The following is a 53,669-nucleotide window of genomic DNA, read 5'->3' as shown; positions in this document are numbered from 1 at the left end:
CAGCACGATCTCGTCGAGCCGGTTGAGGAATTCCGGGCGGAAATGCGCGCGGACGATCTCCATCACCTGCGGCTCGACCGTCGCGACATCCTCGCCGTCACCCAGGCTGGTGAGGAATTGCGAGCCGAGGTTCGAGGTCAGCACGATGATCGTGTTGGTGAAATCGACCGTGCGCCCCTGACCGTCGGTCAGCCGGCCGTCGTCGAGCACCTGCAGCAGCACGTTGAACACGTCGCCATGCGCTTTCTCGACCTCGTCGAACAGCACCACCTGATAGGGGCGGCGGCGAACCGATTCGGTTAGGACGCCGCCTTCTTCATAACCGACATAGCCCGGAGGCGCGCCGATCAGCCGCGCGACCGAATGCTTCTCCATGAACTCGCTCATGTCGATCCGGACCATCGCGGAGGCGTCGTCGAACAGGAATTCCGCAAGGGCCTTGGTCAGTTCGGTCTTGCCGACGCCGGTCGGGCCGAGGAAGAGGAACGAGCCGAGCGGCCGGTTGGGATCCTGCAACCCGGCACGCGCACGGCGCACCGCGGTCGAGACGGCGCGCACCGCTTCGGCCTGCCCGATGACGCGCTTGCCGAGTTGCTCTTCCATCTGGAGCAGCTTCTCGCGCTCGCCCTCCATCATCCGGTCGACCGGGATGCCGGTCCAGCGCGCGACGACCGCCGCGATGTCCTCGGCGGTGACTTCCTCGCGCAGCATCGCGCCCTTGGTCGAACCTTGCGCCTCGGCCAATTGCTTTTCGAGTTGCGGGATGGTGCCGTAGGACAGCTCGCCCGCCTTGGCCAAGTCGCCCGCGCGCTGCGCCTGATCGAGCGCGACCCGCGCGGCGTCGAGCTGCTCCTTTAGCTTCGCTTCGGCGCCGATCTTGTCCTTCTCCGCCTGCCAGCGCGCGGTCAGTTCGGCCGATTGCTGCTCGAAGTTCGCAAGGTCGCCTTCGAGCGTCGCCAGCCGATCCTTCGACGCCGCATCGCTCTCCTTCTTCAACGCCTCGCGCTCGATCTTGAGCTGGATGATGCGGCGATCGAGGGTCTCGATCTCCTCGGGCTTCGACTCCACCTCCATCCGGATGCGCGACGCCGCTTCGTCCATCAGGTCGATCGCCTTGTCGGGCAGGAAGCGGTCGGTGATGTAGCGGTTCGACAGGGTCGCCGCCGACACCAAAGCCGCGTCGGTGATCCGCACGCCGTGGTGCAGCTCGTATTTCTCCTTCAGCCCGCGCAGGATCGAGATCGTGTCCTCGACCGTCGGTTCGCCGACGAAAACCGGCTGGAAGCGCCGTTGGAGGGCCGGATCCTTCTCGACATATTTGCGATATTCGTCGAGCGTGGTCGCGCCGACGCAATGCAGTTCGCCGCGCGCGAGCGCCGGCTTCAACAGGTTGGACGCGTCCATCGCGCCGTCGGTCTTCCCGGCGCCGATCAGCTGATGCATTTCGTCGATGAAGAGGATGACGTCGCCGTCGGCGGCTTTAACTTCGTCTAGTACGCCCTTGAGTCTCTCTTCGAACTCGCCGCGATATTTGGCGCCTGCGATCAGCGAACCGAGGTCTAGCGACATCAATCGCCGGTCTTTCAGCGTATCCGGCACGTCGCCATTGGCGATGCGGATCGCGAGGCCTTCGGCGATCGCGGTCTTGCCGACGCCGGGTTCGCCGATCAGCGCAGGGTTGTTCTTGGTGCGGCGCGCGAGGATCTGGATCGTGCGGCGGATTTCCTCGTCGCGGCCGATGACGGGGTCGAGCTTGCCGTCGCGCGCCACTTGCGTGAGATCGCGGGCAAATTTCTTGAGCGCGTCGTACCGATCCTCGGCCCCCGCGGTGTCGGCGGTGCGTCCACCGCGCAAGGCGTTGATCGCGGCGTTGAGGCCTTCCGGCGTGACGCCCGCGGCTTTCAGCGCCTTGCCCGCCGCGGTGTTGAGGCTCAGCGCCAGTGCGACCAACAGCCGCTCGACAGTAACGAAGCTGTCGCCCGCTTTCTTCGCGATCTCCTCGGCCTGGTCGAGCACGCGGACGCTGTCGTTGTTGAGGCCGGGCTGGCTTTGCGCGCCCGAACCCGACACGGCGGGGATTTTGGCGATCGCGAGATCGGTTTCGGCCGATGCCTTCCTGGGATCGCCGCCCGCCTGCTGGATCAGGCCGGCCGCCAAGCCCTGCTCGTCTTCCAGCAGCGCCTTGAGAATATGTTCGGGTGCGATCTGCTGGTTGTTGTTGCGGATCGCGACGGTCAGCGCCGATTGAAGAAAGCCCTTCGCGCGGTCGGTGAATTTTTCGAGGTTCATATCTGTCCCTGTTAGCCTTAGCCGCCAAGATGGTGTGATATTTCAGCAACACAAGGGCCGTTGCATTCGAAGGATGCTAATGCCGCACCGCCGGTATAGGACAGCGCTAATTTAGCGGAAGGGCGAGGATGTTGCGCAAGATCGGACTGGGCCTCGTCATACTGATCGTGCTGACCGCGATCTTCCTCGCGACGTGGGAGCCGCTGACCGCCGCCACCGCCGACGCTCCGCCGCCGCACAAATACGACGTGACGATCGCGCGCGACACGTGGGGCGTGCCGCACATCTACGGGAAGACCGATCCCGACGTCGCGTACGGCATCGCCTACGCGCATGCGGAGGACGATTTCTCGACGCTGGAAAGCGTGCTGGCGATGACGCGCGGGCGGCTCGGCGCGCTGGAGGGGGCGAAGGGCGCGGAGGGCGATTTCGCGCTGAACTTCGTCGATGCGCGCGCGACGGTGGATCGCGATTACGACAAGCAGCCGGCCGATGTCCGCGCGCTGCTCGACGGCTATGCGTCGGGCCTCAACGCCTATGCCGCGCGTCATCCGGGCGAGGTGCGGCTGGCGCGATTGTTCCCGGTCAACGGACGCGACGTCGCGACGGGGTTCGTGATGCGATCGCCGTTCTTCTTCGGGCTGGACGGGACGCTCGGCGCGTTGGTCGGCGACAAGCCGCTCCCGCCCGAAAAGGCGCCGCCCGAAAACTATCCGCCGACCACCGCCCCGGCTGCCTCGACCGCCGACGAGCGGCCCAACGGCTCGAACGCGTTCGTCGTCGCGCCGAAGCGGACGCCCGACGGTGCGACGCGACTGGTGTCGAACTCGCACCAGCCCTGGGACGGGCCGGTCGCATGGTACGAACTCGTCGTTCATTCGCAGACCGGTTGGAATTTCGCCGGCGCGATGTTCCCCGGGGCGCCGTATCCGCTACTCGGGCATAACGAGACGCTGGGCTGGACCAACACGGTCAACCGGCCCGATCTGATCGACGTCTACAAGCTCAAGATGAACGCGGGTGGCGATCAGTACAGCTATGATGGCCAGTGGCGGCCGCTGGAAAAGCATCTGATCTGGCTGCGCGTGAAATTGTGGGGGCCGTTCGTCCTGCCCGTGCCGAAATACGTCTATCGCGCGGTCCAAGGCCCGGTGGTGGTCAACAAATCGGGCGCGTTCGCGGTGCGCTACGGCGGTGCCGACCAGCTCAGGATGGTCGAGGAATATTACCGCCTCACGCGTGCCCGCACGTTCGACGAGTGGCAGCAGGCGCTGGCGATGCAGGGCATTCCGGCGACCAACTTCCTCTATGCCGACGCCGCAGGGAACATTGCCTATTTCTACAATGCGAGCTTCCCCAACCGGAAGCCGGGCTACGACTATGCGACCGTGCTGCCCGGCGATACGTCGCGCGACTATGCGCCGGGGACGGTGCCGTGGAAGATGGTGCCGCGGAACGTGAATCCGGCGTCGGGTTTCCTCGTCAACGCCAATTCGACGCCGTATCTGTCGGCGGGGCCGGGGAGCGAACTCAACCCGGCGGACTGGTCGCCGCTGCTGGGGGTCGAGACCGACACGACCAACCGCGACAACCGCGCGCTCGAACTGATGACCGCGACGCCCAAGGTCAGCGCCGAGGCGATGCGCGCGATCAAGTTCGACACCGGGGTCAGCCGAAACGGCTGGGCGGGGAAATGGTTCGCCGACATGCTGGCGGTCGATCCCAGGGGCGACGCCACGCTGACCGAGGCGCTGAGCGTGCTGCGTCAATGGGACTGGAATGCCGACGGCAAGGGTCCGGCGGATTCGCTCGCGGTGATCCTGATGCGCGCGGGGCAGGCGTGGCATTATCGCCGCCAGCCCGAACCCGATCCGCGTGCAGCGTTGCTCAAGGCCGCGAGCTATTTGAAGCAGCATTTCGGCCGGATCGACGTCCCGCTCGGCACGGTACTGCGGCTGCGGCGCGGCAACGTCGATCTGCCCCTCGACGGCGGCCCCGAAATTCTGCGCGCCGCCTCGACCTGGGACGAAGCGCCCGACGGCCGGCTGGTGGTCAATCACGGCGACAGTTTCGTGATGTTCGTCACCTGGCTGAAGGGGCGCGTGCAGTCCGAATCGATCCAGCCCTACGGTGCCGCCTCGACCCGCCCGACCTCGCCGCATTACGCCGATCAGGCCAAATGGTTCGTCGCGCATCGGCTCAAACCGGTGCTGTTCTACTCGCGCGATCTCAACGGAAATATCGAACGGCTTTACCGGCCTTAACTGAGATCGCTTGTCAGCATGGCTGCCGTATCTTAGCCACGAGCCACGTCATCATTCAGGGGTATCCATGAACCGCAAGCTCATCGCGCTGTCCGGCGTCGCTCTCCTCGCGCTCGCCGCACCGACCGTCGCCGTGTCGCAGACCGCCGCCCCGGTCGGCACGCTCGCCAAGTCGGTCGATATCCCCTTCACCCAGTTCACGTTGAAGAACGGCCTGCGCGTCGTCGTCCATACCGACCGCAAGGCGCCGATCGTCGCGGTCAGCATCTGGTACAATGTCGGGTCGAAGATGGAGCCCGCCGGCAAGACTGGCTTCGCGCATCTGTTCGAGCATCTGATGTTCAACGGCAGCGAGAATGCGCCGGGCGACTTCTTCGTGCCGCTCAAGGAAGTCGGCGCGACCGATTTCAACGGCACGACTTATTTCGACCGCACCAACTATTTCGAGACGGTGCCGACACCGGCGCTGGAGCGGGCTTTGTTCCTCGAAAGCGACCGGATGGGGTACCTGACCGGCGCGATCACCCAGAGCGTGCTCGACGAGCAGCGCGGCGTGGTCCAGAACGAGAAGCGCCAGGGCGACAACGAACCTTACGGCCTGTTCGACTACAAACAGCTGTCGGGCCTGTTCCCCAAGGGGCATCCGTACGAGCATTCGACGATCGGATCGATGGCCGATCTCGATTCCGCCAGCCTCGCCGACGTGAAGGGCTGGTTCAAGGAGCATTACGGCCCGAACAACGCCGTGCTGGTGCTGGCGGGCGACATCGACGTCGCGACCGCGAAGACACTGGCGGAGAAGTATTTCGGCGGCATCCCGGCGGGCCCGGTGACCAAGCTGCCGGTGGTGACGGTGCCGACGCTCGCCTCGGCCAAATACGAGGTGATGAAGGATCGCGTCGCGACCACGCGGCTGACTCGGTCCTGGGCGGTTCCCGGCAGCGACAATCCCGAGAACATCGCGCTCGACGTGACCGCCGATGCGCTGGGCGGCGGCGCGAGCTCGCGGCTGTACGACGTGCTGGTTCGCAAGGAGCGGCTGGCGGTGCGTGTCCAGGCCAGCAACCAGACCTTTGCGCAGGTCGGCATTTTCGGGATCGAGGTCGACGTGCGCCCGGGGGTCGATCCGGCCGTGGTCGCCAAGCGGCTCGACGCGCTGGTCGCCGAATATGTCGCGAGCGGTCCGACCGCCGACGAATTGCTGCGCTACCAAGTCGGCAACATCAGCGACCGGATGAAGGGGCTGGAACAGGTCGGCGGGTTCGGCGGCAAGGCCGTGGCGCTGGCGCAGGGCGCGCTCTATCAGAACGATCCGGGCTTCTACAAAAAGGAGATGGCCGAACTCGCGGCGGAAACGCCGGCCAAGGTCAAGGCGGTCACCGCCAAATGGCTGAGCCGTCCGGTCTATGCGCTCGATATCGTACCCGGGCCGCGCGACGCCTATGAGGAAGCTGCGGCGCCGCCGAAGCCGGTCGCCGCCGCTGCCGACGTACCGGCCAAGGGAACGCGCGGCGGGGTGCCGGCATCGGGATCGATCGCCGACCTGGCGTTCCCCAAGGTCGAGCGCGCGACGCTCGCGAACGGCATGACGCTCGTCTACGCACAGCGCGCCACGACGCCGGTGACGCGCGTCGCGATCAGCTTCGACGCCGGCGTCGCCGCCGACGTGCCGACCGCGCTCGGCACGCAGCAGTTGACGCTCAATACGATGAGCGCCGGCACGACCAGCCTCAGCGCGCTCGAATATGCGCAGGCCCGCGATCGTCTGGGCGCCGATATCGGCAGCGGGTCGTCGTTCGACCGCACGACGTTCAGCCTCGACGTGCCGAGCGCGAACCTGGCACCCGGCGTGGCGCTGTTCGCCGATGTGTTGCGCAATCCGGCCTTCGCGCCGGGCGAGGTCGAGCGGATCAAGAACCAGCAGCTTACCGGGATCGCGTCCGAACTGACCAACCCCAACGCGCTCGCGTTCCGCGCGGTGCCGTTGTTGGCATATGGCCCGGCCTCCCCCTACGCGAAAGCGTTCGGCGGGGGCGACAGCAAGGCACTGGCAAAGCTGACCCGCGACGATCTGATCGCGTTCCGCCAGGCGTGGCTGCGCCCCGACAAGGCGACCGTGTTCGTCGTCAGCGACCGCCCGCTCGCCGAGGTCAAGGCAGCGCTCGACGCCAAGTTCGGCGACTGGAAGATGGACGGCGCCGGCGGGACCAAGGGCGACCTGAAGGCCACCGCGCCGGCGACGCCCAAGATCGTGCTGATCGACCGACCCGATTCGCCGCAGTCGGTGATCGTCGGGATCGTCCCGACCGGGCTGGTCGGGACCGACGAACTGTTGCCGGTAATCGCCGCCAATGATGGCTTGGGCGGCGGCTTCCTGGGCCGGATCAACATGGACCTGCGCGAGGACAAGCATTGGTCGTACGGCGCGGGCGGGTTCTTCCAGCGCGCGGCGGGGGCCACGCCCTATATCGTCTCGGCCGGGGTACAGGCCGATCGCACGGGCGATTCGCTGACCGCGGTGATGGGCGACATGGCGGGGTACCTCGGCGACAAGCCGATGACGCAGGTCGAATATGACCGCGCGATCGCGGGATCGATTCGCTCGCTGCCGGGCGGGTTCGAAACCTCGCGCGCGGTGCTCGGCGCGATGCAGAACAACATTTTGTACAAGCGTCCCGACGACTATTATGCGGGCATCGCGGCACGCTATCGTGCGCTCACTTTGCCCCAACTCCGTAGCGTCATGGCGTCCGCGCTCGACCCCAAGAAGCTGGTCTGGGTCGTCGTCGGCGACGCCAAGACGGTGCGGGCGCAGCTTGACAAGGTCGGGCTGCCTGTCGAGGTCGTTCCAGCCGCGTCGCTCGGCGCGCGCTGACGGATTTTGGGAGAGAGAGAATGGCAGTCGACGGCACGTATGAAACGGTCGTGAAGTCGCCGATGGGCGACCAGAAGGCGACGCTGACGGTCAACAGCAACGGCGACACCTGGACCGGCACCCAGGCCGGCGCGATGGGCACGACCGAGATTTCGGACGGCAAGGTCGACGGCAACAAGCTGACCTGGTCCGTGTCGATCACGGTGCCGATGCCGATGACGCTGACCAACCAAGCGACGGTCGATGGCGACACGATCACCGGCACGGTGACCGCGGGCGCGTTCGGCAGCTTCCCGTTGAGCGGTACGCGGGTCGGCTGACCGGCTGTGCCTGATCGCTAGGCCCGTCTCTGGGCCTGGCGATCGTTACCGAAAAGTTGCGCTTCCGCGCTCGGTTGCACGACGCGCGCGACGAACGGCGCGCCGTTCATCGCAATTGAATTGCCGGCCTCTTCAACGCACTGATATTCCTTTCCGAAATCCGGGAGGGGATAGTGCCATGAAGTTTAGTCCGTTGCTCTGCGGGGCAGTGATTGCCGCTGCCATACCGGCGGCTGCGCTGGCCGATGATCCGCGCGATCCGGCGATGCGCAACGCCGCGGCGCGCGCCCGCGATGCCGCGCAGACGCGCGAACTCAACCGCAAGGAGAATGACCGGGTCGTCGAGCGCGGCGTACGCTGGTGGTGGGTGCGGCCGGACGGCACCAAAGTGCTCGGCAACGGTGATTATGCCGACGCGAGACGCGACTCCGAGCGGCAGAGGGCGGACTATGATCGCGGTCGCGCCCGGTACGAGCAGGAAATGGCGGACCGGCGTGCGTGCCGAGCGGGGGACGACGACGCTTGCGACCGTGAAGGTCGTTGATCGGGTTCAGAGCGTCCGCTGCAACCGGGTGACGTGTCCCATCTTCCGGCCCGGACGGGCGTCTCCCTTGCCGTAGAGGTGCAGGTGGGCGCCCGGCTCGGCGAGGATTTCCTTCCAGCGCCCGGCGGCATCGCCGATCAGGTTTTCCATCTCGACCGCCGGCGCCGTCAGCGCGGTGTCGCCGAGCGGCAGGCCGCAGATTGCGCGGACGTGGTTCTCGAATTGCGATGCGACCGCGCCCTCGATCGTCCAATGCCCCGAATTGTGCACGCGCGGGGCCATTTCGTTGAGCACCGGGCCGTCGGCGGTCGCGAAGAACTCGCAGGTCAGCACGCCGACATAGCCCAGCGCGTCGGCGATCCGGCCAGTCAGCGCGGCGGCGATGCCCCATTGCGCGGCGATCTCCGGCGGCGCGGGCAGCGACGAGGTGGCGAGGATGCCGTCGACATGCCGGTTCCATGGCGGCGGATAGCTGACCATCGCCCCGTCCGCGCCGCGCGCGAGGATGATCGAGAATTCGTGGGAGAAGTCGACGAACCCTTCGAGGATCGCCGGACGCTGGCCGATCGCGTGCCACGCGGCCTCGGCTTCGTCGGCCGCGGTGATGCGTACCTGGCCCTTGCCGTCATAGCCGAGCCGCAACGTCTTGAGGATCGCCGGTGCGCCGATCTCCGCTAGCGCGGTTTCGAGTTCGGTGAGGCTATCTACGCGCCGCCATGGCGCGGTGCGGCCGCCAATCCCGTCGACGAACGCTTTCTCGCTCGCGCGATCCTGCGCAATGGCGAGCGCGGCCGGGGCGGGGTGGACCGGCACCTTGGTCGATAGATAATCGACCGGATCGATCGCGATATTCTCGAACTCGTAGGTCACGACGTCGCACTTCGCCGCCATCTCGTCGAGCACGATGCGGCTGTGATAATCGGCGCGGGTGAAGCTGGATGCCGCTTGCGCCGCGACGCTTTCCGCATCGGGAGCGAGGATGTGCGTGTGATAGCCGAGTTCCGCCGCGGCGCTCGCCAGCATCCGCCCGAGCTGTCCGCCGCCCAGGATGCCGATGGTCGATCCGGGCGGCAGCGTCTTCATTCGGGGTCGATCGCCACGCTGTCGGTCTGCGCGGCGCGCCAGGCCTTGAGCCGATCGGCCAGCGCGGCGTCCGACGTCGCCAGGATCGCCGCCGCCAGCAGCCCGGCGTTGATCGCCCCGGGCTTGCCGATCGCGAGCGTCCCCACCGGCACGCCGCCCGGCATCTGGACGATCGAATAGAGGCTGTCCGCGCCCTTCAGCGCCTTGCTCTCGACCGGCACGCCGAGCACCGGCAAATGCGTCATCGACGCTGCCATGCCGGGCAAGTGCGCGGCACCCCCGGCGCCCGCGATGATGACCTTCAGTCCGCGGTCGGCGGCGCTGGTCGCATAGTCGTACAACCGCTGCGGCGTGCGGTGCGCCGACACCACCTTTGTCTCGTGCGGGACACCCAGTTCGTCGAGCTTCTCGGCGGCGTGGCGCATCGTCTCCCAATCGGAGGTGCTGCCCATGATGATGCCGACCAAGGGTTCCATCGCGGCGCGTTAGCGGCGGGAACGCGTCAGGGCAACCGCGCTTATCTGCCGCGACAACCCCTCGTCTGGTACACCCCCCGCAGGAAGCCGCGTTGCGCGATCCCGGCATCGGTCGCCGCCGCCAGCGCCCGGTCGGCGGCCGCCGCCCCGCTGATCTCGCGGACCACGCCGCGGAACGGGATCAGCGAGTTGACCACCGCCTTGCCGCCGACTTTCGCCAGGCTGTCGCCCTTTTGCGGGCCGTCGTCGAAATCGGGACCGAGCGCCTGGTCGAGTTCGCCGAGCTTGGATGCCATGGCCCCGCACGTCCCCAGACCGCTCAGCGTGTAGGGATTCTCCGCCGCGCGTTCGAGCACTGGCGGGATCTTGGTCTTGGCCGCGCCGATATCGCGCGCAGGCTGCGACACGATCTTCCCCGCTTCGTCGATGTTGGACGGTTTGTCCTGCGCGGCCGCAAAGGCGGGCAGGGCGGCGAGCAGCGCGAAAAGCGCGATGGAGCGAGTGCGTGGCATATCGGGAGAACACGATAAATGGCCGGGGGTTCCGCGTCGAGCGACGGCGTCCTATCTTGCCGCCATGAGCGAAGAGAAATCGACCGAGACGCGCAATCGCGCGCTGCTGGGGCTGGCGGCCGCCGTGGCCATTGCGGGGTCGGGGGTGGCTATCGCCCGGACGGTACGCTCGAGGATCGATCGCGGGCGGCGCGACAAGGGCCTGTCGTTCGGCACCGCGCGCGTCCACGGCGCGGTACTGCATTTCGCCAAGGCGGGGCGCGGGCCGGCGCTGATCCTGCTCCACGGATTTCCGCAGGACTGGAACGAGTGGCGCCCGATCATCGCGCGGTTGGCCAAGCGTTACACCGTTGTCGCGCCCGACTTGCGCGGCATCGGCAAATCGACCGCGGGCTCGGCGAAGTTCGACGCGGCGACGATGGCGGCGGATGTCCACGAACTGGCGCGCGTGCTCAAGCTCGATCGGCCGTATGTCGTCGGCCACGATATCGGCGGGATGGTCGCACATGCCTATGCGCGGATGTACCCGAAGGATCTGCGCGGCGCGATGATCCTCGACGTGCCGGTGCCGGGGCTCGACGGCTGGGACGAGGCGCTGAGCGGGCCGAAGTCCTGGCATGTCGGCTTCCTGCAGACGCCGGACTTGCCGGAGACTTTGGTCGCGGGCGGGCGGCAGGATGCGTTCCTCAGCTATTTCCTGCGTATGGGGCAGCACGACGCTGCCGAAATGGGCGAAGCGCTGAAGGCTTACGCCACCGCCGCGCAATTCCACGCCGCGTGCGAGATGTACCGCGCGTTCGACGACAATGCCGAATTCGGGCTCGAGAAGCGTGGGCTGAACGACGTGCCGATCGTCTACGGCACCGGCGACGGCTCACCCTTTGTCGGACTCGCCGATCGCATCGTCGCGGCGCTTAAGGGCAGCGGCTTCACGAAGGTGGCGCGTGCCACCGTCCCGGACGCGGTCCACTATCTCGTCGCCGACAACCCCGACGGCGTCGCCGCGCTGATCGAGCAGCACGCCTGATGCGTCACTCCGCGGTGGTCGGGTCGATCACGTTGCGGACTTCGGAAACCGAATTGGCCGGAAAACCTGCGGTCTCCGCGTGCTGTCGGATCAGGTCGCTCGACGGCGCGCGATAGATGCAATAGATCTTGTCGTCGGTGACGTAACTATGGACCCACTGGATTTCCGGGCCGAGGTCACGCAGCACGCTGCACGAGGTTTGCGATGCGCCCTTAAGGTCGGCGGCGCTGGCCCCGCCGATCCCCGGCATGTCCCGTTCGATCACGAATTGCGGCATGGCGACTCTCCTTCGCTCGGGGAGAGGGTGCGCCGATCGAGCCAATCGGTCTAGGACGGAAGCGTCACCGTTCGCTGAGGTAGTAGCGGTCGGTCGCGTTCAATTGATCGTCGAGTGCGTAGACGATCGGCTGGCCGGTCGGGATTTCCAGGCTGGTGATCTCGTCGTCCGGTATGCCCGACAGATGCTTGACGAGCGCGCGGGAGCGAATTGCCGTGGGCGGAGATCAGCACGCGTTGACCATCCTTCAACGCGGGAGCGATGCGGCCCTCCCAATAGGGCAATACGCGTGCGATCGTGTCCTTCAGGCTTTCGGTCGCCGGGATCGCAATGCCGGCGTAGCGGCGGTCGTTGGTCAGGTCGAACTCGCCCCCCGTCTCCAGCGCGGGCGGCGGAATGTCGAAGCTGCGGCGCCAGATATGGACCTGATCGTCGCCGTGCTTGGCGGCGGTCTCCGCCTTGTTGAGGCCGGTCAGCCCGCCATAATGCCGTTCGTTCAGCCGCCAGTCCTTCTCGACCGGCAACCATAGCCGGCCCATCGCTTCCAGCGCGATGTTGAGCGTCTTGATCGCGCGCGTCTGGAGCGACGTGAAGCACTGGTCGAAATCGAGGCCCTTCGCCGCCATCAGCTCGCCCGCCGTCTTGGCCTCCGCCGCGCCCTGTTCGGTGACGTCGACGTCCCACCAGCCGGTGAAGCGGTTCTCCAGGTTCCAGGCCGACTGGCCGTGGCGGATCAGGACAAGGGTGGGCACGTCGATCTCCTTGCGGGGCTTTCGCGGCGTCTGTAGCGGTTGCGACCATAACGGCAAACCGGGAGAGCAGGCCATGGCGATCGTGCGGCAGACATTCGTGTATGACGGCCCCGGTGGCCCGTTCGAGGGCGTCTTCGCCTATGACGACGAGGTCGAAACCGCCCGCCCCGGCGTGATGGTGATCCCCAACGTGTTGGGCGCGAAGGAATCGGACAGCGTGGCGGCGGAGAATCTGGCCAAGCTCGGCTATGTCGGATTCGTCGCGGACGTCTACGGGCAGGGCAAGCGGACGAACTTCCAGTCGGAGAACCCGGCGCAGTACATGAACGAATTGAACGCTGACCGTGGTCTGCTCCGCGACCGGCTCAAGGCGTCGCTCGACGCGCTTAAGGGCTTCGCGTTCGTCGATCCGGCCAGGACCGCGGTCTATGGCTATTGCTTCGGCGGCAAATGCGCACTCGACATCGCGCGTGCCGGGTTCGACGTGCTCGGCGTGGTCAGCTTTCACGGTGTCTACGACAAGCCCGATTGGGCCAACGCCTCGCCGATCCAGGCCAAGGTGCTTGTCTGCCACGGCTGGGAAGACCCGATCGCGCCGCCCGACGTGATGGTCGCGTTGGGCAGGGAGTTGAGCGAGGGGCAAGCCGACTGGCAGATCCACGCTTACGGTACGGCAGGCCACGCCTTCACCGACAAGGACCGCAAGGGCCAGCCGGCGGTGCGCCCTGGCGTGGCGTACGAGGAGCGCGCTGATAACCGGAGCTGGGAAGCGGGTCGGGATTTCCTGGCGGAGCTCTTCGGCTAATCCTCCCCTGCAAGGGGAGGGGGACCATCGCGCAGCGATGGTGGAGGGGTAGCGCGCCACATGCTGCACGGTCCGAAATCGACGCAAAAACGCGCAGCTGTTCTCTGGCAGGACATGTCGCTGCCCGAGGTCCTGCTGTGGCGCGAACTCCGCAAGCGACCCGCCGGTCTCAAGTTTCGACGCCAGCATCCGGCAGGGCCGTTCGTGCTCGATTTCTTCTGCGCGGCAAAGAAGCTGGCGATCGAGGTAGATGGCGAGGCGCATGGACGCGGCGACCGGCCGCAACGGGATGTTGCGCGCGACGCGTGGGTATTAGCGAGCGGCGTTCGAACGTGCCGTATTCCGGCGCGGGATGTCCTTACCAACTTGGACGGCGTCATACGCCACATCGTCGCGGTCGCTTGTGGCGAGCTACCCCTCCACCAGCCTGCGGCTGGTCCCCCTCCCCCTCCGGGGGAGGATTAGATCCCGTCGATCACTTCTTCGACCGTCTCCAGCATCGCCACCGCCAGCGCCTTGCACCGCTCCGGCGACCAGCCGAATTCCGCGTCCGCATTCGGGTCGTGGTCCTTGAACGGCATTTCCAGCGTCATCGCGACCGCGCCGTAGCGTTCGGCGAGTTGGTTGGTCGACATCGTCAGGTTCGCCTTGCCCGGTGCCGATTTCTCGTAGCCCTGCTCGGTCTGGAACTCCGGCGTGCGCGCTTCCAGGCGGCGGCCGAAATCGTAGAATTTCTCGCCCAGTTCGTCGGTCCAGCTCGGGATGCCCTCGAACCCGGCCAGGAAATTGGCCGGGATCGCTTCGTCGCCATGAACGTCCATCGCCAGCTTCACGCCGGTCGCGTCCATCGCGTCGCGGACCAGCTTGACCTCTGGGCTCTTTTCCATCGACGGCTCGTGCCATTCGCGGTTGAGGTTGATGCCGACGGCGTTGGTGCGCAGATGTCCGCGGAACGTGCCGTCGGGATTCATGTTGGGGACGACGTAGAAAGTACATTTGGCCTTGAGCGCCTGCGCGGCCGGCCCGGTCAGCCATTCGAGCGCGCCCTCTATCCACCATTCGGCCATGCTCTCGCCGGGGTGCTGACGCGCGTAGAGCCAGACCGGCTTGTCGCCCGATCCGATCGTCAGCAGATCCATCGCGCGGCCGTCGAGCGTGTGGCCGAGTTCGCGGTGCTGGACGCCGGGCATCGCGGCGTATTTCGCGATCAGCGCCTCGTGCTGCTCCATCGTATACGGCGCGAAATAGGCGAAATAGGCGACGGGCGCGTCGCTCTGCCAGTCGAACTCGAGCACGCCATTCTCGTACCGCGTCTCGATCTGGCGCCACGCCACGCGATCGGTCGAGGCACGCGTCTTGTAGCCCGGCCAGCCGAACGGATAGGCCGAACCGCCGGCGTTGAGGATGCGGAACGTCAGTTTCCGCCCGGCGGCATTGGTCAGCCGGAACGAGAACCATTGGTAGAAATCCGAATCCTTGTCCTTCAGAATTTCTAGATCGATGCGGTCACCGTCGATCGCGACAAGCTTGATGTTGCCGCCGTCGAAGGCGCTGGTGATGGCTGGGGAGGTATCGGTCATTTGACCGTGATAGTGCGTCCCGATTCGCCGGGGAACCCCGTGAACAGCGCATGGGCCAGCTTTGCCGGCATCGCATTCGCTTCGCCCGCCCCGGCGCGGCGGATCAGGCGAGTCTGCGCTTTGCCTTCCCAAATGCCCAAGTCGCCCGCGCGGCGGTTGATGCGGACCGACAACGTGGCCGCGGTATCGTCGCGCAACTCGCGCTTGCCGATCGGAATGCCGCCGCCCACGCCGACATCGACGCCGCCGCCCCGGCTGTAGCTGCCGCCGCCGACGCCAAGGCCTAGCGTGAACGGGGCGGGACCGCGCACCGACCGTGTGTTGCTCTGGAACCCGATCCGGGCGACGTATGCGGAACTGGCACCCGGCGGCACGACGGTGTAACCCTGCGCGGTCAACGCATCGCCGACCGCCGCCGCATAGCTCTGGAACAATGGGCCGTCGGGCAGGCCGTCCTCCGGCGCCAGGCTGATCGTGCCGCGCGGCACCTCGTCGGCGCGGAATCGAGTCACTTCGGTCGGAAAGACGGGCGGCGCGGTCGTGCATGCCGTCATCGCCAGTGCCGCTATCAATACCGCCCTGCGCATGTTCGTTTCCTTCTCGTTGCCCTGGTGCAACGCACCGCCCGCGAGTCCGTTTCGCCGACCTTTCCACGAGCTGGGCGGGTTGACTTCGCGGACCCCCCGCTATAGGCGCGCCGCTTCCAGTTTTCACCAGCATTGCAAAGAAGCGAATCGATCATGAAGATCCGCAATTCACTGAAGTCGCTCAAGGACCGTCACCGGGATAACCGCGTGATCCGTCGTCGCGGCCGCACGTACGTCATCAACAAGACCAACCGCCGCTTCAAGGCCCGCCAGGGCTGAGCCGCGTATGGCCCCCAGCGCCGTCGTCTTCGATGTCGGCCGGGTGCTGTTCGATTGGAACCTCCGGTTTCTTTACGAGCGTCTCATCCCCGAGGGTGAGGCGCTCGATGCGTTCCCTGCGCGACGTCGTCACGCCGGCCTGGCATTTCCAGCACGACGCCGGGCGGCCGTTCGCGGAGACATCGGCCGAGCTGATCGCGGAGTATCCCGACCACGCCGATGCGATTCGTGCGCTCCATCCGCGCTTCAACGAGACGATCGGGCCGGCGCTGCCGGGGATGGCGGATTTGGTCGCCGATCTCGACGCGGCGGGCGTGCCGCTCTTTGCGATCACCAATTTCTCCGGCGAGTTCTGGCCACCGTTCCGCGAACGTGAAGCCGCATTCTTCGCGCCGTTTCGCGATGTCGTCGTGTCCGGCGACGAGAAGCTCGTGAAGCCCGACGCCGCGATCTACCGCCTCGCGCTCGACCGATTCGGGTTGCGCGCGGCGGAAGCCGTGTTCGTCGACGACAATGCGGCGAACGTCGAAGGGGCGAACGCGGTGGGTATCCACGGGCTGCCATTTACCGGCGAACCGCAATTGCGCGCCGACCTGCGCGGATTGGGCTTCGCGGTCTAACCGTACTCCGGCGAAGGCCGGAGCGTTGGCAGTCTGGCCTGACGCGGCCAAGGCTCCGGCCTTCGCCGGAGCACAATGACTCAGCTATATCCCTTCAACTCGTCCCCGACGATCCGCACGACGTGGATCACGTTGGTCGATCCCGGCGTCTTGAACGGCACGCCCGCCATCACGATCACGCGGTCGCCGGCCTTCGCCAGATGATGGCGCAGCACCATGCGCTTGGCCTTGGCGACCATGTCCTCGAACGAATCGACGTCGCGCGTGTGGACGGCATAGGCGCCCCATAACAGCCCGGATCGGCGCGCGGTTTCCATCTTCGGCGTCAGCACCAGAATCGGCACCGCGGGCCGCTCGCGCGCGATGCGGCGGGCGGTCGAGCCGGAGCTCGTGAAGCACACGATCGCCGCGGCATCGACCGTCTTGGCGATGTTCTTCGCGGCTTCGGACAACGCGTCGGCGGTGGTCGCATCCGACTGGATCACCGTGAAGTGGATACGGTCGCCGTGCATCGGGTCGCGCTCGACGGCCTCGCCGATCGCGTTCATCATCGCGACCGATTCGATCGGCCATTTGCCCGCCGCGCTTTCCGCCGACAGCATGATCGCGTCGGCGCCATCATAGATCGCGGTGGCGACGTCGGATACCTCGGCGCGCGTGGGCGAGGGGCTTTCGATCATCGATTCGAGCATCTGCGTCGCGACGACGACCGGCTTGCCCTGACGCCGCGCGGTTTCGACGATACGCTTCTGCAGCGGCGGCACGGTCTGCGGCGGCAGCTCGACGCCCAGATCGCCGCGCGCGACCATCACGCCGTCGCACGCCTCGATGATCTCCTCGAGCCGCTCGATCGCGGCGGGTTTTTCGATCTTCGCCAGCAACGCCGCCTTGCCGCCGATCAGCTTGCGCGCCTCGGCCAGATCCTCGGGGCGCTGGACGAACGACAAGGCGATCCAGTCGACCCCTTGGTCGACCGCGAACGCCAGGTCGCTGCGATCCTTCTCGGTCAGCGCGGCCATCGGCACGACGACGTCGGGAACGTTCAGCCCCTTATTGTTCGACAGCGGCCCGCCGACCTCGACATTGGTGACGATCTTTTTGTCGTCATGCTCCAGCACGCGCAGCACTAGCTTGCCGTCGTCGAGCAGCAACCGCGCGCCCGATTCCATCGCCTCGAAAATCTCGCGATGCGGCAGTTCGACACGCGTCGCGTCGCCCGGCTTCTTGTCGCGGTCGAGCGTGAAGGTGCTGTCAGTCTTCAACTCGACCTTACCGTCCGCAAACTTGCCGACGCGCAGCTTCGGACCCTGCAAGTCGGCCAGGATCGTCGTCGGCCGCCCATATTTCTTTTCGAGGCTGCGGATCGCTTCGATCACCGCGACCTTCGACGCCTGGTCACCGTGGCTCATGTTGACGCGAAACGCATCGGCGCCCGCCTCATAGAGCTTGGCGATCATCTCGACGGTATTGCTCGCCGGGCCGAGCGTCGCGAGCACGCGAACCTTGCGGGAGCGCGGGGCAATGGCCTTGGTCATACGATCCTCTCGCTTGTGCGCCTTTGCCTCTACCCCCTATCTCGGCGCGATCAACCTTGGAGCATACGAATGGATACGCTCGACACGATCGGCGATGCGGCCGCGGCGCAGGCGTTTCGCCGCCTGGTCCGGCACCTGCGCCATCGCAGCGACGCGCAGAATGTCGACCTGATGGGATTGGCCGGTTTCTGTCGCAATTGTCTCGGCGATTGGGTCGCGGAGGCCGCCGGGATCGACAAGGCCGCGGGCCGCGACGCGGTCTATGGCATGCCCTATGGCGACTGGAAGAGGGCGCACCAGACCGAGGCCAGCCCGGACCAATTGCGGCGAATGGAACAAAGCGTTGCGAAGAATGCGTGACGAATCGGACCGCATCGGGCATCGCGCGCGCTTCATCTGATTCAGGCGGCGCATCGGCGGCCGCGCTAGGGAGATTTATGGCTGAAGAACGTGGCGAAGGCATGGGTGGCGGACGCGTGGCGGCAGACGAACTGCGGCTGCTGATCGAACGTGCCGAGCGCCTGGAAGAGGAAAAGCGCGGCATCGCCGACGACATCAAGGACGTGATGGGCGAAGCCAAGAGCCGTGGCTACGACGTGAAGGCGATCCGCAAGATCCTGGCGATCCGCAAGAAGAAGCGCGAGGATTATCAGGAGGAAGAGGCGATCCTCGAAACCTACCTCAACGCGCTGGGTATGCTCTGAGGGCGGCCGGTTGATTGGCGCAGGCTGAACACACGTACGACGCGATCGTCCTCGGCGCCGGGGCGGCGGGGATGATGGCGGCGGCGGTCGCGGGGCGGAACGGCAACCGCGTGCTGCTCGCCGACCATGCCGACGAGCCGGGCAAGAAGATCCTGATCTCAGGCGGTGGACGGTGCAACTTCACCAACGTCCACACCGCGCCCGACCGCTTCCTGTCGGCCAACCCGCATTTCGCACGGTCGGCGCTGGCGCGCTACACGCCGGCCGATTTCATCGCGCTGGTCGATGGCTATCGCATCGCCTGGCACGAAAAGACGCTGGGGCAATTGTTCTGCGATGGCTCCGCGCGACAGATCGTGACGATGCTGCGCAACGAATGTGCCGGCGGCGGGGTCGATTGGTCGCTGGGGCGGCCGGTCGACGAGATCGATCATGCCGACGGGCGGTTCAGCGTGCGGATCGGCCGCGACACCGCGGTCGCCCCGAAACTGGTGATCGCAACGGGTGGCCCCTCGATTCCGCAGATGGGCGCGACCGGCTTTGCTTACGACGTCGCACGGCGCTTCGGGCTGAAAGTGGTCGAGCCGCGCCCGGCGCTGGTGCCGCTGACGCTCGGCGGCGACGAGGCGCTGTTCAAGACATTGTCGGGTGTGTCGTCGGAGGTGATCGCGACTGCGGGCAAGGGTCGTTTCCGCGAGGCGGCTCTGTTCACCCACCGTGGCCTGTCGGGTCCGGTGATCCTTCAGGCGTCGTCCTATTGGCGGCATGGCGAGAGCGTCGCGATCGACTTCACGCCCGACCGGCCGGACGGCTGGCTGATCGAGCAGAAACGGCTTCACCCGCGCATGGGCGTGCAATCAGCGCTGGGCCAGACGTTACCCGGGCGCCTCGCCGAAGCGCTCGCCGACAAGATCGCGCTCCTCGGCAATCTCGCCGACCAGAGCGACAAGTCGTTGGCCGAGGCCGAAGCGCGGCTCGCGGCATGGCCGTTCCACCCCAACGGCACCGAAGGCTTCATGAAGGCCGAAGTCACGATCGGCGGCGTCGCGACCGACGCGCTGTCGCAGCAGACGTTCGAGGCGAAGGCCGTCCCCGGCCTCCACTTCATCGGCGAATGTGTCGACGTAACCGGCTGGCTCGGCGGCTATAATTTCCAGTGGGCGTGGGCGTCGGCCGTAGCCTGTGGCAAATCCCTCTAACCCGTCACCCCAGCGAAAGCTGGGGTCTCAAGCGGCATGAGATTCCAGCTTTCGCTGGAATGACGATGGGATTTTGATTTACAGACCCGCGCAAACGCCAACGAGGACCCAATGGCCGGCCATTCAAAATTCAAGAACATCATGTACCGCAAGGGCGCGCAGGACAAGAAGCGCTCCAACATGTTCTCCAAGCTCAGCCGCGAAATCACCGTCGCGGCGAAGATGGGCTTGCCCGATCCCGACATGAACCCGCGCCTGCGCGCCGCGGTCAACGCCGCCAAGGCGCAGTCGATGCCCAAGGACAACATCCAGCGCTCGATCGACAAGGCGACGAAGGGCGATGCGGAGAATTACGAGGAGATCCGCTACGAGGCGTTCGGCCCCGGCGGCGTGTCGCTGATCGTCGAAACGCTGACCGACAACCGCAACCGCACCGTCACCAACGTGCGCACCGCCATCTCGAAGAACGGCGGCAATCTCGGTGCGCCGGGATCGGTCAGCCATGGCTTCGACCGGATGGGCCTGATCAACTATCCCGCCAAGGCCGGCGACGCCGACACCGTGTTCGAGGCCGCGCTGGAGGCCGGCGCCGAGGACGTATCGTCGAGCGACGAGGGCCACGAAATCTGGACCGATCAGGGAGCGTTGCACGAAGTCGCCAAGGCACTCGAGCCGATATTGGGTGAAGCCGAAAGCGCGAAGCTCGCCTGGCGCCCGCAGACGATGGTCGAGGTCGACGAAGGCGATGCGGGGACGCTGTTCAAGCTGATCGACGCGCTCGACGACGACGACGACGTCCAGACCGTGTGGGGGAACTACGAGGTCTCCGACGCGGTGATGGAGAAATTGGGGTGAGCCAAATCCTCCCCGTTTACGGGGAGGGGGACCATGCGCAGCATGGTGGAGGGGGATCGCCGCGAGCGGTTCACTTGCGGCCGGCCCCCTCCGTCGGCGCTACGCGCCGCCACCTCCCCGTCCCGGGGAGGATTTCATGATCATCCTTGGTCTCGACCCCGGCCTCGGCACGACCGGCTGGGGGCTGATCCGCGCCGAGGGCAACCGGCTGTCGCACCTCGCCAACGGCCAGCTGAAGACCGACGTGAAGGAAAGCCTCGCGCGGCGGCTGTCGCACCTCGACAGCCAGCTTGCGGCGCTGATCGCCGATCATGCGCCTGGCGCTGCGGCGGTCGAGGAAGTGTTCGTCAACACCAACCCGCAATCGACGCTCAAGCTCGGCCAGGCGCGCGGCGTCGTGCTGCTCGCGGTGGCGCGGGCGGGGATCGAGCCTGGCGAATATGCCGCCCGTCTGGTCAAGAAGGCGGTCGTCGGCGTCGGCAATGCGGAAAAACCGCAAGTCCACGCCATGGTTGCCCGCCTACTGCCCGGCGTGAAGATCGCCGGCGCCGATGCGGCCGACGCCCTCGCGGTCGCGATCTGCCACGCGCATCATCTCGCGTCGGCGCGTCGGCTGGGCTGAATTTCGCTTTCCTACTCGACCGCGTTCCGGTTACGTCCCGCGCATGCGGATCAGCATTTCCCTGACCTTGGCGAGCGACCGGCGAAAACAGGCGCGCCAGTGTCAACCTGGTGTCAACTTAGGCCCGGTCGCGCCGTGATCGCTCACCTGAAAGGCGTGCTCGCCGCGACCGGCATCGACCATGCGGTGATCGATGTCGGCGGGGTCGGTTACCTGGTCGGCGCGTCGGCCAAGACGCTGGCCGCGATCGGCCCGATCGGCGAGGCGGCGACCCTGTTCACCGAAATGCTGGTGTCGGAGGATTCGATCCGCCTCGTCGGCTTCGCCCGGCCCGACGAGCGCGATGCGTTCGTGATGCTGACCGGCGTGCAGGGCGTTGGCGCCCGCGTCGCGCTGGCGATCCTCTCGGTGCTCGATCCGGCCGATCTGGTCCGCGCGGTCGCGGCGCAGGACAAGGCGATGGTGGCGCGCGCCAACGGCGTCGGTCCCAAGCTCGCCGAGCGCATCGTCCGCGAATTGAAGGACAAGGTCGGCGGCGTGATCCCGGGCACGGTCACCCCAGTGGCGGCGGCGAGCGGCGCGGCGTCGGACGCGGTGTCGGCGCTGCTCAATCTCGGCTTTCGTCCGGCCGAAGCCAATGCCGCGGTCGGTGCGGCGGAAGAGGAGTTGGGCGCGGGCGCCAGTCTCGACGCGCTGGTCCGGCTGGCGCTGCGCAAGGCGGCGAAGTGAGGGAGCAATAGATGGACATCGACGTCAGCGCCGAAGCCAAGGACAAGCGCCTCAACAGCCTCGTCGCGATCACCGTCGTCATCCTGTCGGTCTTCATGGGGCTGTGCGGGATCAAGGACGGCAACGTCGTCCAGGCGATGGCGCAGGCGCAGGCGTCGTCGATCGACAAGTGGAACGAATATCAGGCGGCGCGGACGAAACTGCATATCGTCGAGGCAGCGCGGACGCAGATCGCCTTGCTAGCCGCCGATCCCGCCAAGGCCGAGCCGACATTGGCCGCCTATGACGCGGAGATCGCCAAATACATCGCCAAGACTCCTCAGCTCGCGGCCGACGCCAAGGCGCAGTCGGACCTCTACGACGCACTCAACATCCACGACGATCAATTCGACGCGAGCGACGCCGCGATTTCCACCGCCATCTCGATCGCGGCGGTTGCCGCGCTGGCCGAAGCCGGCTGGCTGCTCGTCGTCGCCTGGGGCTTTGGGGGATTCGGGATTTTCATGGGATTATGCGGGTTCTTCGGCTGGGGCTTCCATCCGGCGGTGTTGAGCGGGTTGCTCGGGTGACCCGCCGCGCGACCTGCCAGTGCGGTCAACTCGCGATCGAATGCGAAGGCGATCCGGTGCGCATCTCGGTGTGCCATTGCCTAGATTGTCAGCGTCGGTCAGGCAGCTCGTTCGCCGCGCAGGCGCGCTTTCTGATCGAGCGCGTTACGATCACCGGCGAGGCGCGGCATTGGACGCGCTTCGGCGATGAAGGCGGGCAGGGCGACATGTATTTTTGTCCAACCTGCGGCTCCAACGTGTTCTACAAGCTCCCGGCCCAGCCCGATCTCGTCGCGGTGGCGGTCGGCGCATTCGCCGACCCGACGTTCCCGCAGCCCGATTATTCGGTCTATGAGGGGCGCAAGCATGCCTGGGTCGAGATCGTCGGCGAAGGGATCGATCGGTACGACTGATGCCGTTTGGTCGGCTTGCCCATCGTCGGCGCGGGGCGTAGCCTTCCGAGTCTCGGAAGAAGAGGAGAAGGCGGATGAAGCGGTTTCTCTTGGTGGCGGCCGGTATGTCGCTGATCGTTCCAGACATTGCGCTGGCTTACGGTCAGGCCGGCCCGCAAAGGCCGCCGGACAGGCCCGGGCGCCCCGACAGACCCGGTGGCGGTCCCGCGATTCAGCCGCCCAGACCGGGAACCGGTGGACCGGCGATTCAGCCGCCGAAGCCGCAACCGCCCAAGCCGCAGCCGCCGCGTCCTCGGCCACCCGGCACCGGCGGCCCCGCGATCCAGCCGCCCAAGCCCGGACCCGTCCGGCCGAAGCCGCCGCTGCCGCGCCCGCCCAAGCCGCCGAAGCCGTGGCGCCCCGGCGCGGGCAAGCCGCCCAATTTCCGGCCGATCCATCGTCCGGGCTGGTCCTATCCTACCGGCTGGGCCTATCGCCGCTGGGCGATCGGCCTGTTCCTGCCGCGGCTGTTTTTCGCGACGCCCTATTATTACGATTCGTGGTGGGAAATGGGGCTGGCTCCGCCGGCCGCGGGCTATCGCTGGGTGCGCTATGGACCCGATCTGTTGTTGGTACAGATTCGGACGCGGCGGATCGTCGATGTGATCTACGGCGCCTTCTATTGAACGCGGCGGAATCGCGTTGATCGCTCGACACGGACGGTGGTGAACAGGTAGGGAACGGATCGATGGACGATCCCGACCGCCTGCTCACCGCCGCTCGGCGTGCCGACGACGCCGATGCCGCGCTCAGGCCCAAGACGCTCGACGAGTTCGTGGGGCAGAAGGCGGCGCGCGAGAATCTGCGGGTGTTCATTTCGGCCGCCAAGGCGCGCGGCGATGCGCTCGACCATGTGCTGTTCTTCGGGCCGCCGGGGCTGGGCAAGACGACGCTCGCGCAGATCATCGCGCGCGAGATGGGGGTGGGGTTCCGCGCGACGTCCGGCCCCGTCATCGCCAAGTCGGGCGACCTCGCGGCATTGCTGACCAACCTCGAGGACGGCGACGTGCTGTTCATCGACGAGATCCACCGGCTCCAACCCGCCGTCGAGGAAGTGCTGTATCCCGCGATGGAGGATCGTGCGCTCGACCTGATGATCGGCGAGGGGCCGTCGGCGCGAAGCGTGCGGATCGACTTGCCGCGCTTTACGCTGGTCGGCGCGACGACGCGGCAGGGGCTGCTAACGACGCCGCTGCGCGACCGGTTCGGCATTCCGGTGCGGCTCAATTTCTATACCGTCGACGAGCTGGAAAAGGTCGTGACGCGTGCCGCCAATCTTCTCGACCTCCATGTCGCCCCCGACGGTGCGCAGGAGATCGCGCGGCGCGCGCGGGGGACGCCGCGCATCGCCGGGCGACTGCTGCGCCGGGTGCGCGACTTCGCCAATGTCGCGGGACGCGAGACGGTCGATGCCGAGGCGGCCGACACCGCGCTGACTCGGCTCGAGGTGGACAAGCTTGGGCTCGACGCGATGGACCGGCGCTATCTGACGATGATCGCCGACATCTATCGCGGCGGGCCGGTTGGGGTGGAAACGCTGGCCGCCGGCCTCAGCGAACCGCGCGACACGATCGAGGAAGTGATCGAGCCGTATCTGATCCAGCTCGGCCTTGTGGCGCGGACGGCGCGGGGGCGCTGCCTGAACGCTAGCGGCTGGAAGCATCTTGGACTGAACCCGCCTGTTACCACGCAGGACGGACTATTCGATTAGCCAGAACAGCCCCTCGACCGGCTTGCCGATCGCCGCCGCCAGCTTGAGCGCGAGCACGGTCGACGGCACGAACACGCCGTTCTCGACGGTGTTGATCGTCTTGCGGCTCACGCCGACGCGCTCGGCCAGCTCGGCCTGGGTCCAGCCCAACCGCGCGCGTTCGTCCCGCAAGGTGTTGCGCAGTTCCTCAGCCATCCTTCAGCGCGCGGCGCTCCAGCATCCCGAACCGCAGCAGCGCGACGGCGATGCCGGCCGTCATCAGCACATGGATCGCCTCGCGCGCGCCCAGCGGCTCGAACAGCGACAGGACATACAGCGCTAGGGCGGCGATCATCGTCGCGAGGAAGCCGAAACGAAGCGCATCGGCGCGATTGGCGCGGGTGTTTTCGTCGTTGGTCAGCGCGCGGACCTGAGCGCTTTTGAACCCGTCGAAGCCCGCCAATCCAACCAGCAACACGATCGACAATGCCAGAAAGCCGGCGATCGCGACATAATTCACCAACCGCGTTCCCTCGTCCATGCGCGTGCCCGTGAAATAGCTCGCCTGTTGTGCGACGAACATCGCCGCCAGCGCCGGCATCATCCGGGCGCGGCGGTGGACGAGACGGTCGGCGGTTTCGGCGTCGGTCATGGTCGTGATCCCTGTAACTTATAGGTGACATGTAACCCATGGGTTACATCGATGCAAGGGGCAAAATGCGAGATCAAATGAGTTTGCCTCGCCGCCGCCAGCCGTTAGAGCCTTAACCATGACGGCCGTCGCAACCGATCAGCCCGTCGAAGGACGCTTCGACGGACGCGAGCATCGATTCCCGGTGCGCGTCTATTTCGAGGACACCGACCTGTCGGGCGTGGTCTATCACGCCAATTACCTGCGCTTCATGGAGCGCGCGCGGTCGGACATGCTGCGGCTGGTGGGCGTCGATCAGCGCGGCGTGATGGAGGCGGGCGGCGGCGCCTATGCGGTGTCCGACCTGACCATCAAATATCGTCAGCCGGCGAAACTCGACGATGCGCTGGTCGTGGTCTCGCGGCTGACCCGGCTGCGCGCGGCGGCGGTGGTCATTCATCAGCGAGTCATGCGCGATACCCAAACACTGGCCGAAGCGGAGGTGACTGCGGCATTGGTCGCTCCCGACGGGCGGCCGAAGCGGCAGCCCGCCGACTGGGCGGCGGCGTACGAGAAACTGATCTGGAACGGGGACTGACGACGCAATGAATTGGAGCTTCGACCTCTCGCCGAACTCGACCTCGCCGCTGGCGCTGCTGCTCCATGCCGACATCGTGGTGCAGATCGTGATGGGCGGCCTGCTGATCGCGAGCATCTGGACCTGGGCGATCATCATCGGATCGGCCGGAAGACTTGGGAACGTGCGCAGGACCACGGCCAAGTTCGAGAGCGATTTCTGGAAGGCCGACGATATCGACGCCTTCTACAAGCGCGAAGCCGACAGCGACTTGCCCGTCGCCAAGGTGTTTGCCGCCGGCGTGACCGAATGGCGGCGCTCCACCGCGGGCGGGATCGTCGATCGCGACGGCGTACGCGAGCGACTGGCGACGGCGATGGGATCGGCGGTGGCGGCCGAGACCGACAAGCTCGCAGACCGCCTGAATATCCTCGCGACGGTCGGCTCGGTGGCGCCGTTCGTTGGGCTGTTCGGAACGGTCTGGGGTATCATGACGACCTTCACCGCGATCGCGGCGCAGCAGAATACGTCGCTGGTGACGGTCGGCCCGGGCATTGCCGAAGCGCTGTTCGCGACCGCGATCGGGCTCTTTGCTGCGATCCCCGCCGTGATCGCGTATAACCGCTTCAGTCACCGCGTGAACCAGATCGAGGCGCGGTTGAACCGCTTCGCCGACGGCTTCCACTCGACGTTGAGCCGTCAGCTCGAGGCAAAGCGCTAAGGTGGCGATGTCGCTTCCCTCCGCGCGGGGCAAGGGCCGGCGCGCGCCGATGGCGGATATCAACGTCACGCCGCTCGTGGACGTGATGCTGGTGCTGCTGATCATTTTTATGGTCACCGCGCCGCTGATGACCGCGGGCGTGCCCGTCAATCTTCCCGACAGCCGAGCGAAGGCGCTGGAGCAGGACAAGAAGCCGACGTCGATCTCGATCGAGCGCGACGGGACGATCTATCTCGACGAGAAGCAGGTGAGCGAGGCGGCGTTGCCCGACGCACTCGCGACGATCGCCGCCAAGCGCGATGCCGACGGCAAGCCGCCGCAAGTGCTGCTGCGTGCGGACAAGGGGCTCGATTACGGGCGCGTGATGGCGGTGATGGGCGACCTCAACCGCGCCGGGCTCAACCGCGTGTCTTTGGTGTCGAACGTCAAGGCGGAGCGGTGACGACGGCGACCGCCCCTTCCATCGATCGCAAGCGCGCGATCGAGTTCGGCGCGTCGGCGGCGATCCATGTCGTGCTGCTCGCCGGGCTGTCGGTCGTGCTGCTCAGCCCACCCAAGCCGCCACCGCCCCCCGCGCCGATGGACGTGACGATCGCCGACGATGTCGGACTGGTCGCGACCGCGCCGCAGAATTTGACGTCGCCCGCCCAGAGCCAGGCGCCCGAGTTGGGCAAGCCGGAGGATGCCGCGCCCGCCGCGCCCGCACCAGAACCTCAACCCGTGCCTGCCAAGCCGAAGCCCGCCGAAGTCGCACCCGCGCCCAAGCCGGCAGAGATTACCAAGCCGCTGCCGAAAAAGCCCGCGCCGACTCCCCCGCAACCCGCCAAGCCGCAGACACGGCCCGCGCCGTCGAGCGCGCTGGCCGGAGTCGTCGGCCGCAGCGGCGGTACGACCCCGGGTTCGACCGCTCGGACGACCAGGGGCTCGACACTTGGGGGGATCATGAAAGGCGTCGGCGCGACGCCGAACAACTCGAAGTCGGCCACACCGCAGGGCGCCACGATGAGCGCGGCGGCGGCGATGGATATCGGCCAGAAGATCAAGCAGCAGGTCCAGCCCTGCGCCAATCGCCAGACCAATCCCGGCCCAGGTGCCGAACGCATCCGCGTGACGATCCGCCTGCGGATCAACCGCGACGGTACGCTGTCGGCGCGCCCGATGATCGAGGGGCATGACGGCGTCGACGGCGACAATGCGCGCTATCAACGCCAGGTCGATGACCGCGCGATTGCGACCTTCATGGGCTGCCAGCCGCTGCGTGGCCTGCCTGCAGAACTCTATGACGTCCCCAATGGCTGGAGCAATTTCCTGCTCCGCTACAAGCTTCCCGGATGAGACTTATGACCCGACGCCTCCCGTTGCTCGCCTTGGCTTTGCTGGCACCCGTCGCCCATGCGCAGACCGCGCCGGCCCCGACGCCCACGCCGACTCCCGGCGGGTTGGTCGTCGATGTCGAAGGTGGCATTTCCGCGCCGATGGGGATCGCGGTCCCGCCGATGCCGACCCCGGAAGTGGTCTCGACCGCCGCCGGGCCGACCGACGTGCTCGGTCGCCAACTCGCCGAAGTGATCACCGGCGACCTCAAAAATTCCGGCCTGTTCAAGCCGCTCGGCACCGGCCAACTCCTCAACGTCCCCTTCGCCGAAGCGACCGCGCCGAACTATGGCGGCTGGAGCGCCGCCGGCGCGACGGCGCTGGTTCAGGGCTATGTCCGCGCGAACGGCAACGGCACGCTGACGGTCGGCTGCTACCTCTACGACACTGCGCAGCAGCGTGAACTCGCGCGGCAGGGCTATGTCCTGCCGTTCGGCGAATGGCGTCGCGCTGCGCACAAATGCGCCGACATGGTCTATACCCGGCTGACCGGCGAGGGGCCGTATTTCGACAGCCGCGTCGTCTACGTTTCGGAGACGGGCCCCAAGGGCAAGCGCGTCAAGCGGCTCGCGCTGATGGATCAGGACGGGTTCAACGGCCGTTTCCTGACCAACGGCCAGACAATCGTGCTGACTCCGACGTTATCGCGCGACCAGCGGCGGATCGCGTATCTGTCGTACCTCGACAAGAAGCCGACCATTTACGTCTACGACATCGCCTCGGGCCGCCAGACCAAGCTCGTCACCGATGTCAGCCTCGCGTTCGCCCCGCGCTTTTCGCCGAACGGACAGTGGATCCTGTTCTCGATGGCGCAGAATGGAAATACCGACCTCTACCGCATCCCCTCGGGCGGCGGGCAGTGGCAGCGGCTGACGACCTCGCCGGGGATCGACACCGGCGGCAGCTATTCGCCCGATGGGTCCAGGATCGTGTTCGAGAGCGATCGATCGGGCGCGCAGCAACTCTACGTGATGAACGCTGACGGATCGAACCAGCAGCGGATCAGCTTCGGCAGCGGCCGCTATGCGACGCCGGCGTGGAGTCCGCGTGGCGATCTGATCGCTTTCACCAAGATCGGCGGCGGTTTCCATGTCGGGATCATGTCGCCGGCGGGCGGGGGCGAGAAGATGCTGACCGACGGCTGGCAGGACGAGGCGCCGAGCTGGTCGCCCAACGGTCGTGTCATCATGTTCTTTCGCTCGACCGAGGGCGGATCGGGCGTGGCGGACCTGTGGTCGGTCGATCTGACCGGTGTCAACGAGCGCCGCTTGCCCACCCCGTTCGATGGGTCGGACCCGAGTTGGGGACCGATCCGCGCCGATTGACCGTTCGAAAAGCCAGTTGAGGAGTACGACCATGGCCACCACGACCACGAAACTGATCCTGCTCGCCGCACTCGTTGCGACTGCGGGCTGTGCGACCAAGCGGCCCAAAGTGCTGCCGCCCAGCGCGGGCGATACGCCGGTGACCGACAATTCGGGGAATAACGGCTATGGCAACGGCGCCGTCGTCCCGGGCAGCCCGCAGGACTTCCAGCGCTCGGTGATGAGCGACACGATCCACTTCGCGCTCGACATGTACGATATCGACGCGACCTCGCGCTCGATCCTCGACACGCAGGCGACGTGGCTGCTGAAGTGGCCCGACCGCCGCATCACGATCGAGGGTCATGCCGACGAACGCGGTACGCGCGAATACAACCTCGCGCTCGGCGACCGTCGCGCCAATGCGGCGAAGAATTATCTTGCCGCAAAGGGCATCAACCCCGCGCGAATCACGACGATCAGCTACGGCAAGGAACGCCCGATCGCCCTGGGGTCGGACGAGGCCAGCTGGGCGCAGAACCGCCGCGCGGTGACCATCGTCCTGCAATAATCGCTCGACCATTCAATAGATAGGGGGCGGTGGCGCGACGACGCTGCCGCCCTTTTCGATTCCGCTTGCGACTCGCCCAAACGCGATATAAATATGATATCATAATTAACGGGAGGGCCCCATGGCCACGCTTGCTACGTCCGTCACCGATCGTCACGCCGCGCTGACCCTGTCGCAGGAGCGGGCAGCTTCGACCTCCAGCGGTTATCTGATGCTGTTCGTCATGCTGGTCGCGATCGTCGTCGCATTCTTCGGCACGACGCAGATCAATTACACGCCCGAGATCGGCGTGCCGCTACTCTTGCTCGGCGCGCTGGTCTTCGCGTTCGTGATGCCTGGCTTCTACATGCTGCAACCGAACCAGGCGGCGGCGATCACGCTGTTCGGCAGTTACAAGGGCACGGACCGCACGACGGGGCTGCGCTGGATCGTGCCGTGGTACGGTAAGAAGAAGCTGTCGGTCCGCGCCAACAACATCATTTCGGACAAGATCAAGGTCAACGATCTGCGCGGCAACCCGATCGAGATCGCGGCCCAAGTGGTGTGGCGCGTGACCGACACCGCGCAGGCGCTGTTCGACGTCGACGACTACAAGTCGTTCGTCATGGTCCAGATCGAGGCCGCCGTCCGCACGATCGGCTCGCGCTACCCATACGACGATTTCGAGCATCAGGAAGTGACCCTGCGCGGCAATCACGACCAGGTCGGCGCCGAGCTGCGCCAGGAACTGATCGCGCGGCTGGCGATGGCGGGGATCACGGTCGACGAATGCGGCTTCACGCACCTCGCCTATGCGCAGGAGATTGCCGGTGCGATGCTTCGCCGGCAACAGGCGCAGGCCGTCGTCGCGGCGCGCCAGACCCTGGTCGAGGGTGCGGTCGGCATGGTCCAGATGGCGCTCGAGCAATTGTCGGCGAAGAACGTGGTCGAGCTCGACGACGAGCGACGCGCGGCGATGGTGTCGAACCTGATGGTCGTGCTGTGCGGCGAGCGCGACACGCAGCCGATCGTCAATGCGGGCTCGCTCTACCAGTAAGCGCTGACGATGGCCGCTCCCCCAAAAAAGGCGTTCCCGTTGCGCCTCGATCCCGGCCTGTACGCCGCGATCGAGCGCGCGGCGGCGAGCGATTTGCGGAGCGTCAATTCCCAGGTCGAATGCCTGCTGCGCGAGGCGCTGGCGAAGCGCGGGATCAAACTGGCGGACCCGGTGCGCGCCAAGCGCGGGCGGCCGCCGAAGGAGACGGACGATGAGTAACGGGGATTGGTTCGCGCCGAAGCGGTTCGGCTATGGCGCCGGAATGCCGATCGCGTGGCAGGGCTGGGCGGTGATCGCCGTCCATGTCGCGGCGTGCGTCGCCGCATTCCTGCTCCTCGTGCCGCGCCACGTGGTCGTCTTCATCGCGGTCATCGCGATCGCCACGGTGCCGCTGATGATCGTCACCGCGCAGCACACACGCGGCGGCTGGAAATGGCGCTGGGGCAGCGAATAATGCTGGCTAGCGTGCCGCTTTGCATTCGGTGGTCGGGGAGACGCTGACCTTGCCCTCGACGTCGCGGACGAACACGCTGACGTCGCGGCACGACTTGCCCCCGACTATGCGTGGCGTGCCGTAGACCGCGACCGCGCGCTCGCCATTGACGGTCGGCAGGGCTGCGACGTCGGGATCGGGCCGCTCGATCGCCAGGCCTGTGTCGTCGCTATCGGCTGCGGGTGAGACCGCCCAATTGTATGGCATCGGGGTAAATGGCGTGATCGGAGCGGCACGGACAATGGGTCGCGGCTTCGCCTTGTGCTTAGGCTTGACCAAAGCGACCTTCGTGTCGATCGGCATCACCACTTCATATCCCGCGACCGGCGGGGACGCGCGCAGCACGCTACCCGACGCGAACACCAGACCCAGTGCCAGCGATGCGCAGCCGACATAGCCCATCGCGCGCCACAGAACGGAGGCGCCCTGGCCACGATTCTCCTGCTTGGCCGGCCGGTGGAACCGGCTGCTTCGCATCGTGAAGTGGAAGCGTTTCGACCCGAAGCCGATCTCGACCTGGCGGTTGGTCATCGTCGCTTCGAACCCGTCGCCGAACGACGAAACGAGGGGGCGGTGATAGACGATGGGGCGAACGCCGGTGGTCATGGCCGTAGGTTCCTGCGACTCGGTGGCTGGAACCGGCGATGAGAGCGGACGATATGGTTAACCGCAAGCGCGTTAACGGTTGCGCTAGCCCAGCGCTTGGTCGAGCATCTTCGTGAGCCGCAACCCGCCGCGCTTCACCTCCAGCCGTACGGTCGGGACGAGGCGTTCGATCGTCGCATTGTCGAGCTTGGCGCGCGTTGGCGTCGGGCCGCAGGGATCCCCGCCGACCGCTGTCGCATAGGTGGCATCGTGCGCGACCTGCCAACTCTCACGGCTCCAGTCCGTGACGCTGCCTGCGGCGATCTGCCCGCGTTCCGCAGCCGGGTAGCGCCGTACTAGGCTCGGTCGGGTCGAGATCGCGCGTTCGGCGAGATAGCCGTCCCAGATCGAATGCAGGTTGAGCCGGCTCGCGGTGTACGTGCCGTAATCGGCCTTCACATCGTTGCCGCCCTTGTCGCCCTTCTCGCCGGCGTGGAGCGGCTGGTGCAGGTCGCCGACGAAATGGATCAGGAACACCAACGCGCGAACGCGATCGGCGGTGGGGGCGCGGCGATCGGCCAGGATCTTGGCATCGCGCACGATCTGCGCCGACACACAATTGTCGTCTTTGCACGCTTCGATCAGGTCGAACGGCTGGCAGATATTGACGTCCTGATAGTGCCAGGCGCTCGTGTTGCCGAACTTCTGCGTCCCGTCGGGGTTCTTGATCCCCTTGATGCAATCCGCCCAGATCGCCGCGTCGTCGATCGTCCCGGCCTTGCACTCCGGAGTCCCGAGCAGCGCCTGCTGGCGGAGCAAGGCGAGGACGCGGGTGCGCGTCGTCGGCTTGATGTTGGCCCAGGCGATCTGCGCGATCGTCTGGTGGCCGTATTCCCAATAGGCGCCGGCGGGCGAGGCGACGAGGAGCGCGGTCAGCGCGGTGAGCAGTACGAGGATACGCGTCATTTGCGAGCGCCTACGCCCACCGCGCGCGGGGCTCAATCCTCGTTGTCGTAAAGCGCGACGACCCGATCGCCGGCCGCAGTAACGCGGCCGCGATAGAGGCTGGCGGTAGTGAAGCTCCACGCTGCGCCGCCCTGGGCATCGGTGACGATCACGCCGCCGGTGCCGCCCAACGCCTTGACCTCGGCCATGACGGTGTCGGCGGCGACCTTCAGGGTTTCGCCGACGAAGCGGACGCGGGCGTTGATCTGGAACGCGACGCTTTCGCGAATGAAGAACTCGCCCGCCCCGGTGCACGACACCGCCGCGCCGCGATCGTCGGCATAGGTGCCGGCGCCGATCAGCGGCGAGTCGCCGATTCGGCCCCAGCGCTTGCCGGTGACACCGCCGGTCGATGTGGCGGCGGCGATATGCCCCGCCTGGTCGAGCGCCACCGCGCCGACCGTGCCGTATTTCATATCGACGTCGAACTTGCCGCCGTTCGCCAGCAATTCCTCGAGCTGGCGGCGGCGTTCAGGGACGCCGAACCACTCGGCATCGGCTTGTTCAAGGCCATGCTCGCGGCTGAACGTATCGGCGCCTTCGCGGCCGAGCAAAACGTGGTCGCTTTCCTCCATCACCGCGCGGGCGAGGGTCACCGGATTTTTGGTCGCGGTGACGCCGGCGATCGAGCCGGCCCGCAGATCGGCACCATTCATGATCGCGGCGTCGAGTTCGTTCGCGCCTTCATAGGTGAAGGCCGATCCGCGTCCGGCGTTAAAATGGGGATCGTCTTCCAGCACGCGAACCGCCGCTTCGACCGCGTCGAGCGACGTGCCGCCGCCAGAAAGGATCGCCGATCCCGCGTCGAGCGCCGCGTTCAGCGCGGCGCGCAGGCCCGCGTCGGTTTCAGGCCGCGTCTGGCTGCGGGCGATCGCGCCGGCGCCGCCATGGATCACCAGCGACCAGCGAGGAGAGGAGTCCGTCATGGCGGCGAGCGGTAGACGCCTGGGTCCGGCGCCGCAATCCGATCAGCGGCCGCAACCAATTCACTTCGCGGCCGATCAGATAGAATGCCCAGCATCCCGCGACAGTGGCTGGCACGAGGATCGCGAACTCCGCCGCCGCGCCGAGCCCCAGCGGCTTCAACGCGAACTCACCGAGTACGATCACCGTCTGGTGGATCAGGTAGAACGGGAACACCGCTTCCGTCAGCATCGGGCGGATCGCCGCGTCGCGGTTGAGGTAGCGTTCGGCAAGCCCGATCAGCGCGGCTACAGCGGCCCAACTTTGCAGCTGATGCGCGACGAGCATCTGTTCGCCCAGCCATTGTGGCGGGTATTGGTTGCCCGGATAGCTGAGCTCGACGGTCGCGCCGAACGCGTAACTCGCGACCGCCACGATCGCCGCAGCTTTCCACCAGCGTACGAACGCCGCCATCACCGGCTTCGACCGCGCCAGACCGAAGCCGAAGAGAAAGGCAGGGAAATAGGCGAGGTGCGCGACACCATCGTTGATCAGGTCCTGGCTGTCGCTCCAGCGGTGAAAGACGACGACCTGACTGAGCACCAGATAGATCGTCGGGATGACGAGTGCGCGCCACCCACCGAACGCCTTGTCGAACCAGATCTGTAGCTTCGCCGGGCGCGGGACGAGCAGCAGCAGCGACAGCGCCGCGGTGTAGGTGAACAGATAGCCGACGAACCAGAGATGGTTCCATGTCGGCAGCCCGACGCCGTCGATCGCGGCGAACGCGAAATAGTCGTGCAGCAGGAAATAGCCGAAGCCCTGCGTGTAGCCGTGCTGGCTTACCAGCTCGACCCAGCTTTGCGGCGGCACCATCACGACGACGCCGAACAGGAGGGGGAATCAGCAACCGGCTGGCACGGGTGGTCATGAACCGCCGGACACCGCCGGACTTTTCGAGCAGGGCGCGGCTGGCATAGCCCGACACGACGAACAGCAGCATCAGCCGCCACGGATTGCTGATCAGCATCGCCACCGCCAGCCCATCGATCGGCTCGGCCGTCTTCACGTGGAAGCCCCACGGCGTGAACACCATTGCGGTATGATAGAGAATCAGGACCGCGAACGCGCCGATGCGCAGCCAGTCCATGCCGTAATGCCGTTCCATCGCCGCGCCATGTAATGGATCGCGGCGCGATAGCTACCCATCGCGCCGCGATCTGTTGTCATTCGGGCTTGAACGGTTTCACGCCACGTCGGGTTGCGCGCGGACGTGAAGATTGGCGACCGCGGGTGCGGATGTCGGGCGCCGCTTGAGCCCGATCAGCGGCCGCAGCCAGTTCATGTCGCGGCCGATCAGGTAGAACGCCCAGCACGCCGCGACCGTCGCGGGGACAAGGATCAGGAACTCGGCGAGCGCGCCCAGTTCGAGCGGCCGGATCCAGAATTCGACCACCACGATCGCGGTCTGGTGGATGATGTAGAAGGGGAAGGTCGCCTCCGCGAGCGTCGCGCGCCAGACGTGATCGCGGTTGCCGAATCGCTCGGCGATGCCGATCAGCGCGGTGATCGCGGTCGCCGCCTCGATCTCACGAACGAAGCGATACAGCAGCGCCGTGTTGTCCGTCGGAAAGCTGAAGTCGGGATAGGCGATCAGCAGGCCGACGATCGCGACATAGCTGCCCACCGCTAGCATTGCCGACAGCTTCCACCAGCGCGCCAATCCCGCCATCGCGGCCTTCGATCCGGCCAGGCCGAACCCGAACAGCACCGAAGGGAAATATTGCAAGTGCGCGATCCAGTCGTCGTAGAATTTGTGCGTGTCCTCGATGCGATGGAACAGCCAGAATTGCGTGACGATCAGGAAAGCGAGCGGCACGAAGACCGCGCGGCTGCCGGCGAACACGCGGTCGAACGCAGCCTGCCAGCGCGCGCCGCCGGGGATTTGGACCAGCAGCGACAGCGCGACGGTATAAAACCAAAGATAAAGCACGAACCAGAGGTGGTTCCAGGTCGGCATGACGATGCCCGACAGCGTGCCGAAGCGGAAATAGTCGCTGGTGAAGAAATGCCAGAAGCTGCCGACATAACCATGCTGCGTCGTCAGCTCGACCCAGGTCTGGGGCGGAATGATCATCGCCATCCCGAAGATCAGCGGGACGAGCAGGCGCGTATTGCGGCTGGCGATGAACGCGCGGACGCCGGCTGATTTCGCGTAGAGCGCGCGGCTGGCGTAACCCGACACGACGAACAGCAAGGTCAGCCGCCAGGGGTTGGTCAGCAGCATCGGGATTTCGGTCCACACGATCGGCTGCCCGGTTTTCACCTGGAACCCCCAGGGCACGAAGACCATGCCGATATGATAGAGGATCAGCAGGCCGAACGCACCGATCCTTAGCCAGTCCATGCCGTAATGCCGTTCCATCATTCGCCTCCTCGATTGGGATGAGGGATGGCTAGCGGCGGGGCGTCGAGACCGGTATCGGAGAGGGCCGGAAAGCGGCTTCACGGGGACGATCGCGCAAGTGGCTGGGACGAACGGCGGGTGGCGCGGGATGAACGGGGCGCAGCGGCGCATCCTGGCGATGCTGGGCGGCGGTTTCCTGGTCGTGATCGCCGTGATCATGGTCGCCAACGCGATGTCGATGATCAGCGATTTCGCATCGGCAGGCATCCCGATGAGCCCCGCGCACGTCTGGCTGATGGAAGCGAGCAGTATCGCGATCTGGCTGATGCTGATCCCGGTGATCTGGTGGCTCGTCGCGCGGTTGTGGCGGTCTGGCTGGCCGTGGTGGGCGATGGCGCTGTTGATCGTCGCGGCGACCGTGCCGCTATCGCTGCTGCACGTCGCCGGCATGGTCGCGATCCGCAAGGCGGTGTACGCGTTGCAGGGCGACGCCTATCTTTTCACCGTCGGGCGCGGGGTCAATCCGTGGCTGTACGAATATCGCAAGGACGTCGCGACGATCCTGCAATTCGTCGGGCTGGCGGCGCTCGGTCAGTGGCTGATCGCGCGCGCGGCGACGCCGGCGGAGGCTGGCTCAACAACACTGGCGGTGAATGACGGCGCGGTGACGCACCTTGTGCCGATCGACGAGATCGAGTCGGTCAGCGCAGCGGGCAACTATGTCGAGATCGTGTGGGGACCGCGCACTTTGCTCCATCGCGCGACGCTGGCCGCGGTCGAGGCCGAACTTGGCGATGCGTTCCTGCGAATCCATCGCGGGCGGCTGGTGCGGCGGGCGGCGGTAAGGCGAATCGAGACCGACAAATCGGGCGACTTCACCGTCGAACTGGCGTCAGGCGCGACCTTGCGCGGGAGTCGCCGGTACCGACCGGCCGACTGAGCGCGGCGCCAGGCCGATCAACGGGCGGAGCCACGCGACTTCGCGGCCGATGAGGTAAAAGGCGGTCGCGAACCCGAACGTGCCGGCGAGCAGCAGCGCGAACTCGGCTAGCGGGTCGAGCCCCCAGGGCAACGTCAGCCACGCCAGCAGGATGATCGCGGGATGATGCGCGATGTAGAGCGGGAACACCGCCTCCGCGAGCATAGCGCGCCAGCGATGGTCGCGGTTGAGGTGGCGATCGGCGAGCTGGAACAGGATCACGATCATGCTCCACGCCATTGCGATGCGCGAGATGCGGTCGAGGGCCATGACACCGTGCGGCGGCATGTGGTGGCCGGCATAGGCGAGTTCGACCAAGGTCACGACCAGCCCCGACGCGACTGCCAGCCCGATCGCGCTAGGTTGCGCCCGCGCGATGGCGGGCCACAGCGTGCTCCGTCCGCCCAGCGCGAACCCGAACAGGAAGATCGGGAAATAGAGCAGGTGCGCGTTCCAGTCGGTGAACAGGCCCTGCTTTTCGGGGATCACGAACATCACCGCCAGCTTGGCCAAGGCCAGCACGGCGATCGGTGCCCAGATCAGTCGCGTGCCTTTCGCTAGCCAATCGGCTGCGACCGTCGTCCGCTCGGGGCTCCACCCGCGCATAGCCAGCAATCCGGCCAGCGCCATGGTGTACGCCCAGAGGTAGACGACGAACCACAAATGCTCCCAGCTCGGAAAGGGCGGTCCATAGGTCGGCGTCACCTGCCAATAATCGCGCAACCAGTAATGGATCAGCCCGCCCGGGTAGCCCGCAATCTTCGCCCGCACCCACGTCTCGACCGGGATCAGCGCGACCATCGCGAACGCCCAGGGGATCAGCAGCCGTCGGTTGCGCGACGCGACGAACGCGCGCGGCCCGCCCGATTTGTCGAACAATTTGCGGCTGGCATAGCCCGAAACCGCGAACAGCAGCGGCAACCGCCACGGCGTCAGCAGCGCGAGCGGGACGATCAGTTGCGGGTAGGTCGTCGGCGACTTGATGACCCAGTCCCAGGTCGAGAAGACCATCGCGACGTGATAGACGATCAGCAGGCCAAAGGCGCCGATGCGTAGCCAGTCGAGCCCGTAGTGGCGGGAGCGGGTGAGGGCGGTGTCGGTCATCGGCTTGATCCTGATCAATAGTCGCATCGACTGACCAAATCGTTGACGCGAGCGCTGCCTTGGCGCGGTCATGCTTCGGGGGTATATGCGCCCCATGTCCCTACGTCCCTGGCGCGACATCACGCGCCGTCAGAGCCGCCAGATCATGGTCGGCAACGTCCCCGTCGGCGGCGGCGCGCCCGTCACCGTGCAGACGATGACCAATACGCCGACCAGCGATCCGCGCGCGACGATCGATCAGATTCGCCGCTGCGAGGATGCCGGGGTCGATATCATCCGCGTGTCGTGTCCCGACACCGACAGCACCGCCGCGCTCGGCCAGATCGTCCGGGCGGCGCGCGTGCCGATCGTCGCGGACATCCATTTCCACTACAAGCGCGCGCTCGAGGCGGCGGACGCCGGTGCTGCGTGCCTTCGCATCAATCCCGGCAATATCGGTTCGGCCGAGCGGGTAAACGAGGTGGTCAACGCCGCCAAGGCGAACGGCTGCGCGATCCGTATTGGCGTGAACGCCGGCAGTCTCGAGAAGGACTTGCTCGAAAAGTATGGCGAGCCGTGTCCGGAGGCGTTGGTCGAAAGCGCGCTCGATCATATCAAGCTGCTCCAGGACCGCGACTTCCACGAATTCAAGGTCGCGGTGAAGGCATCGGACCTGTTCCTTGCGGTGGCCGCGTATCAACAACTCGCCGAAGTCGTCGATTGCCCGCTGCATCTCGGCATCACCGAGGCGGGCGGGTTCGTCGGTGGGACGGTCAAGTCGTCGATCGGGATCGGCAGCCTGCTCTGGTATGGCATCGGCGACACGATCCGCGTCTCGCTGTCGGCCGAGCCGGAGGACGAAGTGCGCGTCGGGTTCGAGATCCTGAAGGCGCTGGGCATCCGCAACCGCGGCGTCCGCGTCGTGTCGTGCCCCAGCTGCGCGCGGCAGGGGTTCGACGTGATCCGCACGGTGCAGGCGCTGGAGGAGCGCCTCCAGCACATCCGCACGCCGATGAGCCTTTCGGTGCTCGGTTGCGTCGTCAACGGGCCGGGCGAGGCGCGCGAGACCGATATCGGCATCACCGGCGGCGGCAACGGCAAGCACATGGTCTATCTGTCGGGCGTCACCGACCATCACGTCCAGGACGCCGACATGATCGAGCACATCGTCAAGCTGGTCGAGGCCAAGGCGGCGGAGATCGAGGCGAGCGAGCAGGCACAAGCGGCGTGAGGTTCGTCGCGCTCGCTTTGGCGCTGACGGCGGTTCCGGCGTTGGCGCTTGCCGCCGATTGTCCGTCCCCCGCTTATCCCGAGGCAAAGCCGTTTGGCAGTGTCGAGAGTGGACGCGCCAGTGTCGATACTGCGTTGATGGCCGCAATCGCCGCCGACAAACGGGTCATCCTGGTGTTCGGTGCGAACTGGTGCCACGACAGCCGCGCGCTGGCGGGCTGGTTTGCCACGCCGCGCTTCCAGACCATGCTGCACGATCGCTACGAGATCGCGTGGATCAATGTCGGCGACAAGCCGGGCGAGAAGGACCGCAACGGCGATCTTGCGCGCCGCTTCGGGCTCGGGCCGATTACCGGGACGCCGACCGTGCTGGTCCTCGATTCGACCGGTAAGCCGGTGAACCTTGCCGACGCGCCGACCTGGCGCAACGCGGCGAGCCGGTCAGGCGACGCGATCTTCGCCTACTTCGCCAAGCGGTAAGCGCGGCGTTAAGCATCCCGATAAAGCGGACCGCAAGCGCAGCCGCGCTATGCGGCGGGCATGAAAGCCGCTTTCTTCGCCGTGACCGGGGCCGGTATCGCCCTCGGCCTGTTGCTGCCGGGCGCCAAGCCCAAGGCGGCGGCACCGGCGCCTGTGCTTGCGGCCGTGGCAACCGCCGACCAACCGCGCGAGACGGTACTGGAGCGCGAGGATAACGGCCACTTCTTCACCGTCGCCGACGTCAATGGCGAGCCGATCAAGTTCGTCGTCGATACCGGCGCCACCACGGTCGCGCTGACGATGGACGATGCCCGTCGCGCCGGGGTTAAGTTCGATCCCGGCCAGTTCGAGGTCGTCGGCAGCGGCGCATCGGGCGCGGTGCGCGGACAGGAAGTGGAGCTGAACGACGTCGTCCTCGACGGCAAGCGCGTCAGCGGCATCCACGGGCTGGTGCTCGACGGACTGACGATCTCGCTGCTCGGCCAGAATTATCTTCGTCATCTCGACAGCGTGTCGATCAGCGGCGACAAGATGACCCTCAAATGATCCACGCGCTCTCCTTGTGACGTCATAAGGAGAGCGCGGGTGACGGAACGGCGACCGCCCGCTATCGGCGGGGGATGAGCCACCGCGCGCCGTCCCAAGCCCTGGTCTTCGCGGTCGCGGTCGGCGGGATCGCGATCTTCTCGTCGATGGACGCGGTGATGAAAGGGCTGACGCTCCAGATCGGCGCGTTCACGACCCTGTTTTGGCGGACGCTGGCGGGGATCGTGTTCACCGGCGCGATCTACCTGCCGACGCGTAAGGCCTGGCCGTCGCGCGATGTGATGCGCGTCCACCTGATCCGCGGCTGCGTGTCGGCGGTGATGGCGGTGACGTTCTTCTGGGGCCTCGCCAAGATCCCGATGGCGCAGGCGATCGCGCTGGCGTTCATCGCGCCGCTGCTGGCGCTGTTCGGCGCGGCGTTCGTCCTGAAGGAGCGCATCCCGCCGCGCGCCGTCATCGCCTCGCTGATCGCGTTCGGCGGGGTCGGCGTGATCATGCTCGGCCAGGCGAGCGCGGCGCCCAACCACGAGCGTTTCGTCGGCACCGTCGCGGTTTTGCTGTCCGCGGTTTGCTACGCCTACAACATCGTGCTGATGCGCCAGCAGGCGATGGTCGCGGGGCCGAGCGAAGTGGCGTTCTTCCAGAGCATCATCGTCGGCGTGATCTTCGCGTGTTTCGCGCCGTTCCTCGCCGACGTGCCGGACCTGAAGCACGCACCCGCGATCGTGCTGGCGGCGGCGCTGGCGACGGTGTCGCTGCTGATCCTTGCCTGGGCCTATGCTCGGGGTGAGGCCAACTACCTCGCGCCGACCGAATATACCGGGTTCATCTGGGCGGCACTGTGGGGCTGGGTGGTGTTCCACGAACCGGTTGCGCCCTATACGCTGGCGGGGGCGGCGATGATCATCGCCGGTTGCCTAGTCGCCGCGCGCAAGCGCGATATCGAGAATGTGGAGGCTGCGTTTTGACGCTGACGATCCGTCCCGCCGAACCGGCCGACGCTGCGCTGATCCTGCGCTTCGTCAAGGAGCTCGCCGAGTTCGAGCGCGAGCCGGATGCGGTCGTCGCGACCGAGGCGGGGCTAGCCTATGCGCTGTTCGAGGAACGGTCGGCCGAGGCGGTTATCGCCGAGCAGGACGGGGCGCCGGTCGGCTTTGCCCTGTTCTTCCACAATTTTTCGACCTGGACCGGCCGCAAGGGGGTCTATCTCGAGGACCTCTACGTCACCCCCGAGGCGCGAGGCTCGGGGGTCGGCACCGCCTTGCTCCGGCACCTTGCCGGGATCGCGCTCGACCGCGACTGCGCGCGGTTCGAATGGGCGGTGCTCGACTGGAACACGCCGGCGGTCGATTTCTACACCGCGATGGGCGCCGACAGCCAGGATGAGTGGACCGTGCGGCGCGTGACCGGCGACGCGCTCGTCAAGCTTGCCGGGCGCGACTGATGGCGGCGGACCAAGGGCTGATCGATTGGGTCGCGGAGGCGATGGAGCCGGTCGGTACCGTCACCAAGCGCGCGATGATGGGCGGCGCGACGCTTTATTGCGACGGCATCATCTTCGCGATCGTCAGCCATGACGACGTCCTATGGTTCAAGGCCGATGCCGAGAGCGACACCCTGTGGGACGCGGCCGGATGTGGCCGGTTCACCTACGATATGGGCGGCAAGACCGGCAGCATGAACTATCGCCGCGCCCCGGACGACGCCTATGACGACCCCGACGAACTGCGTCGCTGGGGCTTGCTTGGGCTCGACGCGGGGCGCCGCGCGCCGGCGAAAAAGCCGAAAAAGGGGCCGCGGCGTTCGCGCTAAGTTGACACCAGGTTGACACTAACGGCGGTGTCGCGGCGGGCGCAGGCTCCGCACAAACCGCCCAGCGTTTCAGGTTCCGGTGTTCCTGCGCAAGCAGGAACCCAGGGCCTCATCACATATTGTCCGCGACAATCCCTGGGCTCCTGCTTTCGCAGGAGCACGGTGGTGGAAATGACGCGTTGTCAAAGAGCCCGACTACGCTGTCAGGCGGAATCCTACATTGCAAGCATCGCGTTGCGACGTCGCTCGAACCATGCAGGCCTGACCGCCGCGACGATCGCGGTCGCCAGCAGCGCGAACCACGCGATCGTGAACGCCTGCATCATCACCGGTCCGGGCAGCTCGCCGAAGCCGTAGATCGCCGCCATCCCGCCAATCCACACCACCGCGCCAAGCAACAACGGCACCAAGCCGCCAAGCCGGACGATCGCGAGGCCGATCAAGGCCGTCCCCAGCGCGAGCAGCCCGAACTTGACGTGCACCGCCCAATAAAGCTGATCGAGCTGCGCTTGCGTCCCGGGCAGCGCCTTCATGATGCCGCCCATGATCAGCCCCTCGACCTCGTCGCTGAGCCCGGCGACGATTAGCGCGGCGACCGTCACCGTGCGGAACCGCCCCCGGCTCGCGGCGATCGCGGCGAGGACCAGGAAGGCGGTGTACGCGGGAATGAACCCCAGTTCGTCGAGCCACAGGCCCGTCCATTGCGCGCCGACCAACGTCGCGCGGCACGGGTCCGCGCCGAACAACGCGGCGACCTCCGTCGGCGTCCGCGCCAGTTCGAAGCCGATGATCGGCCCGAGCCCGCCAGGCGCCGGGCCGCACGCGACCAGGCCCGGGATCCGCCCGAAGCTCCACGAACAGAAAAACGCGATTAGCCCCGCCAGCACGCACAGGCGCCAGGCGGTGCGCGACGTCATGCGGTCTTGGCGCCTTTCGCGCGCTCGATCGCCTCGATCACGATCTGGCGCGCTTCGGCGGCATCGCCCCATTTGCCGACGCGCACCCACTTTTCGGCCTCGAGGTCCTTATAGTGGGTGAAGAAATGCTCGATCTGCTGGAGGACGATCGACGGCAGGTCCTGCCGCTCGCCGATGTCCGAATAATAGGGGAAGGTCGTGTCGACGGGAACACAAATCAGCTTTTCGTCCCCCCCCGCTTCGTCTTCCAGGTTGAGCACGCCGATCGGCCGGGCGCGCACGACACAGCCGGGCACGAACGGGCTGCGCGCGATGACCAGCGCGTCGAGCGGATCGCCGTCGGGCGACAGGGTATGCGGCACGAAGCCGTAATTCGCCGGGTAGCGCATCGGCGTGTGCAGAATGCGATCGACGAACAGCGCGCCCGATTTCTTGTCGAACTCGTACTTCACCGGCTCGCCGCCGGTCGGCACTTCGATGATGACGTTCAAGCTCTCCGGCGGGTTGTCGCCAACCGGGATCAGGTCGATATTCATGCGTCTTCCTCAAAAGGATGTTGGCGACATCCCCTCCCGGCTGCCCCGTCAGCGCGGGGTCAGCAGCCGATCCAGCCCGGTGTCCCCGGTGCCGGTCTTGACGAAGTGCGGATAGCGCAGGCCGCCATGATAGTCGATGCTGACCGTCTTGACCTCTTCGCCCGCCTTGACGACCAGAACGATGGGGGCCTTGGTCCCCTTCGCATCGCTTACCGCGGCGCGCAGGCGATCGTCGGTATAGGCCAGACCGTTGACCGCGACGATCGTGTCGCCGACGGTCAGGCCGACGCCGTAAGCCGGTCCCTCCCAGCGGACCGACGACAGGCTGGAATCGGCGCCGATCGTGATGCCCAGCGAATAGGCGAAATCGGCCTGTTTGCGGGCGCGTTCGTTCTGCTTGCCGACGGGCGTCTGCTGGTCGGTATAGACGAGCTTGTAGCCGTTGCGCTCGAACCCGGCGAGCGGGGCCGGCTGGCCGGTTTCGGTCAGTCGCTTGGTCAAGAAACCGCGCCAATCGTACGGCTGGATGCCGTTCAGCGTCGCGACGACGTCGTCGAACGTATAGGTCACCTCGCCCCAGTCGCCGTCGTTGATGCCGAAAAACGCCTTGGCGAAATCGTCGAGCGACTTGGTCCCCTTCGACTGCTCACGCAGCATCGAATCGACTTCCATCCAGACCAGCAGACCTTCGTTGTAATATTCCTCGCCGCGTTGATAATCGTACCAGCCGACCGGCTTGCGGTTGGACATGATCGGGCTGTTGGTGGTGTCGATCAGCGGCCGCCAGTTGCGCCCCGGGGTGTTGTCCAGATTCGCCGCGATCGCGGCATATTGGTCGAGCGTATCCTGCTTGCTGACGAGACCAGAGCGCGCCTGCAGGATATAGCCCCAGAACTGCGTCTGGCCTTCGTAGACCCACAACAGGCTGTCGCGCATCGGATAGCGATAATCGGGCGTCCACAGATCCGCGCCGCGGCGGAATTTGCCGTCCCAGCTATGATTGTATTCGTGCGGAAAGACGTTGCGCGAATTCACGTTGTTCGCCCACTCGCTGAAATAGCCCATGCGGACGCCGATTTCGGTCGAGCGGTGATGTTCGAGGCCGATCCCGCCGAGCTCGTTCGAGACCGAGACGAGGAACTCGTAGTGATCGTAATGCTGCGCGCCGTAAAGCTTCACCGCTTGGTCGACGATCCGCTTGTGCGCATCGATCATGTCGGGCGTCGCCGCCGCCAGTTCCGCCGCGGTGTCGGCGAACACGTTCATGTTGACGCGCGGCGACAGCGCCCATTTTTTGTAATAGCGGCCGGCGACGATCGGACTGTCGATCAGGATTTCGTAGTTCGTCGGCTCGTACGTGTAGGTCGAACCCACCACCTTGGCGTTGAGCGCCGACGCCGCGGTCCAGCCCTCGGGATATTTGACCGTCATCCGCACCGGGATCTGCCGCGCGAAATAGCCGGCGGGATAGAGGCTGGTCACGATCGTCTGCAGGCTCATCATGTTGGGCGTCATCATCATGCGCCCTTGGTCGCCCTTGGTCGCCGACAGGTACTGAAACTTGACGTCGATCGACTTCACGCCCTTCGGGATGTCGAGATGGAAGGCGTAGACATCGACCGGATCGCGGGTCCACGGGATCTCCTTGCCGTTCGCCGTGACGTGCAGGCCGGCGACCTTCTCGATCTCGTTGCGCGGCGTGTGGCCGCCGGGAATCCATTTGGGAAACAGCAGGACGAAATCGCCGGCCTTGGCGACCGGGATCGTCTCCTTGATCGAGAAGATGTTGCGCGCGGTGTCGGTCGCGTCGATGTCGATCGTCATCGTGCCCGGATAGGGCGTGTCGGCGGCGGCCGGGATGGTATCGACGATCGGCACCGGCTGCGGCTTCGAATTGTTGGCCTGGCCGTAAGCGACGGTGGCGGTGGCGGCGAGAAGCAGGGTGAATGCGGCGCGACGGATCATCGGGAAGTGCCCCTTGTTCTGATATCGGTGTGGCGATGTCCTAAAGCGCTTACACACTCGGGTTCAAGGCCGCGAATTGTAACAAAGCTTATCCGCCGCCGATCGTGTTGATCGTGAAGGCCAGCACGCCGAGGTTGAACACGAAAGCCGCGAGGCACTGGCCGAGCGAAATGAAGCGGATACGGCGCGACGGGATTTCGACGTCGCTGGTCTGGAACGTCATGCCCAACGTGAAGCTGAAATAACAGAAGTCCCAATAATCGGGGCTGTCGCAGCCGGGGAAATCGAGCCCGCCATTGTCGTTCCCGTCGCCGTCGCAGTCGGTGTAATAGAGATGCGCGTAGTGCAGCGCGTAGATGATGTTGGAAAACAGCCAGGCGAGGATCAGGCTGCCGATCACCAGCGCGATCGATGCGGGCGACGCCTTGCCCATCTTCTCGGTCACCACGGCGACCAGGATGACCGTCGAGGTGATGACGGTGAGGATCAGCAGGCCGGCGCGGTTGGCGTCGTTGGCGGCGGCGGCCTGGCGGATCTGGTCGGCCTCGCCCCGGCGCATCAGGGGAATAATCGAGATCAGGAAGATCGCCGCGGCGATGTCGAACGCGATCATCGCGCCGCGCGACCAGCCCTGCGCCGGGATCGCGACGACGAGGCCGACGACGAAGACCAGCACGAACGCGATGAAGCGCGGTGGGGCGATCCGCTTGCCCAGGTTCATGGCCATGACGGGAGGCTAGCGCAGGCCCGCATGCTCTACTAGAGAGCGCCGCCAATATGGCGCGCATCGAAACCCCCAAACGAATCCGCGGAACGCAGGACATTTTCGGCGACGAGCAACGCCGCTTCGCGCGCGTGCTCGAAGCGTTCGAGAAGGTGCGCCGGCTCTACGCCTTCCAGCGCGTCGATATCCCGGTGTTCGAGGAAACGCAGGTCTTCGCGCGCTCGATCGGCGAGACGACCGACGTCGTGTCGAAGGAAATGTATTCGTTCGAGGATCGCGGCGGCGATTCGGTGACGCTGCGGCCGGAATTCACCGCGGGCATCTGTCGCGCGTACCTGACCGAGGGGTGGCAGCAATACACGCCCTTGAAGCTGGTCACGTCGGGCGCGGTGTTCCGGTACGAGCGGCCGCAAAAGGGGCGCTATCGCCAGTTCCACCAGATCGACGCCGAAGTGATCGGCGCGGCCGAACCGGCGGCGGACGTCGAGCTGCTGGCGTTCGCGGATCAGCTGCTCAACGAACTGGGGATCGCCGAGGGCGTGACGCTCCAGCTCAACACGCTGGGTGATGCCGAGACGCGCGATGCGTGGCGCGGGGCGCTCGTTTCGCACTTTGAGAAGCATCGCGGCGACCTGTCCGAAGACAGCGTGGTTCGGCTCGACAAGAACCCGATGCGCATCCTCGACAGCAAGGACCCGCGCGACCGCCCGATCGCGGATGCGGCGCCCGACATCGACGCACATCTGACCAGTGAGGCGGGCGCGTTTTTCGAAGCAGTGACCAAGGGGCTCGATGCGGCGGGCGTGAAATGGACGCGCAACTCGCGGCTCGTACGCGGGCTCGATTATTATCGCCACACCGCGTTCGAGTTCGTGACCGACCGGCTCGGCGCGCAAGGCACCGTGCTTGCGGGCGGGCGCTATGACGGACTGATCGAAGCGCTCGGCGGCCCGCATACGCCGGGGGTCGGCTGGGCGGCCGGGGTCGAGCGGCTGGCGATGTTGTTGGAGGAGCCGGCGGCAAGCGTCCTCGACGTGATCGTCGCCGTCGAAGACGACCAAGCAATCGGCATCGGGCATCGCTCGCTAAGGACATTGCGCGACGCTGGCTTTTCGGCGGAGATGATCGCCACCGGATCGCCTCGCAAGCGGTTCGACAAGGCCAGCAAGGTGATGGCGAAGGTGTTGGTTTCGATCAACGTCGTCGAGGATCGCTTTGTTATCAACACGCGATCCGTGCCGGGGACGCTGGAGGCCGAGCGGGTCACCGCGCTGTTGTCCGCTGTCCTGGAGGCCGTCCGATGATCTTCAGTTCCCCGGCGAAGGCCGGGGTCCAGTCCTCACATCACTTCGCGCGCGGCAGCGCGTTCGGCGCTGCGCGCCGAGTCTGGACCCCGGCCTGCGCCGGGGAACGGGGTGGGGCATGACCTCCATCTCCCCCCAACGGATCGCGCAGATCGAGGCGCGGCGGGACGAGCTGGGCGCGCTCATGGCGACCGGCGACCTGTCGGGCGAGCGCTTCGTCCAGGTGTCGAAGGAATATGCCGAGCTCGAGCCGGTCGCGAAGGCGGCGGGCGAGGTGCGGCGGTTGCGCGCCGAGCTCGCGACGCTCAATCGCATGGCCGAGGACGATGCGTCCGACGGCGACCTGAAGGCGATGGCGCGCGAGGAAATCGAGGAAATCCGCGAACAGCTGCCGACCGCGGAGCGCGCGCTGGCGCTCGCGCTGCTGCCGCGCGACGCCGCCGACGAACGTGCCGCGATGCTCGAAATCCGCGCCGGGACCGGCGGCGACGAGGCCAGCCTGTTCGCGGGCGACCTGTTCCGCATGTACCAGCGCTATGCCGAAGGGCAGGGCTGGCGGGTCGAGATGATCTCCGCCTCGACCTCCGACGCGGGGGGCTTCAAGGAAGTCGTCGCCTCGGTCGAGGGCAAAGGTGTGTTCGCCAAGCTGAAGTTCGAAAGCGGCGTCCACCGCGTGCAACGCGTCCCCGTCACCGAAAGCGGCGGGCGTATCCACACATCGGCGGCGACCGTCGCGGTGCTGCCCGAGGCCGAGGATGTCGACGTCCATATCGACGAGGCGAAGGACCTGCGCATCGACATCTACCGCTCGTCGGGGCCGGGCGGGCAATCGGTCAACACTACCGATAGCGCGGTGCGGATCGTGCATATCCCGTCGGGGCTGGTCGTGATTCAGCAGGACGAGAAATCGCAGCACAAGAACAAGGCCAAGGCGCTGAAGGTGCTTCGGACGCGCTTGTACGAGATGGAGCGCGAACGGCTCCACAACGAACGCGCCGGCGCGCGCAAGTCGATGGTCGGATCGGGGGATCGCTCGGAGCGGATCCGCACGTACAATTTCCCGCAAGGCCGCGTGACCGACCATCGCATCAACCTGACGCTGCACCGCCTGCCAGAAATTCTGGAGGGCGACATGGACGAGCTGATCGGCGCCCTGATCGCCGAGGACGAGGCGGAACGGCTGGCGACGTTGGATGGCTGATCAATCCTCCCCCCGGAGGGGGAGGGGGACCGCGTAGCGGTGGAGGGGTAGTCTCCACGAGCGACGCCGCCTGTGGCACGCTACCCCTCCACCAGCCTGCGGCTGGTCCCCTCCCCCTCCGGGGGAGGAAGGGGTTCGCGTGATCCTTGCCACCACCGCGCAGCACCTCGCCACCGTCTCCGACACCCCCCGCCTCGATGCAGAACTGCTGATGGCGCATGCGTTGGGGGTCACGCGCGAGCGGTTGCTCCTCCGCCACCTCGACGACCCCGTGCCTCCAGCGTTCGTCGCGCTCATCCACCGCCGCCTGGCGCACGAGCCGGTCGCCTACATCATCGGCACGCGCGATTTCTGGAGCATCACGCTCGCGGTCGGGCGGGGTGTACTGATCCCGCGGCCCGATAGCGAGACGCTGATCGAGGCGGCAGTCGAGCATTTCGCGGACCGCGCGCCCAAGACCGTCCTCGACCTCGGCACCGGGCCGGGGACGTTGCTGCTCGCGGCGCTGGCGGAGTGGCCGCAGGCGAAGGGATTGGGCGTGGACGCGTCCGCGGCGTCGCTCGATTTCGCCGAGCACAATGCGAACGTGCTCGACATGGCGGAGCGAGCGAGCTTCTCGCAGGGGGATTGGGCGGCCGGCGTGACCGGCCCGTTCGACCTGGTGCTGTGCAACCCGCCTTATGTCGCGGCGGACGAGACCTTGCCCGCCGAGGTGCGCGACCACGAACCCGCGTCTGCACTATTCGCGGGCAACGATGGCCTCGACGACTATCGCATCATCGCGGCCCAACTCCCGCGCCTGATCGCCCCCGGCGGCATGGCGGCGATCGAGATCGGCTACACCCAGGCCGCCGCGGTCACCGCGCTGCTGACCGCGCAGGGTCTGACCGTGGCCCTGCGCCGCGACCTGGCGGGGCGCGACCGTTGCCTTGTCGCTACATCTTGATTCAGAACAGCCCGAAACCCATATTTCCGCTTGGAAGAATGCCCGGTAGCCGCTATTGAGCGCACAGGGGCACACGATCTCAATCGATACATCGTTGAAATCGGGAGGTTGCCCAATCCTTCGTCATCAGGCCGCTTGTCCGGCGGCCGTGACAGGTCTTCGCGTCCTGACAGGCGCGGACGCCGCGTGGGGTTTGACTCCTGTTTGGAGCAAGGCCGGGTTTGTTTTGTAGACAAGGACCACAGGACTTTGATCAATAATAATCGTCAGGCCGGCCGCCGTCGCGGTCGGGGTGGACAGCGCCAAGGTGGCGGCAACCCCAATTCGGGCAACCGGATCGACAATCGCGCGCGGGGCAACGCCAGCCAGCTGCTGGAAAAATACAAGACCCTGGCCGCCGATGCGCAGCGGCAGGGCGATCGCGTCAACGCCGAATATTATCTGCAGTTCGCGGATCACTATTTCCGCGTGCTCGCCGAAAGCCGCAGCCGCTTCGAGGAGCAGAACCCCAACCAGAATCAGCGCCGCGGCCGCGAGGACGCGTTCGACGACGAGGATGAGGGCTTCGACGAGGACGGCAACGAGATCGCCGCCGAGGCCGAGCAACCCCGCCGCCAGCAGCAGTCGCGCGACGACCGTGGTCCAGATGGGCGCGGCGATAACGGGCGCAATCAGGACGGCCAGCGCGAGTATCGTGGCCGCGACCGCAACGATCGCGGCGACCGTGAGCAGCGCGAGGATCGCGGCAATCGCGGCAACGGCAATTATGCAGGCAACGGCTACGCCGCCAATGACGGCGACGAGGATAATCGTCCGGAAGTCGCCGCGGCGCCCGAAGGCGATCGCGAACCGGCTCGCCGTCCGCGCGCACGCCGCGAGGCCAAGCCGGTCGCAGCCAACGAAGGCGAGACCTTCGACGCCGCCTTGCTGCCGCCGTCGCTCGGCATCGGTATCGGCGATGAGGGCGAGGAAGCTCCGAAGCCCCGCCGCGGCCGCCCGCGTCGCACGCCGGGAGCCGAAGCGGCCGAGTGATCGGTCGGTCCGCCAACAAAAAAGGGCGTCGGGAAACCGGCGCCCTTTTGTTTGTGTCGGGCGGTCGGCGGCCGGGCTATTTCTCGGTCGTCTTGGATACCGGCTTGCGGTTCTCCATCGCGCGGACCTGCGGCGGGCCGTAGTCGGGTTCGTTCCGCGTCACGGTGCATCCCGCCGTGCGCTCGCAAAGACCGACGGCGAGGACGTTCCTGTCGGCCGTCGTGCAACCGCCGAGACACAAAAACAACGGTAGGATTGCTCGTTTCATCGTTAGCCCTTGGTGTACGGCGCGCACCATATCTTCCCGGCTGATCGAGGCAATCACCGATCGATCCGCTCGACATCCTCGTCATGGCCCGTGCCGGAACTGAGGAATGCCAGCCCCATCAGCGCGGCGGCCATCATGATCGTGCCGCCGAACCCGCCGATCGCCGCAAGGATCGCGACCCAGCTCAGCGGGCCGTACACCTGGTCCAATATATAAAGCGCGGTGCCGACCGCGATCACCGCGGCGAGCAGCATCCATAACAGCATCCGCCGATACCGCGCCCAGGCGAACGCGGCGTAATCGGGGTCGTCGAGGCCGGAGGGTCGTTCGCTCATGCTTCCTATTTGGGCCGAAAAGGCGCATTTCGAAAGGCGCATAAAGAAGGAGAGGGTCATGACGATCGCAACGATCCTGTCGGGCAAGGGCGCGGAAGTGACGACGATCACCGCCGCGCATTCGGTCGCCGACGCGGTGAAGCTGCTGGCCGAGCGACGGATCGGCGCGGTGCCGGTGTTGAAGGACGGCGCGGTCGCCGGCATCTTTTCGGAACGCGACGTGATTCACTGCCTGGCCAACGACGGCGCCGCGGGACTCGCGCGGTCGGTCGGCGAGGTGATGACCGCGCCGGCGATTACGGTGGCGCGCGACGAAGCGGTGCTGGGGGCGCTGACGCTGATGACACGGCGCCGGATCCGCCACTTGCCGGTGGTCGAAGGCGAGGCGCTGATCGGGCTGGTGTCGATCGGCGACCTGGTCAAATACCGCATCGACCGGATCGAGGCCGACGCCGAGGCGATGAGGAGTTATATTCAGGGCACGTAGCCGACGCCTGGTTCCCCTCCCTGCAAGGGAGGGGTTAGGGTGGGTGGAGGCTTGGCGAAACGCAAGTCTACACGTTACTCCTATCGTATCGCGATACTTCCACCCACCCCCGGCCCCTCCCTTGCAGGGAGGGGAGAAGCGCTAGCGCCGCAATCGAACCAGTTCGACGATCTCGCGGACGACGTCGCGCGAGAAGCTGAAGAGCCACAGGCCATAGCTTGCCGCCCCCACGCTCGCGAGCAATGCAAGGCGGGGCAGGGGCGCAAGCGGCGGCAGGGCGCGATCGACGATCGTCACCACCAGCGCCATCGCGACCGCGGCGAACAAGGGTGGTGCGATCGCATCGGCGACGTCGCGCAGCCGCGCACCGATCACCGGCAACGAGCGCCACGCGCTGACGCCGAGATAGATCGGATAGGCGACGATCCAGGCCGCCGCGATTCCCGTCGCGCCCCATTGCACGCCGACGAGAAAGCTGGCCGCCAGTACGAACGCGCCGAACGCGCCGTTTTTCATTCCGATGCTGGGCTTGCCGCGCGCGTCGCAGGCGGGGGAGAACAGCACCTGCATCGTCATGAACGGCATCGCGAAGGCGAGCAGGTGGACTACCGGGATCGCTTCTTTCCACTTGTCGCCGAGCATCGTCAGCACCAGCGGCTCGGCGGTCGCGGCCAGACCGAGATAGAAGGGCAGCGCAGCAACCATGATGATTCGCGTGGCGCGGACGAACGCGCGGGCGACCGCTTCGTCGTCGTGCTGGATGCGGGCGTAAGCCGAGAAGGCGACTTCGTTGAGCGGCGGCACGAACTTCGACACGAAGATCTGCGTCAGGAACAGGCTGGTCGTGTAGATGCCGAGTTCGTGCGCGGAGAAATGACGCCCGGCGATGAACACGTCGCACTGGCTCTGGAGGAACCAGAACAGCTGTCCCGCCGCCATCACCCCGCCATAGCGCGCGAGATGCCCGGCGCCGCGGAAGTCGAAGCTCGGCCAGACCAACGACCGCGCGGCGATCGTCATCCCGACCGCGCGGACGCCGAACAGCACCATTGGCGCGAACACCAAGGTCCAGACGCCCCAGCTGGCCAGCGCGCCGCCAAGCGCCGCGCTGGCGCTGGCGATCGACGCGAGAATGTTGATCCGCGCCTGCTTCGAAAAATCCATCTCGCGGCTGAGGAGCGCATAGGGGAGGGCGATGAACGGCGTCGTCAGATAGAGCAGCGCCTGAACGCGCAGCAGGTTCGCGACCTCCGGGTGGCGGTAATAGGCCGCGGCGACGGGCGCGAGCAGCAGCTGCGCGCCGCCGAGCGTGACGTTGAGCGCGATCAGCATGCCGAACAGCTGGCGAATCTGCCGGCGCGTGATGTCGGCCTGCTGGATCAGCCCGCTCGCCAGGCCATAGCCGTTGAGCATGTTGAGGAAGACCAGGATCACCCCGGTCATCGCGAACAGCCCGTAATCGGCCGGCGACAGGATACGAATCACCAGAAACGTCGCCGCCCATTGCACCATCTGCGCGAGAATCTGGCTGCCCGAACGCCAGATCACGGCGCTCCGGACCTTGCTTGCCAGCGATTCTGCGCCCTGATTCGA

General features: G+C 66.4%; 62 protein-coding genes and 2 pseudogenes (2 of these 64 running past the window's edge). 40 read left to right on the top strand and 24 right to left on the bottom strand.

What is annotated here, in order from left to right; translation table 11 throughout:
* Nucleotides 1–2,289 carry the 5' portion of an ATP-dependent chaperone ClpB gene (gene clpB / locus FPZ24_RS13930; RefSeq protein WP_146572954.1) on the bottom strand. The gene continues 291 nt to the left of window position 1, outside the view, so only the first 2,289 of its 2,580 coding nucleotides appear in the window; its start codon is at nt 2,287–2,289; its stop codon lies beyond the left edge, outside the window.
* Nucleotides 2,290–2,417: 128 nt separating this feature from the next.
* On the opposite strand from clpB, the gene FPZ24_RS13925 reads away from it, so the two are divergent.
* The 4 genes from FPZ24_RS13925 to FPZ24_RS13910 all read left to right on the top strand — a co-directional run bounded on the left by FPZ24_RS13925 (nt 2,418) and on the right by FPZ24_RS13910 (nt 8,292).
* Entirely contained in the window at nt 2,418–4,553 is a 2,136-nt protein-coding gene (locus FPZ24_RS13925; RefSeq protein ID WP_186728872.1) for a penicillin acylase family protein, read from the top strand.
* A gap of 67 nt (nt 4,554–4,620) precedes the next feature.
* Nucleotides 4,621–7,428 carry a M16 family metallopeptidase gene (locus tag FPZ24_RS13920; protein WP_146572952.1) on the top strand — a complete coding sequence of 936 codons (2,808 nt, stop codon included), beginning with the start codon at nt 4,621–4,623 and terminating at the stop codon, nt 7,426–7,428.
* Between the two features lie 20 nt (nt 7,429–7,448).
* Nucleotides 7,449–7,748, top strand: coding sequence for a hypothetical protein (locus FPZ24_RS13915; protein WP_146572950.1), 300 nt, complete (start codon nt 7,449–7,451; stop codon nt 7,746–7,748).
* 178 nt (nt 7,749–7,926) lie between these two features.
* Nucleotides 7,927–8,292 (top strand): hypothetical protein, encoded by a 366-nt coding sequence (locus tag FPZ24_RS13910; RefSeq protein WP_146572948.1) that lies wholly within the window; start codon nt 7,927–7,929, stop codon nt 8,290–8,292.
* A gap of 6 nt (nt 8,293–8,298) precedes the next feature.
* On the opposite strand, the gene FPZ24_RS13905 is transcribed toward FPZ24_RS13910, so the two are convergent.
* Genes FPZ24_RS13905 through FPZ24_RS13895 form a run of 3 tightly spaced genes read right to left on the bottom strand, consistent with a single transcriptional unit; the run spans nt 8,299 to nt 10,363 of the window.
* Entirely contained in the window at nt 8,299–9,375 is a 1,077-nt protein-coding gene (locus FPZ24_RS13905) for a 5-(carboxyamino)imidazole ribonucleotide synthase (protein WP_146572946.1), read from the bottom strand.
* A complete protein-coding gene (purE, locus tag FPZ24_RS13900; protein WP_146572944.1) occupies nt 9,372–9,851 on the bottom strand; it encodes a 5-(carboxyamino)imidazole ribonucleotide mutase in 480 nt (159 codons plus the stop codon). The genes FPZ24_RS13905 and purE overlap by 4 nt, the downstream gene beginning before the upstream one ends.
* A gap of 41 nt (nt 9,852–9,892) precedes the next feature.
* Nucleotides 9,893–10,363: a hypothetical protein gene (locus FPZ24_RS13895; protein ID WP_240047483.1), complete on the bottom strand. Its 471-nt coding sequence runs from the start codon at nt 10,361–10,363 to the stop codon at nt 9,893–9,895.
* A 64-nt stretch (nt 10,364–10,427) separates the two neighbouring features.
* On the opposite strand from FPZ24_RS13895, the gene FPZ24_RS13890 reads away from it, so the two are divergent.
* Nucleotides 10,428–11,390 carry an alpha/beta fold hydrolase gene (locus tag FPZ24_RS13890; protein WP_186728870.1) on the top strand — a complete coding sequence of 321 codons (963 nt, stop codon included), beginning with the start codon at nt 10,428–10,430 and terminating at the stop codon, nt 11,388–11,390.
* 4 nt (nt 11,391–11,394) lie between these two features.
* On the opposite strand, the gene FPZ24_RS13885 is transcribed toward FPZ24_RS13890, so the two are convergent.
* Both FPZ24_RS13885 and gpmA read right to left on the bottom strand, forming a co-directional pair.
* On the bottom strand, nt 11,395–11,667 hold the full coding sequence (locus tag FPZ24_RS13885; RefSeq protein WP_146572940.1) for a DUF4242 domain-containing protein: 273 nt from the start codon (nt 11,665–11,667) through the stop codon (nt 11,395–11,397).
* Nucleotides 11,668–11,731: 64 nt separating this feature from the next.
* Nucleotides 11,732–12,419: pseudogene (gpmA, locus tag FPZ24_RS13880) on the bottom strand (2,3-diphosphoglycerate-dependent phosphoglycerate mutase).
* A 73-nt stretch (nt 12,420–12,492) separates the two neighbouring features.
* On the opposite strand from gpmA, the gene FPZ24_RS13875 reads away from it, so the two are divergent.
* Together FPZ24_RS13875 and FPZ24_RS13870 are read left to right on the top strand one after the other, a co-directional pair.
* Nucleotides 12,493–13,224: a dienelactone hydrolase family protein gene (locus tag FPZ24_RS13875; protein ID WP_146572938.1), complete on the top strand. Its 732-nt coding sequence runs from the start codon at nt 12,493–12,495 to the stop codon at nt 13,222–13,224.
* A 60-nt stretch (nt 13,225–13,284) separates the two neighbouring features.
* Complete coding sequence (locus FPZ24_RS13870; RefSeq protein ID WP_146572935.1) at nt 13,285–13,689, top strand: endonuclease domain-containing protein; 405 nt, start codon at nt 13,285–13,287, stop codon at nt 13,687–13,689.
* Here the strand turns inward: FPZ24_RS13870 and FPZ24_RS13865 are convergent.
* Together FPZ24_RS13865 and FPZ24_RS13860 are read right to left on the bottom strand one after the other, a co-directional pair.
* The gene (locus FPZ24_RS13865; protein ID WP_146572933.1) at nt 13,686–14,804 is read right to left on the bottom strand and encodes a M14 family metallopeptidase; all 1,119 of its coding nucleotides are present in this window, start codon (nt 14,802–14,804) and stop codon (nt 13,686–13,688) included. The genes FPZ24_RS13870 and FPZ24_RS13865 overlap by 4 nt on opposite strands.
* A complete protein-coding gene (locus FPZ24_RS13860; protein WP_146572931.1) occupies nt 14,801–15,391 on the bottom strand; it encodes a DUF4136 domain-containing protein in 591 nt (196 codons plus the stop codon). The genes FPZ24_RS13865 and FPZ24_RS13860 overlap by 4 nt, the downstream gene beginning before the upstream one ends.
* 153 nt (nt 15,392–15,544) lie before the next feature.
* On the opposite strand from FPZ24_RS13860, the gene ykgO reads away from it, so the two are divergent.
* Nucleotides 15,545–15,670 carry a type B 50S ribosomal protein L36 gene (gene ykgO, locus FPZ24_RS13855; RefSeq protein WP_003046794.1) on the top strand — a complete coding sequence of 42 codons (126 nt, stop codon included), beginning with the start codon at nt 15,545–15,547 and terminating at the stop codon, nt 15,668–15,670.
* A 7-nt stretch (nt 15,671–15,677) separates the two neighbouring features.
* Nucleotides 15,678–16,290 (top strand): annotated as a pseudogene (locus tag FPZ24_RS13850) (HAD family hydrolase).
* 80 nt (nt 16,291–16,370) lie between these two features.
* Here FPZ24_RS13850 and pyk read toward each other — a convergent pair.
* Complete coding sequence (gene pyk / locus FPZ24_RS13845; RefSeq protein ID WP_146572929.1) at nt 16,371–17,825, bottom strand: pyruvate kinase; 1,455 nt, start codon at nt 17,823–17,825, stop codon at nt 16,371–16,373.
* Between the two features lie 69 nt (nt 17,826–17,894).
* Here pyk and FPZ24_RS13840 point away from each other — a divergent pair, with 69 nt between their 5' ends.
* The 10 genes from FPZ24_RS13840 to ruvB all read left to right on the top strand — a co-directional run bounded on the left by FPZ24_RS13840 (nt 17,895) and on the right by ruvB (nt 24,645).
* A complete protein-coding gene (locus FPZ24_RS13840; protein WP_146572927.1) occupies nt 17,895–18,185 on the top strand; it encodes a DUF1244 domain-containing protein in 291 nt (96 codons plus the stop codon).
* Between the two features lie 101 nt (nt 18,186–18,286).
* Nucleotides 18,287–18,529: a DUF2312 domain-containing protein gene (locus FPZ24_RS13835; RefSeq protein WP_205012897.1), complete on the top strand. Its 243-nt coding sequence runs from the start codon at nt 18,287–18,289 to the stop codon at nt 18,527–18,529.
* Nucleotides 18,530–18,600: 71 nt separating this feature from the next.
* Nucleotides 18,601–19,728, top strand: coding sequence for a BaiN/RdsA family NAD(P)/FAD-dependent oxidoreductase (locus FPZ24_RS13830; RefSeq protein WP_146574554.1), 1,128 nt, complete (start codon nt 18,601–18,603; stop codon nt 19,726–19,728).
* 111 nt (nt 19,729–19,839) lie between these two features.
* Nucleotides 19,840–20,583, top strand: a complete 744-nt coding sequence (locus FPZ24_RS13825) for a YebC/PmpR family DNA-binding transcriptional regulator (RefSeq protein WP_146572924.1) — start codon at nt 19,840–19,842, stop codon at nt 20,581–20,583.
* A gap of 136 nt (nt 20,584–20,719) precedes the next feature.
* On the top strand, nt 20,720–21,205 hold the full coding sequence (ruvC, locus tag FPZ24_RS13820) for a crossover junction endodeoxyribonuclease RuvC (RefSeq protein WP_146572922.1): 486 nt from the start codon (nt 20,720–20,722) through the stop codon (nt 21,203–21,205).
* A 135-nt stretch (nt 21,206–21,340) separates the two neighbouring features.
* Nucleotides 21,341–21,934, top strand: a complete 594-nt coding sequence (gene ruvA / locus FPZ24_RS13815; protein WP_146572920.1) for a Holliday junction branch migration protein RuvA — start codon at nt 21,341–21,343, stop codon at nt 21,932–21,934.
* Between the two features lie 11 nt (nt 21,935–21,945).
* Nucleotides 21,946–22,503, top strand: a complete 558-nt coding sequence (locus FPZ24_RS13810; RefSeq protein WP_146572918.1) for a DUF4337 family protein — start codon at nt 21,946–21,948, stop codon at nt 22,501–22,503.
* Nucleotides 22,500–22,895, top strand: a complete 396-nt coding sequence (locus tag FPZ24_RS13805; protein ID WP_240047481.1) for a GFA family protein — start codon at nt 22,500–22,502, stop codon at nt 22,893–22,895. The genes FPZ24_RS13810 and FPZ24_RS13805 overlap by 4 nt, the downstream gene beginning before the upstream one ends.
* A 74-nt stretch (nt 22,896–22,969) precedes the next feature.
* Nucleotides 22,970–23,560 carry an RcnB family protein gene (locus tag FPZ24_RS13800; protein ID WP_146572914.1) on the top strand — a complete coding sequence of 197 codons (591 nt, stop codon included), beginning with the start codon at nt 22,970–22,972 and terminating at the stop codon, nt 23,558–23,560.
* A gap of 62 nt (nt 23,561–23,622) precedes the next feature.
* A complete protein-coding gene (gene ruvB, locus FPZ24_RS13795; protein WP_146572912.1) occupies nt 23,623–24,645 on the top strand; it encodes a Holliday junction branch migration DNA helicase RuvB in 1,023 nt (340 codons plus the stop codon).
* On the opposite strand, the gene FPZ24_RS13790 is transcribed toward ruvB, so the two are convergent.
* The gene (locus tag FPZ24_RS13790) at nt 24,634–24,840 is read right to left on the bottom strand and encodes a helix-turn-helix transcriptional regulator (RefSeq protein ID WP_146572910.1); all 207 of its coding nucleotides are present in this window, start codon (nt 24,838–24,840) and stop codon (nt 24,634–24,636) included. The genes ruvB and FPZ24_RS13790 overlap by 12 nt on opposite strands.
* Nucleotides 24,833–25,276: a hypothetical protein gene (locus FPZ24_RS13785; RefSeq protein WP_146572908.1), complete on the bottom strand. Its 444-nt coding sequence runs from the start codon at nt 25,274–25,276 to the stop codon at nt 24,833–24,835. Before FPZ24_RS13785 ends, FPZ24_RS13790 begins: the two co-directional genes overlap by 8 nt.
* Nucleotides 25,277–25,394: 118 nt before the next feature.
* Between FPZ24_RS13785 and ybgC the strand changes: the two genes are divergently transcribed.
* From ybgC to FPZ24_RS13740, 9 genes are all read left to right on the top strand, one after another.
* Nucleotides 25,395–25,853 carry a tol-pal system-associated acyl-CoA thioesterase gene (gene ybgC / locus FPZ24_RS13780; RefSeq protein WP_146572906.1) on the top strand — a complete coding sequence of 153 codons (459 nt, stop codon included), beginning with the start codon at nt 25,395–25,397 and terminating at the stop codon, nt 25,851–25,853.
* Between the two features lie 7 nt (nt 25,854–25,860).
* A complete protein-coding gene (tolQ, locus tag FPZ24_RS13775; RefSeq protein ID WP_146572904.1) occupies nt 25,861–26,553 on the top strand; it encodes a protein TolQ in 693 nt (230 codons plus the stop codon).
* 1 nt (nt 26,554) lies between these two features.
* A complete protein-coding gene (gene tolR, locus FPZ24_RS13770) occupies nt 26,555–26,995 on the top strand; it encodes a protein TolR (RefSeq protein WP_146572902.1) in 441 nt (146 codons plus the stop codon).
* On the top strand, nt 26,992–27,888 hold the full coding sequence (locus FPZ24_RS13765; protein ID WP_240047480.1) for a cell envelope biogenesis protein TolA: 897 nt from the start codon (nt 26,992–26,994) through the stop codon (nt 27,886–27,888). The genes tolR and FPZ24_RS13765 overlap by 4 nt, the downstream gene beginning before the upstream one ends.
* A gap of 5 nt (nt 27,889–27,893) precedes the next feature.
* Nucleotides 27,894–29,252 carry a Tol-Pal system beta propeller repeat protein TolB gene (gene tolB / locus FPZ24_RS13760; protein WP_240047479.1) on the top strand — a complete coding sequence of 453 codons (1,359 nt, stop codon included), beginning with the start codon at nt 27,894–27,896 and terminating at the stop codon, nt 29,250–29,252.
* Between the two features lie 31 nt (nt 29,253–29,283).
* Complete coding sequence (gene pal, locus FPZ24_RS13755; RefSeq protein ID WP_146572898.1) at nt 29,284–29,802, top strand: peptidoglycan-associated lipoprotein Pal; 519 nt, start codon at nt 29,284–29,286, stop codon at nt 29,800–29,802.
* A 121-nt stretch (nt 29,803–29,923) separates the two neighbouring features.
* On the top strand, nt 29,924–30,838 hold the full coding sequence (locus tag FPZ24_RS13750) for an SPFH domain-containing protein (RefSeq protein ID WP_146572896.1): 915 nt from the start codon (nt 29,924–29,926) through the stop codon (nt 30,836–30,838).
* Between the two features lie 9 nt (nt 30,839–30,847).
* Nucleotides 30,848–31,057 (top strand): type II toxin-antitoxin system antitoxin, encoded by a 210-nt coding sequence (locus FPZ24_RS13745; RefSeq protein ID WP_146572894.1) that lies wholly within the window; start codon nt 30,848–30,850, stop codon nt 31,055–31,057.
* Nucleotides 31,050–31,292 (top strand): hypothetical protein, encoded by a 243-nt coding sequence (locus FPZ24_RS13740; protein WP_146572892.1) that lies wholly within the window; start codon nt 31,050–31,052, stop codon nt 31,290–31,292. The genes FPZ24_RS13745 and FPZ24_RS13740 overlap by 8 nt, the downstream gene beginning before the upstream one ends.
* Before the next feature lie 6 nt (nt 31,293–31,298).
* Here the strand turns inward: FPZ24_RS13740 and FPZ24_RS13735 are convergent, their stop codons facing one another.
* From FPZ24_RS13735 to FPZ24_RS13715, 5 genes are all read right to left on the bottom strand, one after another.
* Nucleotides 31,299–31,937 carry a hypothetical protein gene (locus FPZ24_RS13735; RefSeq protein ID WP_146572890.1) on the bottom strand — a complete coding sequence of 213 codons (639 nt, stop codon included), beginning with the start codon at nt 31,935–31,937 and terminating at the stop codon, nt 31,299–31,301.
* A gap of 84 nt (nt 31,938–32,021) precedes the next feature.
* Nucleotides 32,022–32,882, bottom strand: a complete 861-nt coding sequence (locus tag FPZ24_RS13730) for a S1/P1 nuclease (RefSeq protein ID WP_146572888.1) — start codon at nt 32,880–32,882, stop codon at nt 32,022–32,024.
* A 32-nt stretch (nt 32,883–32,914) separates the two neighbouring features.
* Entirely contained in the window at nt 32,915–33,847 is a 933-nt protein-coding gene (locus FPZ24_RS13725; RefSeq protein ID WP_146572886.1) for an isoaspartyl peptidase/L-asparaginase family protein, read from the bottom strand.
* Nucleotides 33,768–34,700: an acyltransferase family protein gene (locus FPZ24_RS13720; RefSeq protein WP_338061656.1), complete on the bottom strand. Its 933-nt coding sequence runs from the start codon at nt 34,698–34,700 to the stop codon at nt 33,768–33,770. Before FPZ24_RS13720 ends, FPZ24_RS13725 begins: the two co-directional genes overlap by 80 nt.
* 370 nt (nt 34,701–35,070) lie before the next feature.
* Nucleotides 35,071–36,249, bottom strand: coding sequence for an acyltransferase family protein (locus FPZ24_RS13715; protein ID WP_146572884.1), 1,179 nt, complete (start codon nt 36,247–36,249; stop codon nt 35,071–35,073).
* Nucleotides 36,250–36,349: 100 nt separating this feature from the next.
* Between FPZ24_RS13715 and FPZ24_RS13710 the strand changes: the two genes are divergently transcribed.
* Nucleotides 36,350–37,171, top strand: coding sequence for a LytTR family DNA-binding domain-containing protein (locus FPZ24_RS13710; protein WP_146572882.1), 822 nt, complete (start codon nt 36,350–36,352; stop codon nt 37,169–37,171).
* Here FPZ24_RS13710 and FPZ24_RS13705 read toward each other — a convergent pair.
* Nucleotides 37,124–38,314, bottom strand: a complete 1,191-nt coding sequence (locus FPZ24_RS13705) for an acyltransferase family protein (RefSeq protein ID WP_186728868.1) — start codon at nt 38,312–38,314, stop codon at nt 37,124–37,126. The two genes, FPZ24_RS13710 and FPZ24_RS13705, sit on opposite strands and share 48 nt — an antisense overlap.
* A gap of 94 nt (nt 38,315–38,408) precedes the next feature.
* Here FPZ24_RS13705 and ispG point away from each other — a divergent pair, with 94 nt between their 5' ends.
* The 6 genes from ispG to FPZ24_RS13675 all read left to right on the top strand — a co-directional run bounded on the left by ispG (nt 38,409) and on the right by FPZ24_RS13675 (nt 42,361).
* A complete protein-coding gene (gene ispG, locus FPZ24_RS13700) occupies nt 38,409–39,524 on the top strand; it encodes a flavodoxin-dependent (E)-4-hydroxy-3-methylbut-2-enyl-diphosphate synthase (protein ID WP_146572879.1) in 1,116 nt (371 codons plus the stop codon).
* On the top strand, nt 39,521–40,003 hold the full coding sequence (locus FPZ24_RS13695) for a thioredoxin family protein (RefSeq protein WP_146572877.1): 483 nt from the start codon (nt 39,521–39,523) through the stop codon (nt 40,001–40,003). Before ispG ends, FPZ24_RS13695 begins: the two co-directional genes overlap by 4 nt.
* Before the next feature lie 60 nt (nt 40,004–40,063).
* On the top strand, nt 40,064–40,549 hold the full coding sequence (locus FPZ24_RS13690; RefSeq protein WP_146572874.1) for a retropepsin-like aspartic protease family protein: 486 nt from the start codon (nt 40,064–40,066) through the stop codon (nt 40,547–40,549).
* A gap of 74 nt (nt 40,550–40,623) precedes the next feature.
* Nucleotides 40,624–41,517, top strand: coding sequence for a DMT family transporter (locus FPZ24_RS13685; RefSeq protein WP_146572871.1), 894 nt, complete (start codon nt 40,624–40,626; stop codon nt 41,515–41,517).
* Complete coding sequence (locus FPZ24_RS13680) at nt 41,514–41,993, top strand: GNAT family N-acetyltransferase (protein ID WP_240047478.1); 480 nt, start codon at nt 41,514–41,516, stop codon at nt 41,991–41,993. Before FPZ24_RS13685 ends, FPZ24_RS13680 begins: the two co-directional genes overlap by 4 nt.
* Nucleotides 41,993–42,361, top strand: coding sequence for a TfoX/Sxy family protein (locus tag FPZ24_RS13675; protein ID WP_146572868.1), 369 nt, complete (start codon nt 41,993–41,995; stop codon nt 42,359–42,361). The genes FPZ24_RS13680 and FPZ24_RS13675 overlap by 1 nt, the downstream gene beginning before the upstream one ends.
* Nucleotides 42,362–42,576: 215 nt before the next feature.
* Here the strand turns inward: FPZ24_RS13675 and FPZ24_RS13670 are convergent, their stop codons facing one another.
* From FPZ24_RS13670 to FPZ24_RS13655, 4 genes are all read right to left on the bottom strand, one after another.
* Complete coding sequence (locus tag FPZ24_RS13670; protein ID WP_146572866.1) at nt 42,577–43,278, bottom strand: hypothetical protein; 702 nt, start codon at nt 43,276–43,278, stop codon at nt 42,577–42,579.
* The gene (ppa, locus tag FPZ24_RS13665) at nt 43,275–43,814 is read right to left on the bottom strand and encodes an inorganic diphosphatase (RefSeq protein WP_146572864.1); all 540 of its coding nucleotides are present in this window, start codon (nt 43,812–43,814) and stop codon (nt 43,275–43,277) included. Before ppa ends, FPZ24_RS13670 begins: the two co-directional genes overlap by 4 nt.
* Nucleotides 43,815–43,862: 48 nt before the next feature.
* Nucleotides 43,863–45,779: a M61 family metallopeptidase gene (locus FPZ24_RS13660; RefSeq protein ID WP_146572863.1), complete on the bottom strand. Its 1,917-nt coding sequence runs from the start codon at nt 45,777–45,779 to the stop codon at nt 43,863–43,865.
* A gap of 88 nt (nt 45,780–45,867) precedes the next feature.
* Nucleotides 45,868–46,506: a DUF1345 domain-containing protein gene (locus FPZ24_RS13655; RefSeq protein WP_146572861.1), complete on the bottom strand. Its 639-nt coding sequence runs from the start codon at nt 46,504–46,506 to the stop codon at nt 45,868–45,870.
* A gap of 50 nt (nt 46,507–46,556) precedes the next feature.
* Here FPZ24_RS13655 and hisS point away from each other — a divergent pair, with 50 nt between their 5' ends.
* The 4 genes from hisS to FPZ24_RS13635 all read left to right on the top strand — a co-directional run bounded on the left by hisS (nt 46,557) and on the right by FPZ24_RS13635 (nt 50,986).
* A complete protein-coding gene (gene hisS, locus FPZ24_RS13650) occupies nt 46,557–47,807 on the top strand; it encodes a histidine--tRNA ligase (protein WP_146572859.1) in 1,251 nt (416 codons plus the stop codon).
* A gap of 118 nt (nt 47,808–47,925) precedes the next feature.
* A complete protein-coding gene (prfA, locus tag FPZ24_RS13645) occupies nt 47,926–49,008 on the top strand; it encodes a peptide chain release factor 1 (RefSeq protein ID WP_146572857.1) in 1,083 nt (360 codons plus the stop codon).
* Between the two features lie 139 nt (nt 49,009–49,147).
* The gene (prmC, locus tag FPZ24_RS13640; protein WP_186728866.1) at nt 49,148–49,954 is read left to right on the top strand and encodes a peptide chain release factor N(5)-glutamine methyltransferase; all 807 of its coding nucleotides are present in this window, start codon (nt 49,148–49,150) and stop codon (nt 49,952–49,954) included.
* A 249-nt stretch (nt 49,955–50,203) separates the two neighbouring features.
* A complete protein-coding gene (locus FPZ24_RS13635) occupies nt 50,204–50,986 on the top strand; it encodes a DUF4167 domain-containing protein (protein ID WP_338061655.1) in 783 nt (260 codons plus the stop codon).
* Nucleotides 50,987–51,062: 76 nt separating this feature from the next.
* Here the strand turns inward: FPZ24_RS13635 and FPZ24_RS13630 are convergent, their stop codons facing one another.
* Nucleotides 51,063–51,254, bottom strand: coding sequence for a hypothetical protein (locus tag FPZ24_RS13630; protein ID WP_146572853.1), 192 nt, complete (start codon nt 51,252–51,254; stop codon nt 51,063–51,065).
* Between the two features lie 53 nt (nt 51,255–51,307).
* On the bottom strand, nt 51,308–51,589 hold the full coding sequence (locus FPZ24_RS13625; RefSeq protein WP_146572851.1) for a hypothetical protein: 282 nt from the start codon (nt 51,587–51,589) through the stop codon (nt 51,308–51,310).
* A gap of 58 nt (nt 51,590–51,647) precedes the next feature.
* On the opposite strand from FPZ24_RS13625, the gene FPZ24_RS13620 reads away from it, so the two are divergent.
* Complete coding sequence (locus FPZ24_RS13620; RefSeq protein ID WP_146572849.1) at nt 51,648–52,076, top strand: CBS domain-containing protein; 429 nt, start codon at nt 51,648–51,650, stop codon at nt 52,074–52,076.
* A 141-nt stretch (nt 52,077–52,217) separates the two neighbouring features.
* Here the strand turns inward: FPZ24_RS13620 and FPZ24_RS13615 are convergent, their stop codons facing one another.
* Nucleotides 52,218–53,669, bottom strand: the 3' portion of a protein-coding gene (locus FPZ24_RS13615) for a lipopolysaccharide biosynthesis protein (RefSeq protein ID WP_146572847.1). The gene runs 21 nt beyond the window's last position; 1,452 of the gene's 1,473 nt are visible here — the last part of the coding sequence; its start codon lies off the right edge, out of view; the stop codon is at nt 52,218–52,220.

Origin of the sequence: Sphingomonas panacisoli (genome assembly GCF_007859635.1) — a bacterium.
Lineage (GTDB): Bacteria > Pseudomonadota > Alphaproteobacteria > Sphingomonadales > Sphingomonadaceae > Sphingomonas > Sphingomonas panacisoli.
The sequence above is the reverse complement of the archived record's forward strand: the minus strand, read 5'-3'. Positions and strand labels throughout refer to the sequence as shown.

What these genes read in the sequence shown, in the direction of transcription:
- ruvC (WP_146572922.1), top strand. Translation starts at nt 20,720, where the DNA reads ATGATCATCCTTGGTCTCGACCCCGGCCTCGGCACGACCGGCTGGGGG.
- FPZ24_RS13810 (WP_146572918.1), top strand. Translation starts at nt 21,946, where the DNA reads ATGGACATCGACGTCAGCGCCGAAGCCAAGGACAAGCGCCTCAACAGC.
- FPZ24_RS13915 (WP_146572950.1), top strand. Translation starts at nt 7,449, where the DNA reads ATGGCAGTCGACGGCACGTATGAAACGGTCGTGAAGTCGCCGATGGGC.
- FPZ24_RS13750 (WP_146572896.1), top strand. Translation starts at nt 29,924, where the DNA reads ATGGCCACGCTTGCTACGTCCGTCACCGATCGTCACGCCGCGCTGACC.
- hisS (WP_146572859.1), top strand. Translation starts at nt 46,557, where the DNA reads ATGGCGCGCATCGAAACCCCCAAACGAATCCGCGGAACGCAGGACATT.
- FPZ24_RS13890 (WP_186728870.1), top strand. Translation starts at nt 10,428, where the DNA reads ATGAGCGAAGAGAAATCGACCGAGACGCGCAATCGCGCGCTGCTGGGG.
- FPZ24_RS13920 (WP_146572952.1), top strand. Translation starts at nt 4,621, where the DNA reads ATGAACCGCAAGCTCATCGCGCTGTCCGGCGTCGCTCTCCTCGCGCTC.
- tolQ (WP_146572904.1), top strand. Translation starts at nt 25,861, where the DNA reads ATGAATTGGAGCTTCGACCTCTCGCCGAACTCGACCTCGCCGCTGGCG.
- ykgO (WP_003046794.1), top strand. Translation starts at nt 15,545, where the DNA reads ATGAAGATCCGCAATTCACTGAAGTCGCTCAAGGACCGTCACCGGGAT.
- prfA (WP_146572857.1), top strand. Translation starts at nt 47,926, where the DNA reads ATGACCTCCATCTCCCCCCAACGGATCGCGCAGATCGAGGCGCGGCGG.
- FPZ24_RS13925 (WP_186728872.1), top strand. Translation starts at nt 2,418, where the DNA reads ATGTTGCGCAAGATCGGACTGGGCCTCGTCATACTGATCGTGCTGACC.
- FPZ24_RS13790 (WP_146572910.1), bottom strand. Translation starts at nt 24,840, where the DNA reads ATGGCTGAGGAACTGCGCAACACCTTGCGGGACGAACGCGCGCGGTTG.
- tolB (WP_240047479.1), top strand. Translation starts at nt 27,894, where the DNA reads ATGACCCGACGCCTCCCGTTGCTCGCCTTGGCTTTGCTGGCACCCGTC.
- FPZ24_RS13800 (WP_146572914.1), top strand. Translation starts at nt 22,970, where the DNA reads ATGAAGCGGTTTCTCTTGGTGGCGGCCGGTATGTCGCTGATCGTTCCA.
- FPZ24_RS13740 (WP_146572892.1), top strand. Translation starts at nt 31,050, where the DNA reads ATGAGTAACGGGGATTGGTTCGCGCCGAAGCGGTTCGGCTATGGCGCC.
- FPZ24_RS13730 (WP_146572888.1), bottom strand. Translation starts at nt 32,882, where the DNA reads ATGACGCGTATCCTCGTACTGCTCACCGCGCTGACCGCGCTCCTCGTC.
- FPZ24_RS13630 (WP_146572853.1), bottom strand. Translation starts at nt 51,254, where the DNA reads ATGAAACGAGCAATCCTACCGTTGTTTTTGTGTCTCGGCGGTTGCACG.
- FPZ24_RS13720 (WP_338061656.1), bottom strand. Translation starts at nt 34,700, where the DNA reads ATGGTGCCGCCGCAAAGCTGGGTCGAGCTGGTAAGCCAGCACGGCTAC.
- FPZ24_RS13865 (WP_146572933.1), bottom strand. Translation starts at nt 14,804, where the DNA reads ATGACCGATACCTCCCCAGCCATCACCAGCGCCTTCGACGGCGGCAAC.
- FPZ24_RS13895 (WP_240047483.1), bottom strand. Translation starts at nt 10,363, where the DNA reads ATGCCACGCACTCGCTCCATCGCGCTTTTCGCGCTGCTCGCCGCCCTG.
- FPZ24_RS13860 (WP_146572931.1), bottom strand. Translation starts at nt 15,391, where the DNA reads ATGCGCAGGGCGGTATTGATAGCGGCACTGGCGATGACGGCATGCACG.
- FPZ24_RS13875 (WP_146572938.1), top strand. Translation starts at nt 12,493, where the DNA reads ATGGCGATCGTGCGGCAGACATTCGTGTATGACGGCCCCGGTGGCCCG.
- FPZ24_RS13830 (WP_146574554.1), top strand. Translation starts at nt 18,601, where the DNA reads ATGATGGCGGCGGCGGTCGCGGGGCGGAACGGCAACCGCGTGCTGCTC.
- FPZ24_RS13685 (WP_146572871.1), top strand. Translation starts at nt 40,624, where the DNA reads ATGAGCCACCGCGCGCCGTCCCAAGCCCTGGTCTTCGCGGTCGCGGTC.
- FPZ24_RS13705 (WP_186728868.1), bottom strand. Translation starts at nt 38,314, where the DNA reads ATGACCGACACCGCCCTCACCCGCTCCCGCCACTACGGGCTCGACTGG.
- FPZ24_RS13620 (WP_146572849.1), top strand. Translation starts at nt 51,648, where the DNA reads ATGACGATCGCAACGATCCTGTCGGGCAAGGGCGCGGAAGTGACGACG.
- ruvB (WP_146572912.1), top strand. Translation starts at nt 23,623, where the DNA reads ATGGACGATCCCGACCGCCTGCTCACCGCCGCTCGGCGTGCCGACGAC.
- FPZ24_RS13725 (WP_146572886.1), bottom strand. Translation starts at nt 33,847, where the DNA reads ATGACGGACTCCTCTCCTCGCTGGTCGCTGGTGATCCATGGCGGCGCC.
- FPZ24_RS13715 (WP_146572884.1), bottom strand. Translation starts at nt 36,249, where the DNA reads ATGGAACGGCATTACGGCATGGACTGGCTAAGGATCGGTGCGTTCGGC.
- ybgC (WP_146572906.1), top strand. Translation starts at nt 25,395, where the DNA reads ATGACGGCCGTCGCAACCGATCAGCCCGTCGAAGGACGCTTCGACGGA.
- FPZ24_RS13870 (WP_146572935.1), top strand. Translation starts at nt 13,285, where the DNA reads ATGCTGCACGGTCCGAAATCGACGCAAAAACGCGCAGCTGTTCTCTGG.
- FPZ24_RS13625 (WP_146572851.1), bottom strand. Translation starts at nt 51,589, where the DNA reads ATGAGCGAACGACCCTCCGGCCTCGACGACCCCGATTACGCCGCGTTC.
- FPZ24_RS13735 (WP_146572890.1), bottom strand. Translation starts at nt 31,937, where the DNA reads ATGACCACCGGCGTTCGCCCCATCGTCTATCACCGCCCCCTCGTTTCG.
- FPZ24_RS13785 (WP_146572908.1), bottom strand. Translation starts at nt 25,276, where the DNA reads ATGACCGACGCCGAAACCGCCGACCGTCTCGTCCACCGCCGCGCCCGG.
- ppa (WP_146572864.1), bottom strand. Translation starts at nt 43,814, where the DNA reads ATGAATATCGACCTGATCCCGGTTGGCGACAACCCGCCGGAGAGCTTG.
- FPZ24_RS13825 (WP_146572924.1), top strand. Translation starts at nt 19,840, where the DNA reads ATGGCCGGCCATTCAAAATTCAAGAACATCATGTACCGCAAGGGCGCG.
- FPZ24_RS13905 (WP_146572946.1), bottom strand. Translation starts at nt 9,375, where the DNA reads ATGAAGACGCTGCCGCCCGGATCGACCATCGGCATCCTGGGCGGCGGA.
- FPZ24_RS13835 (WP_205012897.1), top strand. Translation starts at nt 18,287, where the DNA reads ATGGGTGGCGGACGCGTGGCGGCAGACGAACTGCGGCTGCTGATCGAA.
- FPZ24_RS13745 (WP_146572894.1), top strand. Translation starts at nt 30,848, where the DNA reads ATGGCCGCTCCCCCAAAAAAGGCGTTCCCGTTGCGCCTCGATCCCGGC.
- FPZ24_RS13660 (WP_146572863.1), bottom strand. Translation starts at nt 45,779, where the DNA reads ATGATCCGTCGCGCCGCATTCACCCTGCTTCTCGCCGCCACCGCCACC.
- FPZ24_RS13690 (WP_146572874.1), top strand. Translation starts at nt 40,064, where the DNA reads ATGAAAGCCGCTTTCTTCGCCGTGACCGGGGCCGGTATCGCCCTCGGC.
- FPZ24_RS13670 (WP_146572866.1), bottom strand. Translation starts at nt 43,278, where the DNA reads ATGACGTCGCGCACCGCCTGGCGCCTGTGCGTGCTGGCGGGGCTAATC.
- ispG (WP_146572879.1), top strand. Translation starts at nt 38,409, where the DNA reads ATGTCCCTACGTCCCTGGCGCGACATCACGCGCCGTCAGAGCCGCCAG.
- FPZ24_RS13885 (WP_146572940.1), bottom strand. Translation starts at nt 11,667, where the DNA reads ATGCCGCAATTCGTGATCGAACGGGACATGCCGGGGATCGGCGGGGCC.
- FPZ24_RS13840 (WP_146572927.1), top strand. Translation starts at nt 17,895, where the DNA reads ATGGATACGCTCGACACGATCGGCGATGCGGCCGCGGCGCAGGCGTTT.
- pyk (WP_146572929.1), bottom strand. Translation starts at nt 17,825, where the DNA reads ATGACCAAGGCCATTGCCCCGCGCTCCCGCAAGGTTCGCGTGCTCGCG.
- pal (WP_146572898.1), top strand. Translation starts at nt 29,284, where the DNA reads ATGGCCACCACGACCACGAAACTGATCCTGCTCGCCGCACTCGTTGCG.
- FPZ24_RS13675 (WP_146572868.1), top strand. Translation starts at nt 41,993, where the DNA reads ATGGCGGCGGACCAAGGGCTGATCGATTGGGTCGCGGAGGCGATGGAG.
- FPZ24_RS13655 (WP_146572861.1), bottom strand. Translation starts at nt 46,506, where the DNA reads ATGGCCATGAACCTGGGCAAGCGGATCGCCCCACCGCGCTTCATCGCG.
- FPZ24_RS13910 (WP_146572948.1), top strand. Translation starts at nt 7,927, where the DNA reads ATGAAGTTTAGTCCGTTGCTCTGCGGGGCAGTGATTGCCGCTGCCATA.
- purE (WP_146572944.1), bottom strand. Translation starts at nt 9,851, where the DNA reads ATGGAACCCTTGGTCGGCATCATCATGGGCAGCACCTCCGATTGGGAG.